46 protein-coding genes, 1 pseudogene and 1 CRISPR repeat array (1 of these 48 running past the window's edge) are annotated in these 57,671 nt (G+C 40.9%); of the genes and pseudogenes, 19 read left to right on the forward strand and 28 right to left on the reverse strand.

From position 1 onward, the window contains the following. Window positions 1-53: 53 nt before the first annotated feature. From ACM0OR_RS06310 to csx18, 16 genes and pseudogenes are all read right to left on the reverse strand, one after another. Window positions 54-568 (reverse strand): annotated as a pseudogene (locus tag ACM0OR_RS06310) (Uma2 family endonuclease); the annotation flags it as partial. A gap of 92 nt (window positions 569-660) precedes the next feature. Then, entirely contained in the window at window positions 661-966 is a 306-nt protein-coding gene (locus ACM0OR_RS06315; protein ID WP_414575479.1) for a transcriptional regulator, read from the reverse strand. Between the two features lie 192 nt (window positions 967-1,158). Continuing rightward, window positions 1,159-1,419, reverse strand: coding sequence for a helix-turn-helix transcriptional regulator (locus ACM0OR_RS06320; RefSeq protein ID WP_414575480.1), 261 nt, complete (start codon window positions 1,417-1,419; stop codon window positions 1,159-1,161). Between the two features lie 96 nt (window positions 1,420-1,515). Beyond that, window positions 1,516-1,974, reverse strand: coding sequence for a type II toxin-antitoxin system RelE/ParE family toxin (locus tag ACM0OR_RS06325; RefSeq protein ID WP_414575481.1), 459 nt, complete (start codon window positions 1,972-1,974; stop codon window positions 1,516-1,518). 89 nt (window positions 1,975-2,063) lie between these two features. Beyond that, a complete protein-coding gene (locus tag ACM0OR_RS06330) occupies window positions 2,064-2,684 on the reverse strand; it encodes a hypothetical protein (RefSeq protein ID WP_414575482.1) in 621 nt (206 codons plus the stop codon). A 2-nt stretch (window positions 2,685-2,686) separates the two neighbouring features. After that, window positions 2,687-3,736, reverse strand: a complete 1,050-nt coding sequence (locus ACM0OR_RS06335; RefSeq protein ID WP_414575483.1) for an RAMP superfamily CRISPR-associated protein — start codon at window positions 3,734-3,736, stop codon at window positions 2,687-2,689. Window position 3,737: 1 nt separating this feature from the next. Beyond that, window positions 3,738-4,250, reverse strand: coding sequence for a hypothetical protein (locus ACM0OR_RS06340; RefSeq protein ID WP_414575484.1), 513 nt, complete (start codon window positions 4,248-4,250; stop codon window positions 3,738-3,740). After that, window positions 4,247-5,197: an RAMP superfamily CRISPR-associated protein gene (locus ACM0OR_RS06345; RefSeq protein WP_414575486.1), complete on the reverse strand. Its 951-nt coding sequence runs from the start codon at window positions 5,195-5,197 to the stop codon at window positions 4,247-4,249. Before ACM0OR_RS06345 ends, ACM0OR_RS06340 begins: the two co-directional genes overlap by 4 nt. A gap of 25 nt (window positions 5,198-5,222) precedes the next feature. Further along, window positions 5,223-5,843: a hypothetical protein gene (locus ACM0OR_RS06350; RefSeq protein WP_414575487.1), complete on the reverse strand. Its 621-nt coding sequence runs from the start codon at window positions 5,841-5,843 to the stop codon at window positions 5,223-5,225. Between the two features lie 10 nt (window positions 5,844-5,853). Further along, window positions 5,854-6,771 (reverse strand): CRISPR-associated RAMP protein Csx7, encoded by a 918-nt coding sequence (gene csx7, locus ACM0OR_RS06355; protein ID WP_414575488.1) that lies wholly within the window; start codon window positions 6,769-6,771, stop codon window positions 5,854-5,856. A gap of 26 nt (window positions 6,772-6,797) precedes the next feature. Beyond that, entirely contained in the window at window positions 6,798-7,940 is a 1,143-nt protein-coding gene (locus tag ACM0OR_RS06360; RefSeq protein ID WP_414575489.1) for a putative CRISPR-associated protein, read from the reverse strand. A 32-nt stretch (window positions 7,941-7,972) separates the two neighbouring features. After that, entirely contained in the window at window positions 7,973-8,479 is a 507-nt protein-coding gene (locus tag ACM0OR_RS06365) for a hypothetical protein (RefSeq protein WP_414575490.1), read from the reverse strand. 2 nt (window positions 8,480-8,481) lie between these two features. Next, complete coding sequence (csx10, locus tag ACM0OR_RS06370; protein ID WP_414575491.1) at window positions 8,482-9,732, reverse strand: CRISPR-associated RAMP protein Csx10; 1,251 nt, start codon at window positions 9,730-9,732, stop codon at window positions 8,482-8,484. Then, window positions 9,719-10,447 carry an RAMP superfamily CRISPR-associated protein gene (locus ACM0OR_RS06375; RefSeq protein WP_414575492.1) on the reverse strand — a complete coding sequence of 243 codons (729 nt, stop codon included), beginning with the start codon at window positions 10,445-10,447 and terminating at the stop codon, window positions 9,719-9,721. Before ACM0OR_RS06375 ends, csx10 begins: the two co-directional genes overlap by 14 nt. Then, window positions 10,444-12,819 carry a type III-B CRISPR-associated protein Cas10/Cmr2 gene (cas10, locus tag ACM0OR_RS06380; protein WP_414575493.1) on the reverse strand — a complete coding sequence of 792 codons (2,376 nt, stop codon included), beginning with the start codon at window positions 12,817-12,819 and terminating at the stop codon, window positions 10,444-10,446. Before cas10 ends, ACM0OR_RS06375 begins: the two co-directional genes overlap by 4 nt. Window positions 12,820-13,120: 301 nt before the next feature. Next, the gene (gene csx18 / locus ACM0OR_RS06385; protein ID WP_414575494.1) at window positions 13,121-13,426 is read right to left on the reverse strand and encodes a CRISPR-associated protein Csx18; all 306 of its coding nucleotides are present in this window, start codon (window positions 13,424-13,426) and stop codon (window positions 13,121-13,123) included. A gap of 70 nt (window positions 13,427-13,496) precedes the next feature. Here csx18 and cas1 point away from each other — a divergent pair, with 70 nt between their 5' ends. From cas1 to ACM0OR_RS06400, 3 genes are all read left to right on the forward strand, one after another. After that, window positions 13,497-14,576: a CRISPR-associated endonuclease Cas1 gene (cas1, locus tag ACM0OR_RS06390; protein ID WP_414575495.1), complete on the forward strand. Its 1,080-nt coding sequence runs from the start codon at window positions 13,497-13,499 to the stop codon at window positions 14,574-14,576. Between the two features lie 92 nt (window positions 14,577-14,668). Then, window positions 14,669-14,953 carry a CRISPR-associated endonuclease Cas2 gene (gene cas2 / locus ACM0OR_RS06395; protein ID WP_323266122.1) on the forward strand — a complete coding sequence of 95 codons (285 nt, stop codon included), beginning with the start codon at window positions 14,669-14,671 and terminating at the stop codon, window positions 14,951-14,953. A 333-nt stretch (window positions 14,954-15,286) separates the two neighbouring features. Beyond that, a CRISPR array of direct repeats spans window positions 15,287-17,079; the repeat unit is 37 nt; unit sequence GTTAAACACGACCAATTCCCCGCAAGGGGACGGAAAC. A 104-nt stretch (window positions 17,080-17,183) separates the two neighbouring features. Continuing rightward, window positions 17,184-17,423: a hypothetical protein gene (locus tag ACM0OR_RS06400; protein WP_414575496.1), complete on the forward strand. Its 240-nt coding sequence runs from the start codon at window positions 17,184-17,186 to the stop codon at window positions 17,421-17,423. Here ACM0OR_RS06400 and ACM0OR_RS06405 read toward each other — a convergent pair. Next, on the reverse strand, window positions 17,420-18,139 hold the full coding sequence (locus tag ACM0OR_RS06405) for a GDYXXLXY domain-containing protein (RefSeq protein WP_323264661.1): 720 nt from the start codon (window positions 18,137-18,139) through the stop codon (window positions 17,420-17,422). The genes ACM0OR_RS06400 and ACM0OR_RS06405 overlap by 4 nt on opposite strands. A 686-nt stretch (window positions 18,140-18,825) precedes the next feature. Then, window positions 18,826-20,289: a DUF2157 domain-containing protein gene (locus ACM0OR_RS06410; protein WP_414575497.1), complete on the reverse strand. Its 1,464-nt coding sequence runs from the start codon at window positions 20,287-20,289 to the stop codon at window positions 18,826-18,828. Window positions 20,290-20,633: 344 nt separating this feature from the next. On the opposite strand from ACM0OR_RS06410, the gene ACM0OR_RS06415 reads away from it, so the two are divergent. Together ACM0OR_RS06415 and ACM0OR_RS06420 are read left to right on the forward strand one after the other, a co-directional pair. After that, complete coding sequence (locus ACM0OR_RS06415; protein WP_414575498.1) at window positions 20,634-21,587, forward strand: RsmB/NOP family class I SAM-dependent RNA methyltransferase; 954 nt, start codon at window positions 20,634-20,636, stop codon at window positions 21,585-21,587. 365 nt (window positions 21,588-21,952) lie between these two features. Continuing rightward, a complete protein-coding gene (locus ACM0OR_RS06420) occupies window positions 21,953-22,396 on the forward strand; it encodes a DUF2267 domain-containing protein (protein ID WP_414575499.1) in 444 nt (147 codons plus the stop codon). Window positions 22,397-22,937: 541 nt separating this feature from the next. Here ACM0OR_RS06420 and ACM0OR_RS06425 read toward each other — a convergent pair. The 10 genes from ACM0OR_RS06425 to ACM0OR_RS06470 all read right to left on the reverse strand — a co-directional run bounded on the left by ACM0OR_RS06425 (window position 22,938) and on the right by ACM0OR_RS06470 (window position 32,267). Continuing rightward, complete coding sequence (locus ACM0OR_RS06425; RefSeq protein WP_414575500.1) at window positions 22,938-23,723, reverse strand: metal-dependent hydrolase; 786 nt, start codon at window positions 23,721-23,723, stop codon at window positions 22,938-22,940. A gap of 52 nt (window positions 23,724-23,775) precedes the next feature. Then, window positions 23,776-24,291, reverse strand: coding sequence for a DUF302 domain-containing protein (locus ACM0OR_RS06430; protein ID WP_414575501.1), 516 nt, complete (start codon window positions 24,289-24,291; stop codon window positions 23,776-23,778). 43 nt (window positions 24,292-24,334) lie between these two features. After that, window positions 24,335-25,099 carry an SDR family oxidoreductase gene (locus ACM0OR_RS06435; protein ID WP_414575502.1) on the reverse strand — a complete coding sequence of 255 codons (765 nt, stop codon included), beginning with the start codon at window positions 25,097-25,099 and terminating at the stop codon, window positions 24,335-24,337. Window positions 25,100-25,130: 31 nt separating this feature from the next. Beyond that, window positions 25,131-26,354 carry an RNA polymerase sigma factor gene (locus ACM0OR_RS06440; RefSeq protein ID WP_414575504.1) on the reverse strand — a complete coding sequence of 408 codons (1,224 nt, stop codon included), beginning with the start codon at window positions 26,352-26,354 and terminating at the stop codon, window positions 25,131-25,133. Between the two features lie 3 nt (window positions 26,355-26,357). Continuing rightward, window positions 26,358-26,975 carry a glutathione S-transferase family protein gene (locus tag ACM0OR_RS06445; protein WP_190700290.1) on the reverse strand — a complete coding sequence of 206 codons (618 nt, stop codon included), beginning with the start codon at window positions 26,973-26,975 and terminating at the stop codon, window positions 26,358-26,360. Between the two features lie 16 nt (window positions 26,976-26,991). After that, on the reverse strand, window positions 26,992-27,327 hold the full coding sequence (locus ACM0OR_RS06450; protein WP_414575505.1) for a YciI family protein: 336 nt from the start codon (window positions 27,325-27,327) through the stop codon (window positions 26,992-26,994). A 306-nt stretch (window positions 27,328-27,633) separates the two neighbouring features. Further along, complete coding sequence (locus ACM0OR_RS06455) at window positions 27,634-28,779, reverse strand: SMP-30/gluconolactonase/LRE family protein (RefSeq protein ID WP_414575506.1); 1,146 nt, start codon at window positions 28,777-28,779, stop codon at window positions 27,634-27,636. A gap of 39 nt (window positions 28,780-28,818) precedes the next feature. Continuing rightward, the gene (locus ACM0OR_RS06460; RefSeq protein ID WP_323264652.1) at window positions 28,819-30,444 is read right to left on the reverse strand and encodes a GMC oxidoreductase; all 1,626 of its coding nucleotides are present in this window, start codon (window positions 30,442-30,444) and stop codon (window positions 28,819-28,821) included. A 266-nt stretch (window positions 30,445-30,710) separates the two neighbouring features. Further along, entirely contained in the window at window positions 30,711-31,511 is an 801-nt protein-coding gene (locus ACM0OR_RS06465; protein ID WP_323264651.1) for a hypothetical protein, read from the reverse strand. A gap of 144 nt (window positions 31,512-31,655) precedes the next feature. Next, the gene (locus ACM0OR_RS06470) at window positions 31,656-32,267 is read right to left on the reverse strand and encodes a cupin domain-containing protein (protein WP_414575507.1); all 612 of its coding nucleotides are present in this window, start codon (window positions 32,265-32,267) and stop codon (window positions 31,656-31,658) included. A gap of 1,780 nt (window positions 32,268-34,047) precedes the next feature. On the opposite strand from ACM0OR_RS06470, the gene ACM0OR_RS06475 reads away from it, so the two are divergent. The 14 genes from ACM0OR_RS06475 to ACM0OR_RS06540 form a co-directional block, all read left to right on the forward strand. Beyond that, complete coding sequence (locus ACM0OR_RS06475; RefSeq protein ID WP_414575509.1) at window positions 34,048-40,917, forward strand: SDR family NAD(P)-dependent oxidoreductase; 6,870 nt, start codon at window positions 34,048-34,050, stop codon at window positions 40,915-40,917. Window positions 40,918-41,044: 127 nt separating this feature from the next. Then, entirely contained in the window at window positions 41,045-42,877 is a 1,833-nt protein-coding gene (locus ACM0OR_RS06480) for a tryptophan halogenase (protein WP_414575510.1), read from the forward strand. 111 nt (window positions 42,878-42,988) lie between these two features. Beyond that, the gene (locus ACM0OR_RS06485) at window positions 42,989-44,812 is read left to right on the forward strand and encodes an NAD(P)/FAD-dependent oxidoreductase (RefSeq protein WP_414575511.1); all 1,824 of its coding nucleotides are present in this window, start codon (window positions 42,989-42,991) and stop codon (window positions 44,810-44,812) included. A gap of 300 nt (window positions 44,813-45,112) precedes the next feature. Continuing rightward, window positions 45,113-46,471 (forward strand): aldehyde dehydrogenase, encoded by a 1,359-nt coding sequence (locus ACM0OR_RS06490; RefSeq protein ID WP_414575512.1) that lies wholly within the window; start codon window positions 45,113-45,115, stop codon window positions 46,469-46,471. A gap of 79 nt (window positions 46,472-46,550) precedes the next feature. Beyond that, window positions 46,551-47,954, forward strand: coding sequence for a carotenoid oxygenase family protein (locus ACM0OR_RS06495; protein WP_414575513.1), 1,404 nt, complete (start codon window positions 46,551-46,553; stop codon window positions 47,952-47,954). A gap of 12 nt (window positions 47,955-47,966) precedes the next feature. Further along, entirely contained in the window at window positions 47,967-49,193 is a 1,227-nt protein-coding gene (locus ACM0OR_RS06500) for an NAD(P)/FAD-dependent oxidoreductase (RefSeq protein ID WP_414575515.1), read from the forward strand. A gap of 58 nt (window positions 49,194-49,251) precedes the next feature. Then, window positions 49,252-50,163 carry a DUF1702 family protein gene (locus ACM0OR_RS06505; protein WP_414575516.1) on the forward strand — a complete coding sequence of 304 codons (912 nt, stop codon included), beginning with the start codon at window positions 49,252-49,254 and terminating at the stop codon, window positions 50,161-50,163. Window positions 50,164-50,229: 66 nt separating this feature from the next. Next, a complete protein-coding gene (locus ACM0OR_RS06510; protein ID WP_414575517.1) occupies window positions 50,230-51,198 on the forward strand; it encodes a DUF1702 family protein in 969 nt (322 codons plus the stop codon). Window positions 51,199-51,279: 81 nt separating this feature from the next. Next, a complete protein-coding gene (locus ACM0OR_RS06515) occupies window positions 51,280-52,176 on the forward strand; it encodes an alpha/beta fold hydrolase (RefSeq protein ID WP_414575518.1) in 897 nt (298 codons plus the stop codon). Between the two features lie 68 nt (window positions 52,177-52,244). After that, window positions 52,245-52,748, forward strand: coding sequence for a DUF302 domain-containing protein (locus tag ACM0OR_RS06520; RefSeq protein ID WP_323264640.1), 504 nt, complete (start codon window positions 52,245-52,247; stop codon window positions 52,746-52,748). A 204-nt stretch (window positions 52,749-52,952) separates the two neighbouring features. Beyond that, complete coding sequence (locus ACM0OR_RS06525) at window positions 52,953-53,807, forward strand: hypothetical protein (RefSeq protein ID WP_414575519.1); 855 nt, start codon at window positions 52,953-52,955, stop codon at window positions 53,805-53,807. Between the two features lie 739 nt (window positions 53,808-54,546). After that, window positions 54,547-55,539 carry an ABC transporter ATP-binding protein gene (locus ACM0OR_RS06530; protein WP_414575520.1) on the forward strand — a complete coding sequence of 331 codons (993 nt, stop codon included), beginning with the start codon at window positions 54,547-54,549 and terminating at the stop codon, window positions 55,537-55,539. After that, complete coding sequence (locus ACM0OR_RS06535) at window positions 55,540-56,352, forward strand: ABC transporter permease (protein WP_414575522.1); 813 nt, start codon at window positions 55,540-55,542, stop codon at window positions 56,350-56,352. Between the two features lie 76 nt (window positions 56,353-56,428). Then, window positions 56,429-57,671, forward strand: the 5' portion of a protein-coding gene (locus ACM0OR_RS06540) for a GldG family protein (protein WP_414575524.1). 521 nt of this gene lie beyond the right edge of the window; only the first 1,243 of its 1,764 coding nucleotides appear in the window; it begins with the start codon at window positions 56,429-56,431; its stop codon lies beyond the right edge, outside the window.

A 57,671-nucleotide genomic window follows, 5' to 3' on the forward strand; every position in this document is an offset into this window, starting at 1 on the left:
ATCTTGTATTCAATTGTATAATCATTTGTGTAATTAATTTTGTTTAATTACTTACCTAAGCCAATTTCAGGCATCCAGATTTTATCACCTGACAGTAAAATATACTTACCTTCTACTAAGCGATAAACTTCTAAACGTTGACGTTTACGGCGTAGCCGTGTTGGTGCGTAAATAACATAATACAAAATGCCTAATTCGGCATAATCAATTTTTTTCTGCTCATATTCGCCGTTGTAAGTTTGCGAAACTACTTCTAAAGCTAAAATCGGGGGAATACCCTCTTCTTCCCATAGAACATAGCTAGAACGTCCATTTTCACCCACGAAACGTTCTACACCCAGACTCAAAAATCCATCCGGAACGATCGCGCCTTGATTTGGCGTATGATATATACCCAACCCATATTGATACCAAAAAACCAATCATCACGGCTTTGCCAGATTGTCGCTAAGATGGCTAACAACAAATTGGGAATTAATATTTGCAGTTCGTTATCCACTGGTGTATCGTCTGAGTCTGGTAATTCTGCCGATGAAGGTAAGCAGTCTAAGGGATTGTACTTGTACATAGTAGTTGGAATAAAGTGATTGGTAGCGATCGCAAAGTTAACACCAAATGTCAACTTAGCAACTACATTACCCCATTTTATATAATTGGCGATTAGTCAAATTCAGTTAGGGTTATCTCTTCATCAGAGAAATGAGCCACTATTTTTAACTTTCCACCCAAAGCTTTAACGCAACGAGAGAGTGTAGATAATTGAATATCTTCTTGAGTTTCTAATTCAGAAATCGCAGACTCCAACACATTGAGGTCGTTTTCTAACTCATTTTTTGTCAGTGCTAAAGATTCCTTCAGTTCCATCAGGTTAATATGCAGCAACATCATCTTAGCACGGGCTGCACTCTCTGCCCTGCGCTCAGGTGTCATTCGCTTTCGCAATTCGCCATAAGGCTTTGTTTTCATATTTTTAGTTCATAGTTGAGCTAGCTTTTGTTTGTAGTTTAAGTCCCCTTGCGGGGAAGAGAGATGAGAGATTAATTAGTCTAATCATCCAGCATCTCACGGATTAATGTTTCCGTCCCCTTGCGAGGAAGCTTACATCAGTGAAACCAGGAAAAACATTTTTTTCTACTTACATACCCTACCTATATTAACTCATTTTTTATGAGCAAGATAAAGGCGATAGTCTGCTTCTAAATTCATCCAAAACTCTGGTGATGTACCAAAAGCTTTGTGTAACATCATTGCGATTCTATATGTTATTGGTTGGATTCCTTGAATTATTCCATTCACTAACTCAGGTAAATCTTCTGAAATATTACTAAGGTCTTCTAATGTAAGACCACTAGCTTCTAATTCGTCCTGTAATATTTCTCCAGGTGAAAAAAATATTGATGGAAAAAACTGTTGATACATACCTTTACTCTTTCTATCATCAAATTATATCCTTAATAACAAGATTAATTGAAAAGCTGTAGAGAGGTAAAAATGTCTCTACAGCTTTTTGAGTAGTTAGTGATAATCTTCAATTTTGAGTATCAGTAGGTATTTTATACCTTCTGTTTCCTCAAACTTTGTTATTAGCCTCCAGTTACCAGTTAGTGATAAAGCGTACTCTTGCTTACAATTACGGTTAAGCCTGTGAAATTTCAGACTCTTAAAGTTGTATATATCTTGTTCGCAGTTCGCGGCTGAAATCATCGCCATAGCCTTGAGAAAGGCTTTTACTACTGCTTTTGGATATTTCTTACTTTCTTGACTTAAGTAGAGAGCCTGTAATTCCTTGAGCTTAATTTTGAATGGTAAACGACCTATGACTTTGCATTCAGAGTTTTCTGCAACAGAAAGTTCGTTACTACTCTCCTGAGAATTAAGACTCGATGACCTTGCAAGGTTTTGATTTTTATGAAATTGAGACACCGACGATGCAGGATGGTTAGAGTAATTTTTGAGGTTATTAACTGGTTTCATTATTTGTTTGTTCCATAGTTGTAAATACTCCTTACTTAGTTACAGGGAACACTAAAATCTATAGTATCACAATTTTTTTCAATGATAACCTACCCAACATACTTGACGCTTTTAATACTTCCATCTTCCTTGATAACTGTAATTTTCACGTGAACCTTCTGTCCTTCTGTAAGTAAACTAGCTTTCTTCGGTTCTTTCTCAGTTAACTTAATTGTCCCTAAAATTTCATAAGTGACCTTGTTACCATTAATTTTCGTAACAACTGCATCTAATATCTGGTCAACTTGGAAGTCCTGAGATTTAGCAACCTTGGCTATTTCCGCCTGACGCGCTGACTCTGGAGGTGCTGCGCTGGGGGTAGCAATTTCACCAATGGGAACGCCTGCGTCTTTGTAATAACGCATGAGGCGAGATACCCAACCTAAAATTTGCAGGATGGTGTGAGCATCACTAATACTTTTGAGATAATCGCTACAAGCTTTATCTATACTGCGATAGTAATCTGTGGTTTTCCCACTGTGTCCTATTTGTCTACCATTGCTTACCAAGGTTTTGAGATACTTGAAAAACCTGGAAGTTGCATCCGGTTGATGAACGTAACCACGCAGATAAGCAACTGCTTTGCCTAACTCGTTGACATCGGTATTATCTTTTACTAAAGTTAGAGCGATCGCATGAGCAATTTCCCATTGTGCATCTGTTATGGTCATAGTTAATACATCCCTGATGGGGGTTCGCGGTCGGTTGGGTAGCGCAGCACTTGTGTTAGTTCTTCTAGTTGTGGTTTTTGAATGAGGCGTGAGTGTGCAGCTTGAATATTTTGCTCTTTAAATTGTGCTAATTTTTCTCCTGTGAGTTCATCAGCTTCGCTAATTTCATAGGATGAATAACGCTGTTTTAAACTTTGCGGCTGTTTGATTTTATCGATAGTTACTGTCATTGTTCCCATCCCAATAGGCTTACCACCACCGACTTTTAAAGCTAAGGGATATTTAGAATCTTGTCCTAAGACAATTAATAGAGTCCCTAATTCTTCTGGGAGTAAGTTTTTGAAATGTAATTGAGTTTTGAAAGTATATTCTCTCCCCGCTTGTTGGACAGGAATACCAGAATTTTGTCCTTTATCAATGGCTTTAATGGTATGGTAATAAAACTTACGTCCTGCGGCTTTACCTTTAAGAAAGTATGCGCTACTTTGGTCTGGTCTAGGACGATATAAGGAAGGCATAAATCCAGTGCTAGAACCCATGCTTTCACATTTAGCATCATTAAAATCTAGCAACCCTTGCCAATCTAATGCACCAAATACCCGACTAGCTGGACACAGTTGTTCTTTGTTACGACAAGGTAGACGTTCTGTGGGAATTTTATCTCTATACCTAGAAGTAATAACAGCTAATGTACTATTGGTCACAGCTTCATATACAGACCGAATGCAGCCTTTAAGGGAACTACCTTGAATTGATAGCTTTTGGTCAACTCCCTGCGCCATTGTTTTAATTAGGGGTATGCGGTTGCTACCGATGTCGCTACCCATTGCAACTATCCCGGTGGAGATGTGCAGGGATGTCTGCACTTTTAGGGTAAGATAGAGTGTACCGTGTAGGCGATCGCTCAAATATTTATGATGTCCCACCGGACGCTGTAAGTTAGGACGTTCTGGCGGGAAAGAAACGAACTCATAAGGCTTTGGTGCTAGTTCTGGGTTAGATGACTCTCTAGGAGTCGGTCTTTTGGGTGGTGGGGGAGGAGTTCTTGTCATGTTAGTGTACCTCTACAGTTAAAGCTACAAATTGCACGGCGGATGTTTCAGCATCAATAAAGTAACGTTGTGCTAATTTGGGTTGTTTTTTGTTATCTTTCCCTAGTCGAATATCTAAAGTTTTGGGATAAGTGAACTCTTTTGGAAAACGAGTTTCATCACGACGATAACCATAAGCTGGATAGGCGTTGGATGGAAATTTGGAATTATCCTGTGGTTCTATTCGCCAATCTTTACTAATGGGTTGGAAAGTATCATAATTATCAATGATAGTCAGTAGTAGCACTTCATAACTATTTTTGTTTTTTTGCTTCCACCGTAATTCAAACTGATGATTAAACATTTGCCCCTCAAGCATGGGAAAATCATCATTTTTAGGTGCTTCTTCTTTAATTCCACTAACTTGGTGATGACAACGCCAAAAATAGTAACTATTTTCAGAAGCAAATTCTTTAATTAAATCTAGCAGTTTAACCACTGATAAAGCTTCTTTAACACCAACAAAAGGTTTCATTTCGCACCCACTAATAACTGACTCCAAGACCTAACACATCTTTCAAATAAATCGTTAACCGTTCCTTCTCTCCAAACAAGTTGGACACCAAAACCTAAATCCATTTCTTGGGCGGCGACTGGTGTATCTTGATGGTCTGGTTTAGCAAAACCATATAATTTTGCGTCTTCAACTTGTAAAAATTCCCCTACACCTAAAAGAAAAGTCTTACTCCATTTCTGCTCACTACCCAGAGCATAAATTTGCTGTTTATCTTCTGATAAAATACAACCAGGATACTGTACGACTGCTTGATTAAATTTCACTTCTACAGTACCCAAGCCGCGAGATTTGGCAAAACCTAAACCAAACCAACCATCATTTAAATCTCGCAATACTAAACCAATTAAACCTAATTGCGCTAAAGTAAAGTTCTTGAGATGGATTTTAGTTTTAAATTCCCCAGCAGTGCAGACTTGATAATTAAACGGCCCAACTGCAACAGAACCAAATACTCTATCAATTGCTACACCATTACGTTCTTCAATTCTGAGAGGCTGTGAACTATCTGGGTGAGCATCTTCAATTCTGACACGACTAGCAATAGAAGTATTACCAAACATTTGATCGGTAAAACAAGAAAGTTTGTAAATATCGCTGGCTGAATTAACATTATTGAGATAGTCATATTTATCATTTAATGGGTCATTCGCCCAAGGTAAACTAGAACTATTATCGCGTCTATCTCTCCCTACAGTCCTAACTATGCGTTCTGCATGAGCGCGAATTGCTCCTTTTAAACTGCTCCCTGGTAAATAAATTGAACGTCCCCCAGCGTGATAGGTTTCGACAAATTCCATATCAGGTTTTGTGGGGTCTGCTCCTTCTTTTCCTGATTTAATTAAAATCGGACCATCAGGTATGATGGTTAAATGAATTGTGCAGTGATTGACAAATCTTTTGTGCATGATTGGATTTATTTGATAATAAAGATTAAGCTGCTACTAAATTATTTAGCTGTACTTGACACTGTTGGAATATAAAATTTACAACAGAAAATAATTTATCTAGTTCGTATATAGTGTAAGGCGTGATATTTCTAGTAAATTTTTCTCCTTCTAATTTACCAAACTGCCATGTTGCACCATTAGAAACAATGCCATAAATTATTATTTGGTATTCTCCATTGAGTCGTTGAGCCGCAATCATTTCTGCTAGACATTGCGCCCAGCCAGCTTCAAAGTTATCTTGCTTGGCTTCTACTAAAATGAAATATGGTTTGTCAAATACTACTTTTCCTAATGGAGAACGTTTAGCTAAAATATATTCAGGAAACCCCGATAATTTTTCGTGATAATTTAATGACTGATGACTCCAGAGAATAAAATGATGGCGGTAGGTTTTCCAGACTTCTTTGATAACTGGATAAATCAGGTTTTCACAAATAGCAAACTCTGAGTTATCAACAACAGCATCCCGCATCATCAGTTCTAAATCTTCGCGGAAATAGTCAGAAATATTAAACGCAAGTTCACTAATAAAATTTGCTTCGGTGTAAGTGACTTGAAACGCTTTGAGAACCTCACCGATGGTTTTGAAATTACTGAAAGCCATATTGACCTCCTCAAGAATTTTGTGTTGCTTCAGTGCTGGGAGTCTTAGATATATTCTCACCTAACTTATTGATAAGTGCTTGAGTCCATTGATTCTTGAATGTTTTACCATCCTCATAGCTGGGTATATCCTCACCTGTATTCGTATTAACTAATTCTTGTAGGTAAGCTAATAGTTTTTCTGGGTCGTTGTTGACATCAAGCCAGCGCATTTTCTCAATATCTAGTTTAACCACACCTAAGCCACGCGATCGCCCTCCTCCAAGTGGTATCTGTTCTGTCTCAAACTGGTGTAACCCAACCATCAACAGTCCCAGTTCATATTCCTCGGCGTTTTCTACCACGGCTTTAAATTGAAACTGCGTCCCAGCCGGTACAACTTGGAAGTCGTAGAGTTTCCCGTCTGCGGCGGTTTCGGTGTCTCTATCGATGGCTACACCGTCTCTTTCTTGATATTGTCCAAACCAAGTGTCAGGGACTATGGTTAAGTCTCTGAGTTGAAATTTGCTAGCTATCCAAGGTGAACCAAAGAGAAGAGATGTTAGATCAGTTTCATTAATAATTTTCTCTGTGAGTAACTGATCCCTTTTTCCACTTCGTTCTGCTTGGGGATATTTTTCAAGTTCTTTTTCAAGATCTTTCTTAATACCATTTTCTCCATTCATCCGGTCATTGGTAATTGACCATTCGGCTTCTATGGCGGGATTGGCTGCTAAATCTGGATTGATACCTCTGAGAAAACTTTCGAGGCGCGATCGCATTGCACCTTTAAAGCTAGAGCCTGGTATTATTGGATTACCCAAAGCATCTTTAATTACAGGTAAATCTGAGCCTATGGGTTCACTAGAACGGCCTGCGCTAATACGTAATGCTGTTTTTGTTGTCAGTACGCCTGTAATTTCTAGGCGGTTTTTGAAGGTTTCAAACATAGCTAATTACTTGAGTATTTATAATTTTAGGGATTTTTATTTACTTCGGGTTCTTTTCCGTAGCGGCGAAGTCTTAGTATTCCACTAATCGAAATACAACTTATTCGTAAGCCTTGAGTAACTCGAAAATGTGCAACATCATCATTCCTATTTGTATATTTATCATATCTAAAACCTGTATGTTCTTTTAATACACTAGTATTACCATTTGATTGGTTGAGCAAATTTGACACTTTCGCAAGGTCTTCTTGCAGTTGTAATTTTTCTTTTTTATCTCTTATTCGGTTGTAATCACCTCTAAAGTTATCTTCATAATGAAGTTTTGGAAAAATCAATAAATCTTCTGAGAGTAAATTGATTTTGCACTCATTCCAAATTAATAGTCCCCAATTAGAAATAGTTACTTTTCCATCAATTTCAGTGAATAATGATTCTTCAATCTTTTCATCCTCAATTTGTTTAGGGGAAAAACTAGCTCCAGCATTTAATAATGCTAAGGTAACTTTATGCTTTTTAACTCGCTCAGAATCTACAGTAATCGGTAAACGTGGAATAGTAATTAACTTAGATGATTCACCTTCAAACACATATATAATTTTATCGGCATAGAACATACCAATAGTATTCATACATCCTTGAATTGCCTTAAAACCGCCAACTAAATTAAAGTAGATAGAATAGCCATCTTTCTGAGACTCTTCATGTCTTTTAGAAAGCCAATTAATTAGATCGTCTATTCCTTGTTTGAAGTTTGCTGTATCTTCTGTAGAAAGCTGATCAGGGGTATATATTTCAATAAAATTGACTTTCTTGTGTAAAAAATCCTTAATTATTTTTGCTGTACTTTGTCCTTGATATGTTTCAGTTGTAATCAACCAGTGAGTATCTAGCTTACCATTCTCAACGTTATCTTTATATAAGCTATAGATACCATTTAGTTCAGCACTAGCTTCTTTAATTTCTAAAATATTGCCGCTATTTAACTTTTCCTCAGCTCTGTTTTTTAGGTCTAGAAGAATATTAATCACTTCCGGCTCATGTCGTTTAATTCTCTCCTCTGTCCAGTTGGCAGTTTTATTAAGTAGTCCCTTCCAACTTTTTGGATCTTTGGGGCGAATTTGGTTAGAAAGTAAACTTGTGCCAACAGTTGATACAACAAAGCGGTACATCTTTAAAGACTCCTAAAAATTTGATAAATATTTTATTTTTGTAAATTCATTTCACCGACTGAGGCTGTATGTTCTCTAGCTAAATATCCTAAAAAAAGTTGCACAAGTTTAATATGAATATTTTTGCGTAGTTGAGTTTGATTATTTATGTCATTTAAATATGCTTCCAAACTATGATCTTTAGGAATATTTATCCTCAATTCTGTTAAAATAGATTGTGCATTATTCTCTAAATCATCTAGTGCATTTACTAGAGATTTAGCAAATATATCTTTATCTTTTTGTGTTGTCCAAATTGGGCTTGAACCACTCCTTCCCACCTGATAACGAATGTAATTTTTAATAATTTCAATTGAAGAACTTGAATCAACAGCAACAGCCAAGACATTTCTGAAAGGCGATTTTTTATCTTTATTTGCTATGGCAAATTTATCTGATAAATCTTTCATTTTTTCGATAACTTCATCCATTTGGTTACTGATACATTTCTCAACTCTTAAAGCCAGTTGCTCTTTTAATAAATTATCTAGTTCCGCCATGATTAAACAGCCTCCTCTCTGAATATCAAGTGAAATTCATTGCAAATTTGGACTTGTCCGAAGCCTTCGCAGGTGCGATCGCCTATTCCATAAACCTCTAAATCTTCCCAGGCTTGTAACCAGAGATTCTTATTTTCTGTGCTGAATAAATAGACACTTCCTTTATTTGTTACTAACTCTACATCTTTCATCAAACCCCAAGCAGCATTCCAGCCTGAACGATAATCATAACTACTGTAAACAGCCTGAACGTCTAGGGAATCATCCTTTACTCCAGTATATTTCTGTAACATCTCTGGAGAAATTACCGTTGTACGCTGCCATTTTTCAGTTAATATTGCATCTGCTTGTAAATCCACAGTGAAATAAGTGCGATTTTCTGGCAATATCTCTAAAGGATTGCCAAATATTTTGCCCCATTCACTCCAGCGTTGACGTAATTTTTGATTAAACTCGTCTATTTGGTGAATAACTATTGATTTAATATCATTAGGTGCTTTAGCTGTAATTTTTACCTTACCTAAGCCCCGTGAACCTGCGCCACCTAAACGTAAATCATCTTGATGATTTTGAATAAACTGTTGTAAAGATACAGCTAAATCATCATTTACTAAAACTATACCTGTATATGTGACAGGTCTTTGTTTATTTTCTTGAGATTCATTTAAAACCGCAATACTATATAATACCCTTTCTTCAGAAGTTGCACGGCGGCGATTAATACCTACTCTAGTTAATAGACGAGCATTTGCAGAAGGGGTGTAGTAATCATCATCATGTTCACTATAAAAACCGCTAAAATGATCAACTCTTTCTCCATAAGTTGAATGTTCTGTTGGGCAATTTGGATCATATATTTGAGCATATTTTTCAGCACAAAAACGGTCTATTAAAGTATCAAAAACACCATTCTTTTCAGAGTCACCTGTTTTAAATCCAGATTTACTCTTAGAACTCAGTACAGTAGCAGGTAATACTTGCACATTAGGCTTAAAGACACAATCGTCATAAATAGTGATAATTCCTGGGTAGGCATTTTGAAAAATTGCTGGCTTATCTCCTAAAAATAATTGATGAAAATCATCATCATCACTAATTGATTGATTAGTTTGCTTTAGTATTTGACTAGCGACTGCACCACGAATTACAGAACCAGGAATATATTGTTCAACTTCACTCACATTTCCACCTGGTTTTTGTCTACCAATCGCTAAAGGAGACAGTGCTTTAATTTCTAGATTAATTTTCTTCATTGTTTTCAAACCCTTTAGCCAGAAAATTCCATGCTGCTTGTTCTATAGGTAAAGTAGGTAATTCCCAATGTAGCCAGCCTAACCCTGCTGATTTACTACCACCTAAAGCATTAATATGGCGCAATCCAGCTAAAATTAGTGGTGCTGCATAACTAGGCGCATTAGATAAATAAATATTACCTGTAAACTTCAGTTGAATATTTACTGGTGATGTTTCTAAAAAATAAAGTTTGTCTTCTTCAGCAGTCCGGCGACGGCGGTTGATAGTTACACCAGGACGTATAACTTCTGGTAAATTATCTGGTTCTTCTTCACAAATTAGATCATCTAAAATGATACGAGAAGGTAAAACAGGATTGCCAAAAATTTGACAAATTAAACAATGATGATGTTTATCTTCCTCTGATTCCGATATTTTATATTCTGTTCTAGCAAAATTCTCTGTTAAACTTGCTCTTTGTGGACACATAGTTTGAGGGTTAGGAGAATAGCAAATAGGCCACTTTAAACCCCTCGCAATTTTTTCGCATTCATGGCGCAAACGTCCTTTAAGTTGAGAACCTGGAATTAGTAGATTATCTTCAGCGTTGCGAACAATCGGTTTATCTGCAAGCGAACCGGAAGAACCACCAGCACCAATACATAAAGCCGTATCGATGATTGCTGTAACAGTGTAAGTTTGCAATGAGTTTGATAATTCTTGTAGTTTAATCACGACTCAACCCCCACAGATGCAACTTCTGATGTTTCATGTTCTGGTACTTCTACAAAATCGTAGACATCTACCATATCTCGCCAAATTGTTTCATAAAATGGATCTTCAGGATGTTTAGGATCAAGTCTGCCGTTATCATACATCCAAGGTGCTAAATTACCGTTATTTTCTTTATCTTTAGGTAAACACCAAGCCTCTTCAAAATCTCTGAGTAATGCTTCCTTACCTTGTTTTAGTCTCACTCTGAAATAGCGATAGTTGAGAATAGCTGTGTGTTTACCCCGTTCTAATAAACTACGAATTTGATAAAGTTGTGACTTGGGAAATTTAGCTTTTTTTAAGGCTGAAATAGAGGTGATTAATCCTCTTAATTCATGTAGAGTGTATGGTGTGGCGTAGAGTTTTAATTTTTGTGGGCTGTTTTTAGTTAATGCTTCTTGACGAAATTCTTTAACATTCGATGAAATCATTGTAACTGATTTGAGAGTTAAAAAATCAACTGTTCCGCCATAATAAACAGCTTTTTTTAATGTTTTTGCGCGTTCTTTCGCTGATTTTAATAGTTGTTCTACTAAGTCTCTGGCGTAGTATATGGGTGTGTTTACAGCCGTAATTAATACACCAATTGATGTACTTAGTTCACAGTCAGAACGTTTTGCTGTTGAGGGTTTATAACGTTGATATTTATGCGGTTCAAATGGTTTAGTGTGATTCAGGCGATAATTACCAGTAATTTCTTTAGTTTCTCCATTGGCTAATTTATTCTCATTAATTTGAGTCTCTTGCAGTAGGATTTTTTCAAATCTCTCGCCTATCATCTGAGATATTTCTAAGGCTTTATTTGCAGGAACAATCAATAAAATATCATCACCACCAATGGTAAGTATTTCAAAAGGATGAATAAATTCACCATTCTTTAAATTTGATTCGTCATCATTTAAGTTACGTAGTTTGTGAGGATGTAAGTTTTCAGCTAATGCTTGGTACACTGCATATTCGGTTGCTAAAGCCACATCTTGGCTAAATTCTTGATAGTCTTTTGGTGTCTGAATTTTTTGGATATAACCACCCATATTATTACCATCGGCGTAAATATAAGCGATATAACCACTACTGGCGTTAGATACTTGGGTTAAAGTCTCAGCAATTTCTACTTTTTTATTTATGGTATTGTCGTAGTATTTCGATTTTAAACTCGGATTCTGTTCTAAAAAGAGTTTAAATCTATCTACCCAGCTTTCAATAACGCCTCTTTGCCAAGTTAACCCAGACTCGTTATACCAACGAGGATTATTACTTAAACTATCTTTTGCTCTATCACCTACTAAATACTTACGTACCGATGCTTCTGAAAAATTGGTTTCCCTTGGTAGTTGATCTACTCGCATGATAGCAGAACGGCGATCGCTACCATCACGCATCAAGTAAGGATGGGTTTCAAACATCGGCGGATAGCGGCGACTGGGACGATTAGCTGTATTATTCCCACTACGACGCTGATTAAATAAAATATTTAATTTTGTGGTTAATTCGTTAAAACTCTTACGTCTTTTAAATGCTTCTATTCTTTCTGATTCATTACCAGGATAGCCAAAATAAGCTTGAACTAATGGCTTTTTAAATTCCCGATGATACCAATCTAACCATAATGTATTTTCAATTGGCTCTCGTAACAAACCAAATCGTAGTTCCAGCAATTTAAATTTATCACCTACAGCGCAAGAGTTAGCTGTTAAAGTTTCCTGAGTATAGCGTTTTTCAATTGCATTGGCTAATTCATCAACATAAGCAGCAGGACAAAAAGCCAGGATATTACCACCTGTAGAATAAATAATTAGTTCTGGAATCAGCGAATCAGATAATTTGTAATTTTCTGATTCGGGCTTTGCTGGAAAGTTATCGTTTAACCAAGTTCTAATTTCATTAAATTGGATATTGTAGCAGTTTCTATCTTCTGCTGCCATCTCTTGGGGATTTTTCTGGTTAAAAAAAGCAGGCAAGTCAATGATATTTATTCTATCTAATAAACCAGATGCCCCGCGAATTTCTTGAATTTTGGCTGATTCAAACACATATTGTTTAATTTTAGTCGCACCACCATACACTAAACCAATGCGAGTATTCTGATTCCACAAATCAGGATAATTATTCTTTAACTCGGTAAGGGTTGTGGGAAAATAACTGTTATCTATACTTTGTAATTGTTCTACCTGTGTAACTAAGTATTGAACATCTTCTGGTAATGCTTTTCCCTCCATTAAAGCCTCACGCATTTGCTGTAAAACAGCTAGATCAAATCGTGGTTCACGCTGATTACCCCAGGCTAAACACCAGCTAATTGCTATGGCGATATTTTTTTGAGAGTTTGTCATAAAATTGGCAATCTTAGGAATTTAATTAATTGAAATAATCTTTACACTTTGTCAAAATTCTTACCTGCTTAAATAAAATTCACAAACAGCACCTACTGAGACATTTATCTAAGCAATCCAATCTTTTGCACAATCATGTCGGCGTGTATGCACAAATTTCACAGCCGCAAAAATACTTAATAATTGATGTCGCAGTTATTAACCTGACCTTAGATATTATTAGCAGGTAATTTCATCAATGGCATCTGATATTACAAATTTTGATGGTTCTGCTGTTTGCTTAAGCACAAACCTGATAGTTTTATTTACGTTTTTCCTCTTGTTGTGTGGATAAGTCAAGATAACTATAAAGTCCCACATCAAGGTTATCTGTCTCGCGCCTGGCTTCCATGACATCGCGCTGGAGGTTACGCAAAAGTTGGAATAAAAGCCTGTCGCAAATCTCACCCACTAGTAAACTACCTAAAAATACCGCGACAGTACAACTAATCACCGCGAACAAACCTAGAGGCGCAATAATTAAAATTACCCAAGTCGTTGCTGCATTTACTACCGCCACAATCCAGCTACGATAGCGTATCAATTTCTTCGCTACAGATGTAGACACAATCTTTACCCCGTCTCGTTAATTTAGGATGACCCCATTGTACACCCCCTTGGAAGAGGGGTCTTCCAGCATGGTGGAAAATAAGAGAGACAAGGGAAAATTGTTACCCCAATTCCCCACTCCTAACTACGAATTACACATGACCACCTTATATTTAACTGAACCAGGAACTATTGTGCGCGATCGCAATGAATCCTTAATCATTGTGAAACAGCAACAATCTACAAAGTGTCGCTTGGCGGAATTGACTCTAGTTATAGTTCTACCCGGCGTACAGTTAACGGATGTAGTGATTTCTCGGTTACTTGACCGGGGTATTGAGACGATTTTTTTGCGTCAAGATGGACAATTTCGCGGTCGTCTTCAAGGACAGTTTGCGACTAACCCGACTATTCGCCTAGCGCAATACCGGACTGTGGAAACTACTTTCGGGATGGCGTTAGCACAAAAGTTAGTCATCGGTAAAGTTCGTAACCAACGGGTGCTGCTACAACGGCGTAACCGTGCTACTAATGGACAAATTAGCGAATTAACGGAGGCGATAGATTTAATCAGTGTCTATGCTTCCCAGTTAAATAAGACTACAACTCCCCTGAATCGGAATGAACTGATGGGAGTAGAAGGAATTTGCGCTCGTACTTATTATCAAGCACTTAAGCATTGGTTTCCTAGCCAGTGGAATTTTAACGGACGCAATCGCCGTCCACCATTAGACCCGGTGAATGCGTTGCTGAGTTGGGGGTATGGGGTATTGTTGGCGCGGGTGTTTGCGGCTTGTGTTCAGGCGGGACTTGACCCATATCTGGGATTTTTTCACGCAATTGAACCTTATCGCCCGAATTTGGTGTTGGATTTGATGGAGGAATTTAGACCGGTGGTGGTAGACCAAGCGGTGATTTCTCTGATTCAGGCGGATTTATTGACACCTGATGATTTTCTACCCTCTCCTGACGGGGTAGGGATTTGGTTGGGAACTATGGCGAAAAAGTTATTACTGGGTGAGTTGGAGAGAAGATTTCGCACTACCATGCTTTACCCGCCGCAAAATCGTCAGTTAAGCTTGAGTCAAATTTTACTAGAACAATGCCGCAGTTTAGGACGCTGTTTATTACAGTCGAGTTTAGACTATGAGGCGTTTGTGATTAAATGACTTGGTTTGTAGTCAGGACTTTAGTCCTTTCTTGCAACTGCACTAAAGTCCTGACTACGAACATGAGATTAATTCTGGGGAAAACTCAATTAATGCCAAAACTTTATTTAGTGTGTTATGACATACCCGACGACAAGCGGCGGACTAAGTTGGCGAAGTTGTTAGAACAACGCTGTCAACGGGTACAGTATTCGGTGTTTGAGTGTCCTTTGGATGAGTCAACTATTAACTCTCTACTGGAGAAGCGTTGGCTACCTACTTTGAAGTTGAATGAGGATAGTTTGAGGATTTATCCCCTAGATGCAACTGCAAAACAGCAAACGCGAGTTTATGGGAGTCAGCCTCCTTACGAACCGCCAGATTATTTAATTTTGTGAAGCTTGATGTCTAGTCTTTGGTGGGGATTTGCAGGCTGAAGTTGATGATTTTGCTAGTGATTAGCGGTTTGTAACGGAATGTAAAGTTACCCGCAAGTTTGTCGCGGCGATTTATCAGGAGTATGTAAGAGTAAAGTTGTGTTAATAAAAGAAAAGTTTGGTTTTTTGCCTTGACTGCTGGCGATTTTTTGGTTAAATTATCTGTAAAGCTAAATTTTAATGAAAATAGCTTTTCAATTTTACTACTGATGCTTGAAGTTACTTTGTCTTATCCGTAGCTCGGCGCAACTGAACCTTGAAAACTAAATATATCAATAGTTTCCAAAGGGTAGGGTTAAACACGACCAATTCCCCGCAAGGGGACGGAAACTTAGACTGTTGGCGATCGCGGTCAACGGGGGGTATGCAAAAGTTAAACACGACCAATTCCCCGCAAGGGGACGGAAACATGATAACTTTACAAAACATTGTCACAATCTATCTATGGTTAAACACGACCAATTCCCCGCAAGGGGACGGAAACGTTACTAGAAGATGATCCTGAAGCAAAAGAGGTTGATTTGTTAAACACGACCAATTCCCCGCAAGGGGACGGAAACGTTTAGGTTTTATTCTAAAATAAAAAACTATCCCGTAGTTAAACACGACCAATTCCCCGCAAGGGGACGGAAACGATTCTGCATACTTTTTAATGATTTCGGACAACGCTTCCGTTAAACACGACCAATTCCCCGCAAGGGGACGGAAACAACTAATGAAGTGGGCAGAGTCCCTAAACATTGCGTTAAACACGACCAATTCCCCGCAAGGGGACGGAAACACACAGGGAAATTTACTTCCCTTCGGGCATAATAGTTAGGTTAAACACGACCAATTCCCCGCAAGGGGACGGAAACCAACGATAGCTTATTCAGGGCCATAGGGATAATTAAGGGGGGTTAAACACGACCAATTCCCCGCAAGGGGACGGAAACCTACCCTGCATTATTTCAGGAGTGGATACACATTCAGCGTTAAACACGACCAATTCCCCGCAAGGGGACGGAAACGACATCGGTCAATATGTAGGAATCCCATAGTGAACTAATCAATTAAGTTAAACACGACCAATTCCCCGCAAGGGGACGGAAACTTAATGTAAACTTTCTTGTCAGTTCTAAATACGATATCGTTAAACACGACCAATTCCCCGCAAGGGGACGGAAACTGTAGGTCTTTTGGCGGACTTGCCTCATAGCCTATGTTGAGTTAAACACGACCAATTCCCCGCAAGGGGACGGAAACATTTGATTATTAGTAGTAATTAGAAGTGCGCGAACACCCGTTAAACACGACCAATTCCCCGCAAGGGGACGGAAACCAGCTAGGCTTTTCAATCCCTCTTTTGCTTCCTCAGTGGGTTAAACACGACCAATTCCCCGCAAGGGGACGGAAACAAAAGGAGTAATACCATTAGCCCCTGTCAGCATAGCTTCCGTTAAACACGACCAATTCCCCGCAAGGGGACGGAAACGTACTTGCCTCCGTTGTAGGAAGCAAGGAATTGCCACCCAGCGTTAAACACGACCAATTCCCCGCAAGGGGACGGAAACGCCCCTGAGTATCGTACCGCGTACCGAAGTAGCCAAGTTAAACACGACCAATTCCCCGCAAGGGGACGGAAACCGGTCAGTGGTCGGGTCAATACCCTTCTCTACTAGGGTTAAACACGACCAATTCCCCGCAAGGGGACGGAAACTGTTGTTGTTTTTGAATATGCAATAATAGAAGTCACTGTTAAACACGACCAATTCCCCGCAAGGGGACGGAAACTTTTAGTTAGTGATTTAACTAACTGTTCTAATGATTTTTGTTAAACACGACCAATTCCCCGCAAGGGGACGGAAACACTTAATAATGTAACAGAAGATGAACAAATAGAATCTCCTTTTGTTAAACACGACCAATTCCCCGCAAGGGGACGGAAACTTTATATGTATAGACTTAAGAAATCCTACTAATAAAAGTTAAACACGACCAATTCCCCGCAAGGGGACGGAAACCATGATTCCAGTACCCTATTAACCCTAGTGCTAATAGAAGAGTTAACGTTAAACACGACCAATTCCCCGCAAGGGGACGGAAACAACACCAACGGGATCTGAGGACTAAAATCAGCTGACAGAATTAGCATAGATGTGTAGAGTAGTTGAGGAATGATCACCATCTTTCAACATTGACGCATCCATCTATGGATAGAAAAACTAAAAGACTGTTGTTGCTTGTAGCTTCCTGTAGTGTAGCTGGTGTAATTTTAGGGGGGACTACCAGTTGGGCTGAAAGCAATTTGTGCTTGCAAGCCGAACAGGTTACAAGCGATTGCTTAATTCAAAGTCCCATGCAAAAAACTATATCAGGCATGAGTACAGGATTGTTAGCTGGAGCAGGGGCAGCTTGTGGTGTAGCCTGGAATGTAAGCCATGAAGACTAGAAAGTGTAATTGCGATCGCGCACCCACAGACTAACCGGTACAGCGTTACCTTGGGGGTCTACTTTAACTTTGACAGTGATTGGTCGTAGCCGTCTAGTTCTATTTTGACTAACAGAACGGCGGATATCCTCACTAATTAATTGGCGTTGTTCATCAGCGATATTGAATGTTTCTACACCGTAGTTAACAAAACCATTCTCATACACACCTCTGAGGGCTACTTGATTGTTAGGGAGGGACATAGGCAAGGTACTAGTTACACGCACAGGTCGCCAAGCCCTAGGTACACCACGATTAAATGATTGTTGTTCTCGCAAAATCACATATAAATTAGTTCCTGAAAGTAATTGTCCGTTCCTCCCGCGATTACTTCTGACAACATCATTCCAGCCAGATAATCTTCTCAAATTAGAGAGCCGAGCTATGTTGTAATCAAGATTGAGAGTATAACCTTGCAATACACTTTCGGGGGATGAAGTCACAGTCTGCAAAATCACCTCCTTACCTGTGAGGTTAGTATATGCAGCTTGGGTAGGGACTGCCAAAATGATGCCAGTTTGCAGCATCAAGGGAACTAATAACCGCCAAAAAGGTAAGGGCTGGTTATATTTTTGTTCCGTCGCAGTCAGGTAATCTTTAAAAGTCAGCTTTTTCGAGAACTCCGCTTCCGGAGACAAAGTTTTACTTTTGCTAGATTCAGAGGATTTATCAGACATGGCCGTAGTCCTAAAAATAATGGGTTGTGGGGAAATTAAAACAGGACTTACGCAGATTGGAGATTGGGGATATTCCTGCACCAGCTTTTAATCCAGCCAAGAAATAAATTAGGCTAATAGCTAAACTGACTTTTCAGGTTGTGTGGAAAAGGTAACGGGAAACCTAACCCCCTAACCCCCTTCCCTAGTAGGGAAGGGGGAACAATTAAAGTAGGGGAGTTACTGTGTACACACAAGTCTGATAACCTTATTCCACATCGTTTTGATCCCCCCTAACCCCCCTTAAAAAGCTACGGTGTATACACATCTTTGTGCTGGGTACAAAATGTGGTTTGATCCCCCCTAACCCCCCTTAAAAAAGGGGGGAATAGATTCAAAGTCCCCCTTTTTAAGGGGGATTTAGGGGGATCTGAATGGATTTGATACATCACTAAGGATTTTTCAAACATCATCTTAGGGGGGTTAAGGATGGGGTTCTTCTCGCAGTCAACGGAAAAACGCTATAGAAGACTTGAGTTATTAAGTAGAATGGCTTAATTAAACATAAGTTAGACCTAACCCCCAACCCCTTCCCTTGTAGGGAAGGGGAGATTGAAAGCCCCTCGCAGGGGAGAGGTCTTACATTTAATTAAGCCTACCCACTCAGCACTCACTACCGGCTAAACGCCGCGCTACCGCTAACAGCACTAATTTTTACTCTTATTCCCTGATGAACTAGATGAACTAGATCCACCAGTAACACGACGTTCAAACCACAATCCTGTGCTAATTAATATCGAACCGCACATGACAAAAACCATCGATCTAAACAGTAAATCGGTGTTATATTCTAGCATTCGACTAATAACTAATAGGGTTAACAATAGCATCCCGCCCCAAAATGAGCGTCTATTGTTGAGTTTTAATCCCTCTTGAATGAATCCCCAAGAAAGTACCACCAACAGCACACTGAAAATGAAACTACCTAGGTCGCCAATGCGATTAACAGCTTGATGCAAAAAAGGTACTACTACTATAAAACCTAGAAAAGTAGCAATCAGACCAGTATTAAACACCACTTCCCGCCGGGGTGGGTTATTTGTTTGGCGTAAGAGAAATAGCCATTGCAATACGGCTAGACCACTGAGAATCCCCAAATCGATGATTGGGAGAGACATTAAACCGTTGTTTCTTGATGTAAAGGAATTAAAAGCAAGTCCTTGCCATGTCCATCGAAAAGAAAGAGCATAAAAGACTAAACCAAAGGCAATTAAAGACAAATTCCGGGCTAGGGGTTGAAATAACCTGTAATTGATTGAGGGAAACAGTAGGTCGTCATAACTCCAGAATAATGCAGGTGGCAGTGCTAAGGCAAAGGATGCTACCCAAGGGGCCATATTAGAGAAATTCTGTAATGGTAGGGGGTTAAGATTGAATTGTAGGGAACTGACAAAAAAGAAAGCGGCGAAGAAGAAAATCCACCGGGAACGACAGGAGTAGGCTAAGGGTACGAACAATAGCCATGAGATTAAAGGCATATGTCGGACTGCTAACCTAGCCCAATTCCAGTCAGCCGACAATGAAGAATTCCATAAATCGCCTAATCCAGACCAATAACCAATCTGCACAAGGATAATGGCTAGAATCCCTAGAGAATTGAGGGAAAGACTATAAGCCATGAAAGAGACACCAAATCCCCAGGCGAGAAATAGTTGTGTCATCGAACCAGTGATATTAAAAATCTGCGCCATCAGCATGATGTTCACACCGAGGATTAAAGCCGCTAAGATTAACAGTGCTTCTCCTAAAATGCGATTGCTGCGGCGTTGTTTTTTCCCTTCACTTTTCCCTTCACTTTTGCCTGAAGCTGGTTCTTGCCAAGTGTAAAAACCTGTGATGCTAACGAAGATAAACAAACTCATCATCATGATAAATTTGACATCTCTTGACCAGGCAAACCAGTTAGCAGCGACGAAGGTGGTTACACCCAAGACCAACAGAAGACCACCGCCAGCGATCGCAATCATCATAAAGCGATCGCGTGCAGCTGCTTCTAAATTCTTAAACTGATGGCGATCGGCAATTTGTTGATATTGGGAAGAACTAATGATTCCTTCATCACGCCATATCTGTGCTTCCCGCCGCAATCTCTTCTGAAAATTATCAAACATCGTGACCCTCTCTAGTGCGTTTGGGCAGCTTGGCAATCAATCGTCCAGGATTTACGCAAAGAGATAGTCTTTAAGTGGGGATTGGGGACTAGGAATTTTAGATTTTAGATTTTGGATTGAATAATCTAAAATCTAAAATTGCAAATCCAAAATTGAAAAGTTGGGAATTGGGGATTAGGGACTGGGTATTGGGTATTGAGGATAATACTCTCCCCTCTCCCCTGTCACCTGTCACCTGTCACCTATCACCTGTCACCCATTCCCAATTGGAATGATGGTCATTATGTTCTAAAGTATGAGGCTAAACCACTGATAAGCATTGTTCTTCTGTAACACTTTGACTAATGGAAAAACCATCAAATTTATTACTGAAACTTGCCCGACGTTTGTCCGAAAACCCTGATAATCAAGAAAAATTTCTTGAGTCATTAATTTCTCCTCAATCCTTTCATCCCTGTATCCTTTGGTGTCAAAATAAGCCAGATAGCTTACCTTTTTCAGTAGAATCTCCATTGAATTGGCAACCACAGTTTATAGATCGTTTAGAGTTAGGAGAAAAACCAGGTAAACACCCCTTACATCATCAAGGATATTTTTATTGTTTAGATTTTTCTTCTGTATTTGCAGCTTCTATTTTATTAGCAATTCCTCAATCGGTGCAGTTAATTTTTGATATGTGTGCTGCACCAGGGGGTAAAAGCATATTTGCTTGGCAAGCTTTGCAACCAAATTTAATTATTTGTAATGAAGTCATTGGTAAACGTCTAGGAATGCTGATATCTAATTTAAAGCGTTGCCATATTAGCCCTAGCATTGTAGTCAATCGAGATTCTAGTATTTTTGCAGAAAATATCCCCCTAACCTGTGATTTAGTATTAGTTGATGCTCCTTGTACTGGACAATCTCTATTAGCTAAAGGAGAAAAAGCACCAGGATGTTTTCACCCAACGGCTATTAATAAAAGTGCCAATCGTCAAAAAAGAATCATTGCTAACTCCGCGCAATTAGTTGCCCCACAAGGTTATTTAGCTTATATGACTTGCACCTATTCCCCAGAAGAGAATGAGCAGGTTGGTGAGTGGTTTTTATCACGTTTTCCGCAGTTTCAGCCAGTAAAAGTGCCTCACTTAGAAAATTATCAATCACATCTAACAAACATTCCTTGTTACCGTTTATTTCCTGAAGATAGATTAGGTGCTGGGGCGTTTACTGTGCTGTTTCAAAACACTGATGTAGGAGAACAGCAAGAGTTAGATATGGAAGTTTTAAATGATTTAGGTATTATCCAAAATCTTTGAAATCCTTGTTTAAATTAGCCATCTTCTTTGATTTGCAAAAACTCAGCCAATACTACTCTAGGGCTTACGCAACTGGCATATTTTGTACGTAGGGTGTGTGACGCTGCGAAAGTATTTGAAGGTAGTTATGAGACTTATAGCGTCACGCACCAACCATCAATTGTGACACTTGCGTAAGTTCTGTACTCGATTAAGAAATTGACATCACAGTAACTCATTCTTTAGACATACGAGGAAATCCAGCATCACACGTCATTAGCTGGAGGAGAGTTAACTGATTACTTTCTTAGGATGGCTAGAGAACTGTAAAGCTTTATTTTCACTATTGCTGTTAGTACAAATAGTCAAACATAGGGGCTAAAAGTATGACAATGACAGGATTAGATATTTTTGATACAACCTTGCAGAATACGATCCCTTGGGTGAATGATTTATGTAATAAATTGGGATGGGATAACAAACACAAGGTATTCCAGGGATTGCGGGCGACCTTGCACGCTTTGCGCGATCGCCTGACAATAGAAGAAGCTGCTCATTTAGGCGCACAGTTGCCCATTTTACTAGGGGGATTCTACTACGAAAACTGGCGACCTGGGGCAACTCCCATTAAAGATAGAACCAAGGAAGCATTTCTACAACATATCCGTGACTACTTCCGCACTTCTGACCCCGATATTGATGCTGAGATGGTAGTGCGTGCCGTCTTCAAACTCCTAGCTGAGAGAGTGACTAGAGGCGAAATTGCTGATGTTATTAATATGATGCCTCCTCAGTTACGAGAACTTTGGCCGGAAGAAGTCCGTGCTTAAGAGATTTGGTTAGTAGGGGTGGCTACTGAGATACGAATACCATTGCCGAAACGTTTCTTGACATAAAAACGGCAAATTTCCCGCTTATTATAGCGGTTTGCAGTTGAGTCTAATATAGACCTAAACCCAACCCTTTCCTTACAAGAAGAGTAAGCTTCAAAGCCTCTCTCCTTATCTGAGTTTTCACGTCATGTGGAAAAGTCCACGGAAAATCTAACTTCCAAACCAGGATTTCAAAGTCTCTCTCCTCGCAGGAGAGAGATTTAGAGAGAGGTTTTCCAGATACCGTGAAAAGTTAGCTCTCCTTATAGGATAGAGATTTGGAAAGAGGTCAAAGTGTATTGCATACAAACGAGAAGAGCTATATTGGCTAGTTCACCTACTAGGTCATCAAATTTGAATTGAGGGATAAGCAAGTTTGTAGTAAGGACTTTAGTCCTTAGAAAAATCAGGACTAAAGTCCTTACTACGAACCGTCAGGACTAACTTGATAGACTACTACTGCTGTTACTATAATTGCACCCAACTGAGAACCGCTATATTAGCCAATCACCCTTTCAATTAGAAACAAGTTATCTCTTTCTGAAGGATGAAAATTGACTTTCAAATATTTTATTGAGTGAGAGAATACTTTGAAGAAAATTTTTTCTTCGCTGAACAAGAACTGTACCATTTCCTGCCAAACCTTAAAATTCAAAAGTTTTTTATCATGATGCAACATGATAAGTAATCCTAGGTTAACAAAACCTAAAACAAAGGTATAAGCCATAATGATACCTAAGATACGAATTAGGTAACTCTGAGTTACATCTTGAAAAACATCATAGGCGACTGTTTTATGCTCAATTTCTTCAGCAGAATGCCACTCGAAAAGTTCCTTCATTATAGGTTCTGCATCTGCAAATAATTCTTCTTTCAAAGTAAGTTCAGCTATAACATTTGTAAAATGCTCTACTCCGGCGATCATAGCTAGCTTAAATTTAATACTCAATCGCTTTTCACAAACATTAAAAAGAATAAACCGTAAGCAGCGAAGATAGATGTCAAACGTATAACCTTGTTGGTAGAGGATCTGCCAAAATTTCTCATGCTGAACAGCGTGTTGTGCTTCCTGACCAACAAACGCCGCAGCTTCCTGTTTTAATTGGGTATTTTCAATCTGCTTGATTTGTCTTTTTATCGTCCGCAGCATGAATTGTTCGCCATCGGGAAACAGCAGTGTAATGCTGTTAAAAAAGTGTGTTTTGAAAGCACTGTTACCATACCAGTACCTTTGAATCTGCGAAGAAAAATTAAAATTTTTTTGCCTTACAGTTATTTGAGACATAATCATTTATGCTCCGTGAATATTTTGGAAAATAAAACTAATTAAGTCGGTTTTATACAGCGATCGCTACCAAATCTTCAAGCTTATGATCAAGCATTTGCGCCACCTGCAAAATCTCTTCGTTCTGTAATTGACCTAGTAATGATGATGGCTTGTCATAAGTCACATAAGTCTTGCCATCAAAATCTTCATACACAAATAGACGCAATGGAACATACAATCCAACCGCCGGATCTTGTTCAAACATTTGGTTAGCTATTAATGGGTTGCCAATTATATAGAGTTTGGATTTATTGCGCTTACCAGATTGAGATGTGAGTAATCCACCCAGCTCAAAATCTACCAAAATTGTCAGTCCACTTTTCCCCAGCATTGACTCAACTGCACTTTTCACCTGATCAAAAGATTTATTTGTATCTAATCTTTTCAACTGTCTGAGAAGTTGGTTATCAGCTTGAGAAGCCATTGATTCAATTGCCCTTGTCACTGCATCAAATGTCTTCTCAGAACACACAACAACGCGCGTTACCATGAAATTAACATTAGTTCTGGAATGGACAGTTGTCATCTGTTTCTCCTGCAATTTTTATGCAATCTTTGAGTTGGAAGATTTATGTCATCTGAACTTTAAAGGCTTTGGATACAAGCTGTTTAAGTATATTTTCGGCCTTAGCGGGTGAGAGCCGATGTGCAAAGTAAAGAGCTTTCGCAGGCCCAACTCGAATCTCATAATTGTTAGTGCGTAGACCTTTGATTAAAGCCTCCGCCACCTCCGCAGGCGAAACTTTATCCGCTTTGATTTGCTCGATTGCTTCTGTATCGACAAAAGGAGGCATCACTTCAAACACCTTGACAGTGGTTTGCTCTAGCTGCTGTCGCAAAGAACGGGAGAATGAGTGTAGAGCTGCCTTTGTCGCCGCATAAATGCCCATATTTGCAGATGGTACGAGGGCAACTATGGATGAAAGTGTCACAATAGCAGATTCCTTGCTATTTAAAAGTAATGGCAATGCAGATTTGGTGACACGTAAAGTCCCTAGCAAATTTGTGGCAATCTCTTGCTCACCACTGTTGAGTGCATCTTCATCGTGAATGAAGTCATAAAATTTTATGATGCCGGCATTATTCACCAGTACATTCAGTTCCCCAAATTGAGATTTAATAGCGGTGAACATCTCGCTGACCTGATCTGGTTGAGTAATATCACACAAAAAAGTGTGCAGTTGCGGGTAAGTTTGACTCGCTTGTGCCAACTTTTGTTGATTACGACCACAGATAATGACTTGATTGTTTAAGTTTAAGAAAGCTTTGGCGATCGCTAATCCAATACCTGAGCTTCCACCAGTAATCAAAACTGTGTTGCTATTAATTTTCATAAAAATTTAGCTTGATTTAACTTACCTTGGTTTACTGTTGACCCATCAAAAAATCACGTATTGCAGAGTCTTCTGTAAGACCGATAGCACGAGCATAAGCCGTTTGGGCATCAGCTTTCCGTCCTAAATGCTTGAGTAAGTGAGCCTTAATTGCCCAATATGGCTGATAGTTTCTGACTGCTTCGGCAGGGATAGCTTCTAGAAGGGTTAAGCCCTGTTCTAAGCCTTTGGCTTCTGCGATCGCGGCGGCATGACTAACTAACGCTCCTAGAGTTGGTGAAAACTGAATTAATCCTTCATATAAGAGTGCTAAAGCCTCCCAATTAATACGGTGAGTTACTAGACGTTGGGCATGGATTGATTGAATCGCCGCCTCAAGTTGAAAGCGTCCCAATTTCTTAAATGTTGCGGCCTGCGCCAGTTCACGTTCGGCTTCATCAATCATTGACTGTGACCACAGCGTGGTATCTTGTTCCGATAACGGCACATACGAACCGTTAGCTGTCCGCCGCGATGCTCGTCGGGCTTCACAATGAAGCATCAGTGCTAATAGTCCCCGCGCTTCTGGTTCTTTAGGCATCAGTTGAACACACAAACGCGCCAGCCAGATTGCTTCTTCTGCCAGTCCTTGATGTCGAGGATCGCCCCCAGTCACGTTGTCCCACCCATTGGTATAAGCAGCGTATATGGCTTCTAGCACTGCTTCCAATCGGCTCGATAACTCTCCCGCCTCTGGTAACTCAAAGGCAATACCAGCATCTCGAATTTTCGCCTTGGTACGGACAAGGCGTTGGCTCATCGTTGCAGGGGAAATCAGAAAAGCGGAGGCAATCTGAGCCGCATTTAGACCGAGTACGGTTTGCAACATTAATGGCGTATGGATGCCCGGATCAATGGCAGGGTGAGCGCAGATAAACAGCAGTTTCAACCGTTCATCTGGAAACGCAATTCCTTCTAGGGGAGGTGGAAGTTGTGTCTGCGTTCCTGTCAGTTTCAGGGCATGGATTACCTTATCTTTGACTTGGGTGCGCCGCGCGTCATCAATCAGACGATGCCGTGCAGCTACCAATAACCAGGCTTCAGGATTTTTAGGAACTCCGCTTTCTGTCCAAGTTTTTAAGGCAGCGAGGAAGGCATCGCCGAGCGCATCCTCCGCAGCCGCCACATCCCGCGATCGCACTGCTAGATAAGCAACTAAACGCCCATAGGAGTTGCGTGCTGCCAGTTCTGCTGCTCGACGTGCATCTATCAGCATATTTTAGCCTTGTGGTGCGGTTTTCTGCCAAGCAGGTAACTGCTCAATCCTAGCGTACCAAGCCTGAATATGAGGATAGTTTTCTAGGGGGAAACGGCCTGGTACTGCATAAGTCAAATCACTAGCTACTGAAAAATCAGCTAATGTAAGAGTATTGTTGACCAGAAACTCGCGATCGGCTAAATGGTTATTTAACACGGCTGCTTCCTTGTGGAAGATTTTGGTGGCGCGTTCCACAACTTCTGGATCGGGATCGCCTTGTTGTGTCAACTGTTTGACAAAATTCTCGTATTGTAAAGACTGACACCCCTGAACCCAATGGGCTAGCTGCCAGCTTTGCCAACGCACTATCTCTGCACGGCTTTTGATATCATCAGGCCAGAGAGTGTTAGGGACTTGGCTAGCTAGATATTGCATAATAGCAGTTGATTCCCAAATCACAAAGTCTCCATCCTGCAATACTGGAGTCCGTCCAGTGGGATTTAACTGGAGATATTCTGGTGTATGCTGCTCACCTTTTTGGATATCAACAAATCTGAGGTCAAAGGGAAGTTCCAGGTGGAGCGCAACAGCATGAGCTTTTCTGGTATTGGGAGAGGGGGGAAAGTAATAAAGCTTCATATCAATTTTCCTATTCCTAATTTGTGGATACTAAAGGTCTAACTTCAACACAGCATTGACTCGCAGCTGGACAACGTGCTGCCCAATCCATTGCTGCATCTAGATTTGGTACATCGATGATAAATAAACCACCGAGTTGCTCTTTAGTATCCGCGTAAGGGCCATCCTGAACTTTCCGTTGTCCATCTCTTAAACGGATGGTTGTACCAGTATGCGATGGATGTAATTCTGCACCACCTGCAATTACCCCAGCTTCAACTAAGGCTTGGGAGTAAGCATTGTAAGCTGCTTTGACTGTGGGGCGATTAGCAAAATCTTGCTCTGTTTCGTAAACTAGAATTGCGTACTTCATGTTGGTTAGTGTATTTGTAATCGACTTGAGCGAAGCACAGAAGTATTTTATGCTTTCTAAATTTATGACGTTTGCAGAAAGGACATTTCGACAGTTGCGTGATTAAAAACCAATTTTTTTTATTTCTAATCGCAATGCCTACGTGAACAAACCAGCAAGCAGGGGAGCAGGGAGCAGGGGAAGCAGGGGAAGCAGGGGGAGCAGGGGAGACAAGGGAGAATTTTTTCAGAACTCACTACTCACCACTCACCACTCACCACTTACTACTCAGCACTCAGCACTCAGAACTCACTACTCAGCACTCACTCACCACTCCCTCTGCCGAGTCCCAAAACACCAGCCTAATATCAAAAACAAAATAGTTCCTAACACACTGCTCGGTTCAGGAACTCCAACTGCAACATCATCTACAAACACATCGTAGACTGCAAATTCTGGCTGGGGGTCAAAGATGGTAGGTATGGGATTGTTAGTTACCAACAGTGAACGGGTTTTGTTGTTAAATGTAATATTAGATGGATTCCTCCACTGCAAAGGATTACTGGGGTCATTAGGTCTGATTGCAGGGCCAGAAAACCGATTGATTTCTGTGCCATTGGGGGATAGAACCGAAATCTGGTTGCCTTTCCCCAGAACTACGTAAAGATTACCTGATGCACCAAATTCCAGCCCCGCAGGAGCTTCATTAGTTGCATACTGGAAAAAAGTTGACATATCCGTAGCAGTGGGAGCATCAATCAGAGGTAAAGTGTAGATGAATCCCTGACCTAGTGGGTCTAAGGTTGCCGCTACATAGAGCTGTTTGCCTGTAGGGTCAACTCGCAGTGTGTTCGCTCCAAAACCATCAAAGCGGCTGTCCTGATACCAAATTTCTGGGTTGCCGCCACCAGGAGCAACTCGCCAGATTGTAGACTGAAATGAATCAGAAATATAGAGATTACCTTTGGCATCAAAGATAATATCATTAATTAATGGCGGCAATTCTACTGCATTGGGTGAGCAAGGAGTTCCGGCAGAAACACTGGAGCAGATGGGTATATCTGGTAATGCGGTGGCATAAATTTCTTGAACTGGGTTAGGTTGAGTGACATCAAATCGGACGATGCCAAGTTGGATATCACTCACGTAAAGCCGATTATTTTTATCGAAGACAATACCTGCGATCGCCTGCGCTAAGTTCGGATTCTGACCTATAATTTGATATTCTCGCACAAACGCACCAGAGTCTAAATTATACTCTAGGACACTTGGTTGAACAAACAGATTAGATTGGGCAGGGCCCGAAATAAACACGCGATCGCCTAATATTTCAATATCTTCAGGGAAACCCGGCTCATAGGGAAGTTCCGCAAACACGCGGGAGTCCCCCAACAACCGCGCCGCCTGCGCTGCTTCTGGAACACTAATCGTCAATAGAGACAACAAACCAATAGCCCAGTAATGTATTCTCACAACACTATCCTTTTCAATCTGAAGTTATTTCAATAGCCGTTAAACAATATCTTCTGCAATAATTTTTTCTAGACAACGCTCTGCCACAGCTGCGATCGTCAAAGAGGGGTTTGTACATCCTGTAGATCCGGGCATCAGTGCGCCATCAACAACATACAACCCTTGATAACCCATGACCCGACCATAAAGATCACAAGCTTTTCCTAAGACTGCTCCCCCTAAAGGATGGAAAGTCGGAAATGTATCAGATACTGCACCCATAATCTTGGTCTTATGGGGATAGTAGCTACCTATTGTGGTATTTGTTTGTGTCTTGCCAAATGACAGAGCATTTTTTCTGTCAATTACTCGGTAAGCAAATTGTGTGGCTTTCAATAGTTGCGGATCTCCCACAACTTTAGTGTCAGGCCAAGTTAGCCTTACTAAACCTCTCATGGCATCGTAATCAAATTTCCCCTTCACAGAAGGTAGTCCTATACCAACAAATGCAAGGATGCCATCTGGTGCATTCCAGACCGAGAGCAATTCTACAGATATTGGGCCAAAAGGATTATTAAAGTCTTGAATAACCGCAGTGGCAGGCCCCCCTAGACTAGTGTTTGTAGGTAATGGGAAACCTGAACGAACAGAAAAAGTATCTCCATTAGTCCCCCAGTCTAGACCAATGTAGTTGTTTAATCTAGGTAGTGTACCTGTGGCTTTGGCTTTGACTAAAAGCCGAGAAGTTCCCATAGAACCAGCCGCTAAAAATAGATATTTACAGACAATAGTCTTCGTGGCAATGACTGCTCCAGACTCATCAATCTGGTTACATACAACTCGATAGCCATGTCCTGGAACTTCAGATATCTCTGTGGCGATATGCAGAGGTAAAATCTCTACATGACCAGTTTGCTCTGCCTGTACTAAATAATTACGATCTAAACTCTTTTTCGCCCCACTATTCATTCCATACCAGTCTTCGCCAATAATAGCTGAAGGAATTTTAGTCCCATTAATTTCCTGACGAATAACGTCCCAATCTACAGCAATATCTAGTAACTGACTGGGTAATCCAGCATTGGCAGCTTGCTGAAGAAACAATCTAGTAGATAAATAGTATTTAGTTGCCAAAATATCTTGCGGAATTGGTGCTGGTTTGATGACAGCACGAACACGGGGATAATAAACTTTATCCATCTGATCATAGTCAATTGCTTGAGGAAAGACCCGATGGAATATCTCCCTTGGAGGTTGGTAGGTTACACCGTTATAGACTAAAGAACCACCACCAACTCCCGCACCACAATAAACAGAAATTCCTGTTTCATCTTGACGGTCTAAAATCCCTGGATAGACATCTATCGGAATTTCGTCAAATATCAATGTTTTGGGACTTAGCCAAGCCGCTCGACCATCAGGATTACGGTATGTCGCAAAAGTATTTTGTGCAGATGTGATCGGCCAACGACGACCTCGTTCTAGAATCAATGTGTTGATCCCCGCCTCCCCTAAACGCAGAGCTGCTACAGCACCACCAAAACCGCTACCAATAACTAGAGCTTCTACTGTTTCTTCTTGTGCATTCACCCAGCGATCGGTGACTAATGAACTCATTAAAGCAGTAGAAAATAGGGCAGTATTCTGGAGAAAACGACGGCGACTATAAAACTTATTGTTTAGCATATACATCTCTTCTTTGTGATATTTTGACGCGCCAAGAGTATTTTTATTGACGCTAAAAATCGGCTCTTCAGTTCTTTTTATGGAGTCGAATAATAAATAAAATCTAATCAGAGCTTATATTCTTTGCTATAACTGGATTTTAAATTTTTGAGCCTTTCTATAAAATGGCTATTTTAATGCCCTACCATAAAACCAACGCAAGAGCCTAAAAATTTAAATGGTTGCATTGCTAAAGTTAGAACTTTAGCAATGCAACCTTGGTCAAATTAACCTACTTTACGGACTGATTTGGATTTGCGTTTCCAGATGGAAATTGCACCTGTAGCACCCAATACTATCAAGCTCGATACAACAGAAGGTTCAGGCACTTGTCTAGAGCCTTCAGCTAATATTTGCAACACATAATCGGCACGATTGTCTTGTTGGAGTATAAAGTCATCAAATACTATTTCTCCAAATTGATCGTAAGCCGTACTAGAAATTAGTCCATATCTACCAGCAGCTTGAGCATATATCTGAGGGTAGTTAGGAGGAGGAGTTGGCACGTTTGACAAATCTGTTAATTCGATAAGCCCTGGTTCTTTGAAAATTTCCTCAAATCCAGGGGGATTCCAAAGAACCTTCAATTTCGCGTTTGTATCAGTGGGGTTTAAAACTCCGTGAATGCGATATCTTGGGGTATAAATCAATGTTCCAGCCGGTGCATCATAGGCGTGCAGAATATCTTTTGGCGCATTGACTCCAGGGATGAGGCTAACGTCATCATAAATATTTTCTCCGAGAAAAATTCGCAGAACCCCTTCTTCAACATATAACCATTCGTCATCGTCTTGATGTATGTGTGGAAATGCGCCTTTCCCTGGAGGAACCATAGTTTCTCTCAATGTATATTGGCCGTTAGTAGTTTCACCCCTTTTAACAAAGGTGAACGGCTCTCCATCAAAGAACAAATACGATGGTGCATCCGGATCTGGTGTGATTTTTGGAAATTCAAAAGCTTCTACTTTAGGGGTGATAGTTAAAGCCAATAGCAAAGAGCTAATTACACCAATTCCAAATAATTTCATGCTCAATTCTCCTTTGAAAGTAATGTTTGCAAGAGGTTTACTTGATCTGAACAATGCCGCATCAGCAGAAATCTGATAGAGCTTCTGGAAAAATTAAAGTTAAAGAAAGAGACTCTAACTTTCGGCGACAAAACTTTTGCTGAACTAAGCTACTTTGTCGCCCAATTTGGATTTGCGTTTGCGGATGCAAACTGCACCCGTAGCACCAAATACTAAAATTCCCCCTAACAAAGTAGGCTCAGGAACTCGTGTAACATCGTCAGCCAACAAAGCTAACAACTTATCACTATGATTGTCTGGAAAGGGAAAATTATGGTCTACTAGGATGTCTCCAAATTGCTCAAAAGAGGCACTACCAACTAGTCCATAATTGACTGATGCGGCGGCAAATCTATAAATGGTTTGAGGATCATATGGTGGCAAATTTGCTAAGTCTGGAACAGATACACTAACTTCTGCAATCAAGTCCTCAAACCCAGCAGGAGTGGCAACTAAAAGCACTTTACCTGTTGTCGTTCCTACATTTCTAATGCCGTGAATGTAGTTCTTCCTGCCATAAAATAATGTTCCAGCCGGGGCATCAAAAGCATAAAGCGTATCTCTAGGAGCATTAACTCCAGGAATCTGATTGGGATCAGGATAAAAGCTGTCTCCTATTACTAACTGCATATTCCCTTCTGCGACATATAACCACTCATCTTCTTCGTGGTGAATGTGTGGTGGTGCAGCACCTCCTGGTGGAACAATAGTTTCCATAAGTGCATACTTTCCTCCGGTAGTTTCACCTCTTTTCAGAAAAGTAATTGGTCCGTTCGGTAAGAACAGATACGAGGACGCATCTGAGTCTGGTTTCACTTTGGGGAATTCAAATGCTTCTACTCTAGAACTCATCACCACAGCGAGTAGTAATGAGCTAATTAGTCCAACCCTCAATAATTTCATTTCACAATCTCCTATTTTCGTTTTATAGCTTGTTGATTTTAAAGTGATGACCTTTGGAATTCATAACTTGCAATAGTACTTTCATCCTCATAAAATCTTTTTTTAGAGAATTCTCTAGTCCCTAATAAAAATTTACGGTCTATATGAGTTAATTAATTGAAGACTATTCAAAGATAATCACATCAATACCAAAGTCTTCAGGTAAAAACCTTAGCAAAGTGTAACTCGATATTTTAGGGAAAATTCTGGACGCATCAGGAAGTAGGCACAATCAACAGCACGCTACAAGCATAAAATGTTTTCTTCGGACTGATCTGAACAACGAAAACTTTTATCTACCTACTTATGCTTTTAACTTAGTTCAGCAGTTTGTCAGAGTTTTCATTAAAATAATTCCAGCCATAATCTATTGCATGATTTTGCTAAATACTTTGAACAAGGTTGATTTTGCAAATTGCAGATTTTCTAATTCTAAATATGTAGATTCTGCAATACAGTTACGGATTGATTTATCTGGATTCAATTCAGCTGACTCTAAAATCAAAGACGATTGAGTTTAATTATAGATTTTTGTTGGATTAAATTTTAGTTAAGTTAGCAAAAATATCAAATACTATGTCTACTTTCTTAAGTATTAATTTACTATTTGACGAAATTTCAGATTAATTTTAATTTTGTTGCTATAGTCATTCGATATTGAATACAGATACAGATTGATGTATCTAGATTTAATGCTAGATGAGTTATAAATCAAAGTTTATTGAGTTTAATGATTCATATCTATTCGATTAAATTTCAGTTAAGATTAAAGAAATCTGATCAAATGCAATGTTCCATATTTCTTAAGTATTGGCTCTTTACTTACCATCGTGAAGCAATCCCTTCAGCAATCATCATCTAAAATTATTTTAGATATATATCTTCATGAATAAATCAACCTCAGCTTAATAATTAGTTTTAAATGCTGGGATCAAGACTGAGTAATGAAAACATCTATTTTTTTCTGAATTTACATTTCTTTAAATCTAGCTACTATACATAAATCTCTTAATGGTGCTATTCTTGACTGGAGAGAACGAGCCTCGCCTGATTACCAAAGAATTAGGTAATTGTAAAAGAACATTTAGATGATTTAATTGAGCTAGCCAGTGTAGTTTTAAGGATTTTTTCCATCGGGAACTGGCGTGAGCAGAAGAGTGATATGCAATTTTAGAAGTATCATCCAAAGGGCATCAGTGTTTGAGCAATATATTATCAAAGACTACTACCCCTAGGAAATTCTGTGTCTATAAGTTTCGATGATTCGTATCCCAGTCAGATAATTTCAATAATTTTTTGACTGAATTTGAAATTCCAACTATCTTCTAGAAAATTGGAAATTAAGTTATTAGACTTCTTGCAAAACTATATTTGATGACCTCACTTAGAGCCTATAACTATGTCAATCAAGCCTGTTTCAACAGATATTGAAGCTACTAGTACAAGCAAATAAACTCAGTCCTTCTGACTACGATTTAAGTCTTTAAGAAGTTTTGCAAGAAGTTGATTTTCAGACTCTCTCGTCTTGAACTAGACCTATTTGTTTATCTTAACTATGAATATACCAATGAGACAATCTGCTGCTATTGCAATTATTGGCATGGGCTGTTGGTATCCTGGTGCGCGTAATGTACGACAACTCTGGGAAAATATCCTGGCGAGACGGCAAGAATTCCGACGGACACCAGATCAGCGATTACCTCTTTCCCAGTATTATGATCCAGACTCCACGATCCCAGACAAAACCTATGGAAGTCGGATGGCTGTAATTGATGGGTTTGAGTTTGACTGGGTGAATAAACGCATTCCCAAAACAGTTGTCGAATCTGCGGATATTGCTCACTGGCTAGCTTTAGAAGTTGCAATACAAGCTTTAGAAAATTCTGGATATACCCGTACAACAGTTCCAATTGAACGTACTGGTGTGCTACTGGGAAACACCTTGACAGGGGAGTTTTCCCGTTCTACTAACTTGCGTATGCGCTGGCCTTATGTACGGCGTGCCTTGGTAGCAGCAATGGAGGCTAGAGGTATATCGGCGCAAGTTATAGATTCTGTGGCAGAAACAGTGGAGGATTATTACAAGTCGGTGTTCTCACCCATCACAGAGGACACTCTTTCCGGTAATCTTTCTAATACAATTGCTGGCAGAATCTGTAATTTCTTCAACTTCCACGGTGGCGGTTATACACTTGATGGTGCTTGTTCTTCTTCACTAGTTGCCGTAGCTAATGCTGCTACTGCTTTGAGTAACGGTGACTTAGATTTGGCTTTTGCTGGCGGTGTAGATATCAGTTTAGATACCTTTGAGCTGATTGGCTTTGCCAAGACTGGGGCATTGACAGACAAAGATATGACAGTTTACGATCGCCAAGCCAGTGGCTTCATTCCAGGTGAGGGATGTGGTTTTGTGGTTTTGAAGCGATTGGAAGAGGCTCGTGCTGACGGCAATTATGTGTATGCAGTGTTAAACGGGTGGGGAATTTCTTCTGACGGCAAAGGCGGACTAACAGCACCTAGTAAAGAAGGGCAAGCAATGGCCTTGCGTCGTGCATACGAACGAGCAGGTTACAGTCCCCATACACTTGATTTTATTGAAGGACATGGCACAGGTACACCAGTCGGCGATCGCGTAGAACTCGAAGGTATTGCTTTAGCAATGGGTGTTGACGGAGAAGTAGGCAATCGCACTTGTGGTGTTACCTCCTTCAAATCCCTTGTCGGTCATACTAAAGCAGCCGCCGGAATTGGCGCATTCATCAAGGCCATCATCGCTGTCAACCGCCGGATTCTGCCACCACTAGCCGGTTGTAAAGAGCCAAACCCAGTATTTGCAACTTCTGCTCGCTGTCTATACCCCATCCTCCAAGGAGAAATACGAAGCCAAACAGATATCTTAAGGGCTGGAGTCTCCGCTATGGGATTCGGTGGGATTAATTGCCACGTCACACTGGAATCTGGCGATGCTCCAGCACTTCATCTTGAACCGTCGATTCCAGAGAGGGCTTTGCTAGTTTCTCATCAGGATACCGAGATATTTGTACTATCTGCCCCATCCGTTTCTGCCTTGCTGCGGCGCACATTAGCTGTGAATAATATTGCCGCAGGATTGAGTTTAAGCGAACTAGTTGATTTAGCTGCTCATTTGACCCGCGAACTAGAACCACAACTACCAATTCGGGCCACAGTTGTCGCCGGTACATCGGAAGAACTAGTTGAACGTTTAAATCTACTGGAAAAATTATTGCGGGAAACACCTCCTGCGCCTGGAGAAGTCGTTATCAGTCCCCAGAAAGAAGTCTGGATTGGGAATGCCGTGCGTCGAAATAGAGTCGGCTTCCTATTTCCCGGACAAGGTTCTCAAAAACTGAATATGGTGCGATCGCTACTAGAGCGATATAACTGGGCAAAAGACCTCGTAGAACAGGCAGATGCCTGGCTACAAGAGATTGGCTTACCAGGGGTGCAAGAACACATTTATGTTTCACTCGACCGGGTTGCTCATCAAGAACAGTTAGCAGAGTGGTCAAAAAAACTCGCACAAACCGAAGTAGCTCAACCAGCTATTTGCCTAGCTTCTTTAATTTGGATGCGCTACCTGCATCGTCTTGGCATCAAGCCGATAGCAGTAGGTGGTCATAGCCTCGGAGAACTGAGTGCAGTGTATGCAGCCGGGGGATTTGACGAAAAGACTCTCTTGTGTATGGCTGGGGTACGAGGACAGGCTATGTCCACATCTAGCCAAAGCGATCGCCTGGGTGCGATGGCTAGTTTAGCTTGTTCACGAGAGATAGCCGAAGACTTGTTGGGTCGAGTTAGTGGTTACCTTGTACTAGCCAATATCAACAGTCCGTTGCAAATAGTCGTCTCTGGCGAACAGAAAAGTGTTGAACAGGTAATTGAACTAGCTACAGACGCAGGTATCCGAGCAGTCCGGCTACCTGTTTCTAATGCCTTTCATTCTCAATTGATTGCCACCGCCGCCGCACATCTCCGGCAACACGAACTGATACCAGATCAACTCAAAAAAGTAGCTGTACCACTATTTTCCAGCGTCAACGGACAACAGCTAGTACCAGGGATATCATTGCGAGAGTATTTTGCTAACCAAGCGATCGCCCAAGTAGATTTCGTATCTCTCATAAAAACCCTAGAGCAGAAATGCGACTTACTCATAGAAGTCGGGCCAGGAAAAGTTCTCTCTCATCTAGTCAGTGATATTGCTGGTGCAAATGGACTAATGTGTCTGCCTGTGGAATCGAAACCCGGCATCGATCGGGATTTGAATATCATGTTGTCTGCCCTATTTATCCACGGCGGTGACATTAACTGGGAAACTCTGTACGAAGGGCGGCTTGTCCATCCCTTTGTCCCAGCATCACAACGCATTTTTATTGAAAACCCCTTAGAACGTCCATTCCCAATATCAAAGACGATTCCGCAAATATCTGAGCTTTCGTCTCCTTCCCTACCTGCTCAACAGAACTCAATACCGTGGGATCTGCTTGCCGATTACCTATCTCAGCGTGGAAAGTTTCTCACAGAAGTGATCCGAGCAGACGTGCAAACACAGCCAATGGTTTCTACTGGTGTTAATCATCCAGAGAAAGTTCCCCTAGCAAGTTTATCCTACGCCTCTGAGCCTCAAGTCCCGACCTTGATCCCAGAGCCAACCGTTACTGTCAAACGTGATCAAACTGTTAGTATTGAAGGTCTGTTGATCAGTCTGATTGCTCAACAAACAGGGTTTCCCCAAGAGAGCATCACACTACAAATCAGACTCCTGGATGATCTCAACCTAGATTCCATCAAAGCAGGAGAAGTAATCGCTACTGTAGCTAGAGAAATTGGTGTAGCAGGTTTGATTGATCCCACAACTCTAGCCAATGCAACTATCCAAGAGGTTGCCGAGGCATTGCGGGCGGTTGTGCCGGACAGTAAGGGTAATAACCAGTATGCAGCAACAACAGTATTAAACGGGACAAATGGAGCGAAGAATGAATTAATTAACCCTGTTACTTTAAGTATTGAAAACTTACTAGTGAATCTGATTGCTCAACAAACAGGATTCCCGAAAGAGAGCATCACACTGCAAATCAGACTATTGGATGATCTCAATCTAGATTCCATCAAAGCGGGAGAAGTAATCGCTACAGCCGCGAGAGAAATTGGTGTAGCAGGTTTAATTGACCCTACAACTCTAGCCAATGCAACTATTCAAGAGGTTGCTGAAGCACTGCGAATGGCTGCACCAGATAGTAATAACAATCATGAAGCAGCCACAACTGTATTCAATGGGGCAAATGTGGCTTTGAGCGAAGCTGTTGGTGTGGCGTTAAGAGAAGCTATTGGCGCAAAACAATTGACAGATGCACCCCAACAGCAAACTCAGGTGCGTGATTACATTGTGCGAGCAGTGGTAGAGGAATTTACACCAGTTACCTTGGGCAAACATTCTGAGGAAAAATGGCAAATTGCAAATGTCTTGATTCTCTGTGAATCTAGTGAGCAAGAGATAGCAGAGAGCTTGTATCATCAACTCTACAGTCGAGGCTCTCAGGTTCAAACCGTGTCTTTTACGGAAGCACGCACTCAAACACTTATTGAAAGCGTCGATTTCACTCACTTTATTGCTGTGCTACCTCGCACGACGAATAATAAGTCGTCAACAGACAAGCTGTTGCTCGATATGATTGAACGCTTACGCAGCATAGCCACCCCACCTGCAACTAGCCGGACTTCCCGCAAACATACAACCGTAGCATATCTCCAATTTAGTGGCGGACATTTCGGCACACAGCCACCTCTAGCTGATATTGAGCAGTGCTGTGCAATTGGTTTTGCCGCTAGTGTTCATCTTGAACGGGCTGATCTGAAAGTGCGGGTAATTGATTTCTCCCCGACAATTAGTCCAACTAAACTAGGTGAGTGCGTAATTAAAGAGCTTTCCACCGCCCACGTCTATATGTCTGTAGGCTATGATGAGCATCTAACTCGTTACGTTCCTCGTCCCCAGGTGCAAGAACCTGTTGAGTATGCAAGCCGTGAAATTATCTGGTCATCTGATGATGTTATTCTCGTTACAGGTGGCGGTAAGGGGATCACGGCAGAGTGCGCCCTAGCTCTAGCTCGAAATACAGGGGTGCGGATGGCACTCATTGGTCGCTCACCACATCCTCATGGAAATATTGAAAGACGGGGAAGCGGAAGTACAGAGATAGCCCGGACGCTCGAACGTTTCAATGCTGAGGGATTAACTTGCCAGTATTATGAATGTGATATTTCCGACTTTGACGCAGTAGCATCTCTACTAGAGCAAATCAAACAAGATTTGGGTGAGATTGCCGGGGTGATTCATGGGGCTGCCCTCAACAAGCCCCGATTAGTAGAGCAGGTATCTGCGGAACTGGCATTTGATGAAGTTAAACCTAAGCTCAAAGGTGTTTTGAATCTCTGTCAAATGCTAGCCAACTCATCACTGAAGCTGTTTGTTGGTTTATCCTCTGTCATCGGTATCACAGGGATGCAGCGCAATGCTTGGTATGGCTTTGCGAATGAGACTCTCGATCTGATTTTACGCCGCTTTCAAGCTCAACACCCAGAAGTTGCCGTGATCACAATGGCGTTTAGTGTTTGGGAAGAAGTCGGAATGGGTGCAAGGATGGGAAGTGTTCGCAATCTCGCCAAGATGGGAATTAAAGCAATCCCTAAAGATGCCGGCGTAGCTCGATTTTTGCATCTGATCAAGAATGACCCTGGCGATACCCGCATCGTGATTGCCGCCCCCATGCAGGCTCTATCTGCTTTTGAGTCAAGTGGTTTAGATACTTGGTATCCCCAAAGATTTTTACCTCGTGCTGAGTTAAAATTTCTGGAGCGAATTCTACTATGTGAACCCGGAGTAGAGATTGTCGCTCGGACGCACCTCAGCTTAGAACGGGATTCCTACCTCTTAGACCACCTTTACAAAGGTTCGTACTTGTTCCCAACTGTGTTTGGTTTGGAGGCTATGGCGCAAGCAGTTGCTTATGTAACAGGTGAGCAGAACTTCCCAGCCATTCGTATTGAAGATGTGCGCCTAGAACGTCCTATAGTTGTAGATCCCCACAAGGGAGTAGACATCGAAATTCATGCAGAAGTACCTGAGCGAGAGTTTAAAAATTCTGGGCGACGGGTATATGTGGCTATCAAGACAGAGCAGACAGGATTTGCTATTAACCATTTTTCTGCTACTTTTGTATTGGGTGTCGAAAACAACCCACCAACGGAGTATATTCATCTTCCAGAGTCTCCTCTAGATATTGAGCCACAGAAAGACCTCTACAGTTGGTTGCTATTCCAAGGAATTAGCTTTCAACGTTTGCAACAAATTTATACCTTAAACTCTGGAGAGTGTATATTCCGAACACAAAGAAACTCAGTCTCAGCAGAAAATCAGGAAGGTAGTTTAAATCGGGCGCAGGGGCCATTTTGGCTAGGAGATCCCTATTGCAGAGATTCACTACTGCAAGTAGGGCAGTTGGTAATTCCGCAGGATATTTGCTTACCAATCCAGATCGATAGCATGGAAATTTACCAACCAAACAGTGATAGTTCTTCTTATATTGGGGTGACTCACCCTCAAGGGCGGCAAGGAAAACAGTATGAAAATAGTGTTTTGATCACAACTGCGGATGGGCAACTTGTAGAAAGGCTCAATGGTTATCAATTGCGGATATTAGAGCATCGCCAAGATCATCCAACGGTGGAAGAACTAGCTGATCCGACTCAAAGAGATGAGTGGATTCTCCGCAGAAAATTGAGCAATCAAGCTCATCTTTTGAGAGTTGCTGCTCCAGAAGTTGCCTTGGCTTACCTTCCTAGAATACATACTCTATCGCCAGTCCAACGCCATGAACTAGAACTACCTTTATTTCATCAAGCGATCGCTCAACTCATCAACAGCAATTCTCATCAGATGCCAGAATTCCAAATTCAGTGGACAGATTCAGGCAAACCCATAGTTGCAGGACTAGAAGCTCAGAGTGTGGTTGTTTCTCTTTCCCATGATGAGCAAGTTTGTATCTGTGTTGCGGGACATGGAGTGCAAGGTTGTGATATCGAGCCGATGACACATCGCACCCGTCAAGACTGGACGGCTTTACTGAGTAATTCCCGTGAGCAGTTAATGCAAGAGTTACTTGCAGCCAAGAGTTCTGTAGCTCATGCTGGTACGCGAATTTGGACTGCTGTTGAAGCTTTACGTAAAGCTACTGAAGTGAAGTCCATTAACTTATTAATTGACCGTATAGAAGGAGACAGCGTTCTGTTCCGGGAAGCGAATTCCCATAGTCAACTTAAGGTTCTCACTTTCCCCGTGAGACTGACACGAGGTTTAGAAAAAATGGTCGCTTTCGTGGTGCAAGATATCAAATCTGGGATGTAACAGGCGATCGCTACGCATTGAGTGTGATGGTGTTTTCAAGGCACAAAGCTTGTTTAAAGACACAGCATCACACTCAACCTCCAAAATTTTCTCAACTCAAACTATTAGTCAGTGCAAGGAAGTATCAATGAAAAATACTCAATCCCCAGTCTATGATGTTGTCATTATGGGTGCTGGCATTGCAGGGGTTTCTCAAGCTCGCCACCTGCTTCTTAATATTCCCAACATCAAGGTAGCATTAGTTGATCCTCGTCCCGAAGACCGAACCGACAAGGACTTAAAAGTTGGAGAATCCACAGTGGAAGTTTCGACTATGTTCTTTGGCAAAGAGTTGGGTCTTTATGACTACTTGATTGAAAATCATCCTCCTAAGTACGGATTGAACTTTCATTGGGCTAAACAACCCGAACAAACAGAGACTATTGATGACTATCATCACATTTGGTGTACTCGCCAGCCGTCCCTTGCTTCCACTTTGATGAACCGGGCTAAGTTCGAGCGAGATGTACTCAAAATGAACAAGCAAATGGGAGCTAGTTTTTACAATGGTCGAGTAGTGGATGTAGAACTGAACTCTGATGATGCCCTCAACATTGTCAAAGTTAAAGTTGAGCATGGCTATGTAGAACTTCAAGCCAAACACCTTGTTGATGCTGCCGGGCGTAAATTCATTATTGGTAACAAAACAGACAACTTAATCTTTGATTCTGAAGACCTCTATGGGGTCAAAAACGGCTCGGCATGGGTACGGGTGAAAAATGTAGACCGGACAATTTTTCATAGTGGCTATGATCCGAATGGCGCAACGTGCAGCCATTACTATGCTACGAATCATATGATGGGACACGGGCATTGGGTGTGGGTAATTCCCACGGATACTCAGACAATGGAATTGTCAATAGGTATAGCCCATCATCATAATGTGATTCCGCCTCAAAGTATCAACACTAAAGAAAAATTTTATGACTTTCTAGAAGCAAATCATCAGCTGATTTATCGACTGGTCAAGAGTGGAGAAGACATCGACTTTCATTACTTACCCAGATTACCCCATAAGAGTAAGACTCTGTTTTCTCAAGATAATTGGTATGTAATTGGTGATGCAGCAGCTATTTTTGATCCCTTCTATTCCTTAGGAATGGTAATGATGACCTTTGGGATTGAGAGTATCACAGAAATTATCCGTGCAAAGTTAGCAGGAGAACCAGACGCAGAGAGAAAGCGGGCTGTTTATAATGCTTTTAATCTGGGAACTATACGCTCCAATAATCATCTTATCCATGCTCATGACAGACAACTCGGTGACGCTAGCATCATGAGCTGGCGCATATTCTTAGAAAATATGTGGTGGTTCGGCATCATAGTACCTCTTTACGTAGGTAAATGGCATTTAGATTTGAAGTTTTTGCGTAAGTTTGGTAAACAAGGGCGCAATATTATTACCTCTTTGATGACTGATGTTTATGAACAGTTTGATCAACTGATAGAACGACAAACTAACCTGGGTTTAATGTATACCCATCGAGCTGATCAATTACCTTTTCACTACTATGTAACACGAGACTACGATACATATTTACAGGACACTAAATACGAACCAAAGAAGTGTAATGTCTATGCCTATATGAAAAATACCTACTTCTTTGTGGCACTATGGTATGTTAAGTTCCTATGGAAAGGTTTTGGGATTAGTGGCTTATTATCACTGCGAAATCTTCACCACATATTCAAATTGTTCATAGCATCTGGTGAATCCGCATTGGATGAATTGATGTTCAAGTTTCAGAACCGAAACTTGCCCGTTAGCAATGACATTGCTAAAGCTAGACAAGAGTTTGAGAGTTACGAATACCGACCTGAGTTACAACCCTGGACACAGAAAATTGCCGAACAATCATTACACTCCAATGGCGAAAATTCTGCACAAGTTCCAGAGCTACTAGCTAATCTTAAAGTGTAACTACCCGCTTGTCTGATTGTGAGCGTAAAGGTGATAGCCACCTCGAACACCTTTACGCTCAAACTCAAAATTTTAGCAACTCAAACTTTTAGTGAGTGAAAGGAAATATCAATGAATAACACTCAATCCCCAGTCTATGATGTTGTCATTATGGGTGCTGGTATGGCAGGGGTTTCTCAAGCTCGTCACCTCCTCCTGAATATTCCCAACATCAAGATTGCATTAGTTGATCCTCGTCCTGAAGAACGGACTGAAAAGGATTTAAAAGTTGGAGAATCAACTGTAGAAATTTCCACTTTATTCTTTGGCAAAGAGTTGGGTCTTTATGATTACTTGATTGAGAATCATCCTCCTAAGTACGGATTAAATTATCATTGGGCTAAACAAGCAGAGCAAACAGCTAATATTGATGACTATTATCATGTTTGGTCAATTAAACAGCCTCCCCTTGCGTCTACGCTGATGAATCGTGCTAAGTTCGAGCGGGATGTCTTAAAAATGAACAAGGGGATGGGGGCTAGTTTTTATAATGGGCGGGTAGTAGATGTAGACCTGACCCCTGGTGATGCCCTCAAAATCGTTAAAGTGAAAGTTGAACATGGCTATGTAGAACTTCAAGCTAAACACGTTGTTGATGCTGCTGGTCGTAAGTTCATCATCGGCCACAAAACAGATAACGTGATCTCTGGTTCTGAAAACCTCCACGGACTGAATAACGGTTCAGCATGGGTGCGGGTAAAAAATGTCGATCGCACCATTTTTCACAATGGTTATGACCCGTTTGGAGCGACTTGTAGCCATTACTATGCTACGAATCACATGATGGGACACGGGCATTGGGTATGGATAATTCCTACAGATACTCAGACAATGGAATTGTCAATTGGCGTAGCCCATCATCATAGTGTGATTCCGCCTCAAAATATCAACACTAAAGAAAAATTCTATGCCTTTTTAGAAGAGAATCATCATCTTCTCTATCGACTGCTCAAGAGTGGAGAGGACATCGACTTCCATTACTTACCTAGAGTGCCACATAAGAGTAAAACTTTGTTTTCTCAAGATAATTGGTACGTAGTTGGTGATGCGGCTGCTATCTTCGATCCTTTCTATTCTTTAGGAATGGTGATGATGACGTTTCAAATTGAAGCCATCACAGAAATCATCCGTGGGAAGTTAGCAAAAGAGTCAGATATAGCGAAAAAGCAGGCTGTTTATAATGCCTATAATCTGGGATACATAGAGTCTTGTAACCATCTCCTCCTCGATCATGACAAACAACTCGGTCACGCTAGTGTTATGAGCTGGCGTATGTATTTAGAAAATATGTGGTGGTTTGGCATGATCTTACCTATGTATGTAGGAAAATGGCATTTAGATGTGCAGTTTTTGCGGAAGTTTGGCAAACAAAGTCGTGGAGTTGTGAGAAAACTCATGGTTCATGTATACGGCCAGTTTAACCAACTTATAGAACAAGATACTAACATTGGATTGATGTACATCCATCGCGGGGGTCAATTACCTTTTGGGTACTACATCACCAAAGAATTCGATAGTTATCTACAGGATACTAAATACGAACCTCAGAAGTGCAATGTCTATGCCTACATGAAAAATATCTACTTCTTTGTTGCTCTGTGGTATATCAAGTTTCTCTGGAAGGGTTTTGGCATTGCTGGACTGTTATCACCACGAAATCTTTACCATGTATTCAATTTAATGAAAGCATCTGGTGAATCTGCATTAGACGATTTGATGTTTAGATTTAAGACTAGAGGTTTGCCTGCGAATACTAATATTGCCAATGCCACAGAAGAATTCAAGAGTTATCAATACCAACCTCAATTGCAGCCTTGGACACAAAGGATAGCTGAACCAGCTTTACAAGAGAATGATCAAAATGGAGCAAAAGCTCCAGAACTAGTAAAACTGTAACAGTAGTACGTCAATTTTGAATTGATGGATAAACAAGTTCGTAGTAAGGACTTTAGTCCTGATTATTTTAAGCACTAAAGTCCTTACTACAAAGTATAAGTTTAGTAAGTAAGTGGGCGAGAAAATTTCCAAGTATGTAATGAAATGTAAATGTGGTACATACCTTACAAGTTTGTTATTTTACCGCTTTTACAAAACTAAACATATATCAGTTTTATCATGTCTACCTAATTATCACAACTCTGTTATCTGTATATATTTGCTAAAACTTTGCGTTGCGTTTACTGAGGATGAAGACTTATGATTATTCAAAACAAAATCAGTAGTTTTGTCGATAAACAACGGCTATTTTTTCAGACTAACCAGACAAAAAATATTGGCTTTCGCATAGATAAATTAACAGCTTTAGAGCAATCTATTGAAGAACACAAAGATGTGATTATTCAAGCTTTAAAGGCTGATTTACACAAGCCAGGATTTGAAGGATACTTTGAAATAATGGGAGTTTTAGGGGAAATTAAGCATACTCTCCAGAATTTAAAAACTTGGATGAAACCCCAAAAAATTGCTACGCCATTTCATCAGTTTTTATCTTCAGCTAGAGTTTATAGTGAACCTCTGGGTGTAGTCCTAATTATTGGCCCTTGGAATTATCCAATTAACTTAATGTTTACGCCTTTAGTAAGTGCGATCGCATCTGGGAATTGTGCGATTTTAAAACCATCAGAATTAGCCTCACATACCTCTTCTGTTATAGCTGACATCATGCAAAAAACCTTTGATTCATCTTTTATTACTGTGATTGAAGGAGGTGTAGAAACTAGTAAAGAAATTTTATCAGAAAAATTTGATCATATTTTCTTTACTGGAGGAACTGAGGTTGGGAAAATTGTGATGTCAGCCGCAGCACAACATCTGACTCCAGTGACTCTGGAACTAGGTGGCAAAAGCCCTTGTATTGTAGATAATGATATTCATCTTGAATATACTGCTAAACGTATTGTGTGGGGAAAGTTCAGCAATGCAGGTCAGACTTGTACTGCTCCTGACTATCTTTTGGTCAATCGTCAGATAAAAAAAGAATTGTTAGATCAAATTAAAAATCAAATACAAAATTTTTATGGTGATCAACCAGCTAACAGTCATAGTTATGCACGCATCATCAATAATAGACATTTCTATCGTCTTTCAGAACTTCTAAAAGCTGGAGAAATTATAGTAGGAGGAGATACTGATTTAGAGAATCTTTACATTGCTCCTACTGTGATAGATCAAGTCTCTTGGCAAGATAAGGTTATGCAAGAAGAGATATTTGGCCCGATTCTTCCTGTCTTAGAATACACACATTTATCAGAAGCAATTGATTTAGTTAATCAACAACCAAAACCATTAGCTTTATACTTTTTTTCTAAGAATAAACAAAATCAAGAATGGGTTTTGCAGTCCACTGCATCAGGTGGTGTTTGTATCAATGACACTTTGATGCACTTGACCGTACCAGCTTTACCATTTGGTGGAGTCGGAGCAAGTGGCTTTGGTCGTTATCATGGTAAATCTGGTTTTGATACCTTTTCTTATCAAAGAGCAGTATTAAACAAATCTTTTCTACTCGATTTGAAATGGAGATATCCTCCTTATCAAACAAAGAGTAAGAAGTAGGGAAATAATTATTTCCATGCTTGGCTGTGAAATCCCGAATACCAAGATTTACGCCGACTTATTTATCAGAGTGTAAGCGATGATTACAACAGCAGTTAGTCCTTATCTTCAGGGGAATTTCTCTCCTGTACAAGCGGAAATTACGGTCAATGACCTACCAGTGATAGGTGAACTACCAGCCAATCTGTGCGGAAGATTTGTTCGCAATGGCCCTAATCCCCAGTTTTCTCCCCTAGATCGTTATAACTGGATTGATGGAGACGGAATGCTACATAGTATTGAAATTCTCAATAGTCAAGCATCTTACCGCAATCGCTATGTGCAGACACGGGGATTTAAGATAGAGCAAAGGACTGGTCGAGGAATTTGGAAAGGTTTGACTGAACCGCCACAGCTTAATAACCCTCATAATAACCTTTTTGGGCCTTTCAAGAATACTGCTAATACAGCCTTAATGTGGCACGCAGACCGTCTTTTGGCACTTTGGGAAGGAGGTGAGCCATACGAAATTGAGTTGCCTACACTCAAGACAGTCGGCCCATATACTTATCATGGTCAATTAAGTTCTCCATTCACCGCTCACCCGAAAGTTGATGCCATAACTGGGGAGATGATGTTCTTTGGTTACTCCCCTTTGCAGCCTCCTTATCTGCAATATAGCGTTGTTTCAGCCACTGGGAAAATCATAAAAACAGTTCCTATTGACTTACCAATAGGGGTGATGATGCACGACTTTGCTATCACTGAAAACTATACAGTTTTTATGGATTTGCCTCTAACGTTTAGGACAGAAAGGCTGCAACACAGGGAATCAGCTTATATGTTTGAAGCTAATTGTCCTAGTCGCTTCGGTATTCTGCCTCGTCATGGGGACAGCAGGAGTGTACATTGGTTTGAGGTTTCTACCTGCTACGTTTTACATACTCTCAATGCTTATGAAATCGGTGATGAAGTGATTCTGATTGCTTGTCGAGCAATGGATGCTAAAGTGCTGAACATACCTAACAAGACAAAACTGAATCATCATCAAGAAAATAGACCTATTTTGTATCGCTGGCGGTTAAATCTGCGTACAGGTGCAGTTCAGGAAGAAGCAATTGATAATTTGGCATCAGAATTTCCGAGTATTAATCAGCAATATTTGGGAAGACAAAACCGCTACGGCTACACAGCAAAAATGATCCCCACAGGGATACCTGATTTCACATTTGATGGACTGCTGAAGTATGACTTTACAAGTGGTGAATCTCAATTACACGAGTTTGGATTAGGTCGCTACGGTGGAGAAGCTGTATTTGTCCCCTGTCCTAATGGGGTTAAAGAAGATGATGGTTGGTTGTTGACCTTTGTTTATGACACAGCTAAAAAAAACTCTGAATTGATAGTAGTCAATGCTCAAAGCTTTACAGATGAACCTGTAGCTCGCATTCTTCTGCCACAGCGAGTTCCTTACGGTTTTCATGGAACTTGGATTTCAGATTAGTTTTAAGTCAAAATGTCTATTTTCAAGGAAGATATGGTGAAAAATGTATATGATGTTATCGTTGTTGGCGCAGGTACTGCGGGATTAACTGCGGCTAATTTACTAGCACGAAAGGGATTAGATGTACTGATAGTTGATCGAGGGCATAACCAAGTTCTCCAACTACCAGAAACTTTCTATGGAATTAGTCATGACCTACTAGTAAGGTTGAATATTGATAAAAAGATCCAGTTAGCTGTGGAAGCTCCTAAGCAAATTAGGTTAGTCTCAGCCAATGATAGTTTTAATTACCAAATTGAAATTGAGCCGAAAAGTTTTAAGGGTCATGATGAAGGGATGGGGCTTAACCGAAGCATCTTTGAGCAAGTTTTAATTGAAAATGCGGTGAGTTGTGGTGCAACTTATTTGCCAAACATCATAGTAAAAGATTTTGTGTTTACTAATGGCCAGATTACTGGTTTTAAAGGTTGCACACCTGATGGATATATTGAATATGCCGGGAAAGTTGTTATTGATGCCAGAGGTAAGTTGACACCATTAGCAAATCATTTAGGTACAAAGGTACAAGAGAAAACATCAAACGAGTATATCGCCGTTTTTTCCCATTTTGTTGGGCATAGCTTAACAAAGCTAATTCCTAATCATGGAATTTTAGTTATTACTTTAGATGCTGGCTATATCTTAGTCATGACTCTGCCAAATGAACGAGTCAGTGTCATGGTGGTTTTATTTGCAGAAAAAGCTAGAAGTAGTTCTCAGAATTGGGAAAATGTATTTCAGGAAACCATCGATTGTTGGCAGCCTTTGGCTAAGGCTATACAAGCATCGGAAAAAGTCACGCCGACGCAACCAGTGATGAATTATGACTGGGAATTTGAAAAATATTCTGGCAAAGGATTTTTGGTTGTTGGAGATGCCGTAGCATTTCTTGACCCATTCTCTTGCAATGGGGTAGCGATTGGGATGAATGGTGGAGAAATAGCAGCTGATTTTGTCCTTCAAGGTTTAGCTAAGGGCGATCGCCTGCGTGGATGGGAAAATTTATCTAGTTACGATCAGCAAATTCGTGAGCTGATCCATAAGTGGGAGCGTGTTTGGGGAATTGAAAAGCTGAGTTTATGCAGTATTGGCTTACTGAAACAAACTATTGGTTTGCTAGGACATCTCTCTTTTCTCAAGCTAGGCGCAATCAATGAAAAGCCAAAACACAATAGTCCTATTTTTGCTCTCAAAGCTTAAGTCACTACTCAGCACTTAGGACTCAGACTCAGAACTTTGTCAAATCAGGAAAATCAACATGATACAGGATGCTGTGCAAGCAAGATTAAATGAGGATAAAACCCTGCCGATCAATATTTGGGCAGAACGTGGAATTTCAGCAATTATTCCTAGTGTGCAGCAGCGAATGCAACAGATCCGTGGCACTTTGATTCAGGGTTTCCAAGCTGCGATCGCTAATGACCAACCAGAGGCAATTATAGCCAACTTGGATGAAATTGCAGATGAGTTGCGCGGATTTGCCTTCGAGGGGGTAGGGATGGGTCTAACTCAACGGGATCTTGTTGCACCTACCCAGCACAATCGAGTCGAGTCCTTCATTGCTGCTACAGGAACAGCTTATGAACACTTTATCTATGTAGGGGTGGGTTTAATGCTAGGTAAAACCCCCCTACCTCTAGAGCCGTACATATCACAACTTAATCCTGATAGAGTTTGGTTAGTAATTGATGGCTATGGCTTTCAACATGGTTTATCCCATTGGCAAAAATATCTTGATCAATTAGCCATACCTGAAAATCTTTCTGGCTATGCTGTCCGTGTTTTTGACCAAGGTATGGGTCGCAGCATTTGGTTTGTAGATGGTACTGATGCTACTCATATCTCAAAGACAATTGCCGCTTTCCCTCCATCAAGACAAGCAGACCTTTGGGGTGGTATTGGTTTTGTCTGCACCTATTCTGGTGGTGCGGAACGCGCTACTTTGGAAGCCTTGAAGATAGCCGCAGGAGCTTATCAGTTTGCTTTAATTCAAGGATCAGCTTTCGCTGCTAAGTCCCGTCAAAAAATTGGCAGCTATTCTGCACATACACAACTAGCTTGTGAGGTTCTATGGGGAATGGAGGCTGCTAAAGTAGCTGAAAATCCTCACACCCAAGTAACACCAGACCCAGAAGTTTGGCAGCATTACCGTTCGCATTTAGTTATGTAAATGACAAGAGAAAATACGAGAAAAATTCTATAGCTAATACCCAATTACTCAAAAAGGAGAATCAAAATGCAAGACGTATCCTGGCAGCTAAAAATAAATACCGTCATGACGCTGTTAAATGATATTTGGACAGCGCGTGGGGTGCGAACAAATGATGAAAAAATGCAGCAGCGATTTTTTCAAGTTACCAATGCAATGTGGCAAACTCACCAAGCATCTCTAGCCAGTGACGACCGCGAAGTGCTTGTAAATAAGTTAAATTCCATTGAAACTGAATTGTTTGGATTTGCCTTAGAGGGAATAGGTATAGGTCTTTCACAACAAGATTTAGTCGCACCCAGTCATCAAAATCGAGTGGAATCCTTTGTTGGAGATGCTAGTGCAGCTTATCAGGCAATGGTTTATTTGGGGGTAGGTTTAATGCTCGGTAAAGGACGGTTGCCGATTGAGAAGTATTTAAAAGCAAATGATCCGTTGAAAGTTTGGCCAGTAATCGATGGCTATGGCTTTCAACATGGGATGTTCCATTGGCAGGAGTTTCTTGATGCGACAGCTAACCCTCCTGAGCAATTTTCTGGATATACTCGCCATATTTTTGACCAAGGTTTGGGTCGTAGTATTTGGATGGTGAACTGTGCGGATGTGACTCACATATCCCAAACTATTGCAGCTTTCCCCACAACCAGACAGGCAGACCTTTGGGGTGGTGTTGGTTACGCCTGCGCCTCTATCGGTGGTGCAGAACGCTCAACCTTAGAAGCATTAGGAAGAGCCGCCGGTTCTTATCGATTTGCATTGGCTAGAGCAGCAGCTTGCGCCGCTAAATTCCGGCAATTATTGGGCAATGCCGCAGGATACACAACAATGGCTAGTCAAGTCTTGAGTGGGATGGCAAGTGCTACACCAGACGATATTATCAATCAAGCTCCAACGCAACTGCCAACTAATATTGCAGATATAGATCCTGAAATCTGGCAGTTTTACCGAGTGTATCTAGTAGTAGATGATTTGTCTGCTGTGGCCAAAGCTTCTTAATCATCTATTAATGAATCGTTTGCTCATTCCTAAGAATACAGCAGAAGACTATTGATAGCTGCAAATGACCTGGAGGAAAGCATGAATGTGAATATGGAAGATCAGTTTAGCCCAGGAGGCGTTGCTGCGATCGCCGACCTAGAATCCCGTGTCGAACATGGCTATGCTAACAACAATGGCGTAAAAATCCACTACGCTAGCCTCGGTGAAGGGCCACTCCTAGTAATGATCCACGGTTTTCCAGACTACTGGTATACCTGGCACTACCAAATGGAGTTTCTCGCCCCATACTACCAAGTTGTGGCTATAGATATGCGAGGCTACAACCTCAGCGACAAACCCAAAGGGGTGGAGAATTACGACATTCGCTTACTTTTAGAAGACGTACAGACTGTTATCCATCATTTGAGGAGAGAGAAAGCGATTATTGTGGGTCATGACTGGGGTGGTATGGTCGCTTGGCAATTTGCGATGCACATACCCGCGATGATCGAAAAGCTGATTATTCTCAACTTGCCTCATCCCAGGGGTTTGGCGCGGGAACTTGCCCACAATCCACAGCAACAGCAAAATAGTCAGTACGCCAGAGACTTTCAGCAGGAAGAAACCTATCTGAGCCTCACCCCGGAAATGCTTTGTAGTTTGGTGACAAAGCCAACGATGCAAGAAGCCGTGAAAGAGAAATATATCCAGGCTTTGCAACGGTCTGATATGCAGGCAATGTTGCATTACTACCAACGAAATTATCCCAGAGAACCTTATGCAGAAGACACTTCACCAGTGATCAAAGTGCAAGCACCTGTACTGATGATTCATGGTTTACAAGACCAATATCTTTTAGCTGGTGCGCTGAACAATACGTGGGAGTGGGTGGAAAATGACTTAACACTTGTGACTATCCCCACGGCTGGCCACTTTGTCCACCATGACAACCCTGATTTGGTGGCGCGGACGATCAAAAGTTGGCTATTGCGCTAACCATTCCGGTTCTTTGGTCAAATCTAAAGTTGAGATTCAGCACAAAATAACCCAAGAAGGAGAACAGAATGGAAACCCTAACGCTGTTGTCAGAAATGCACATTATGGTGTCTTCAAACAAGTCCTTTGAGGAATTTACAACAGCAATTGAAGCGATCGCTCAAAAAGATCAGATTGATTTGGCGGGTGTTGAAGAAATGGTCTTGGCCAGTCAGTCGTGGGAGGAGTTCCAGGAGAAACTGGAGTCAAAAATCGGCACTAGAAGCTTAATGACTTTTGCGATTATTGATCATGGTAGTCTGATGTCCCTAGCCTTTAAAGATACCAAGGCCAAGCTCTATGTGATTGGCAATCCCCTCATTGCCAGACAAATGTTAGAAGAAAATTTAGGGGTTGGGCTTTATGTTCCTTTGCGAATGTTGGTGTATGAAGACCAAGAGGGACGGACTCAGATCACTTACAATCAGCCGTCATTTGTTCTGGGACAATTCCAAAACCCAAAAATCCTAGCGATCGCACAAATGCTTGATCGAAAGCTGGAAGAAATCATCAGCACAGCAGAGGCTTTCTGAGGCTAACTCAAGGTATGAGCAAATCCACTTGTAGTAGCTGATCAATTTCAAAATTACTTTTTTCTGATAGATATAGGATGCTTATTTGATTTTTGAAAAAATTGCCAAGTTCAAGTATTTTCAAATTGCTAAATATCAAACTAGTTCCTATATTTTACAGATTTTATTCTGATAGTAATGCCCCTACATAAGCCATAAATTGATATGTTGAAAAAACTCTCCAAGTTTCTCAAAAGACCATTTCTATTTTTGACAACTACCACCGTTATTTTAACTGTGGGATTTACAGAACGGTCTGCTCAATCGGCTGTATTGGCTCTGAGTGATGAGAATTCAATTGCTGCTTTTGATACTTCTTCTAGTGACCCTGGCAATAGTGGTCTTATCTTTTGGACAGTTGATGATATAAATCATTTATTTCAGAGCCAATTTTGGTATCGTGTTGGCTCTACTAGTGGAGAAAATCCAATTAATAACCTCAATTTAATTGGACTGAATCAAACTCAACCAACTAGTAATATGCTCACAGCCAGCTATGCTGGTGCTGGCTTTGAAATCGAACTCAACTACCGTTTAAATGGGGGTAAGCCAGGTAGTGGTCACTCTAGCTTATTTGAGAATATCGAGATTAAAAATACTAGCTCTAATCCGTTAGACTTCCATTTGTTTAAGTATACTGATTTTGATCTAACTGATAACGGTCAGGAGGATTCAACAAAAATCGGTTATGGGATGGCTACACAGTTTGATAACTTTACCTTAGCTACAGAAGTGATTAAACCTTCGGCAAGCTACTACCAAGTAGCTCCTTTCCCTGATATTTTAAATGCCTTAACAGACAATCTTCCTACTACTCTGACAAATTTTCCTGGGACATTAACTGGCGAGAATAGTTACGCTTTCCAGTGGAGTTTTGACCTTGAACCAGAAACATTTTTTTCCATCACAAACTACACATCTATTAAACCAGTTCCCGAAGCCACAATTACCCTAGGATGGTTTATCGGTTCTGCTGCTCTAGGGTTATTTTGGCGGTTTCGCCGCGATCGCGTCTCTTGACACTCCGTTAACCTAACCAGGGAAGTCACCCCCATGCAGTTTTAGTCGTGAGTAAATTACGTGAAAGGCGCTATTAGTCCCACCGGATGCTAATAATAGAGGTTCTTCTATCAGTTCGTTAGCAACTGCTTCAGTTAGTTTCCGCCGCTAAAGGGTTTGATTAATTCTTTCGTAGTTTAATTGACTCCAAAATAATTTTTTGAGGGTGTCGATTTTTTTAAGATTTCGGAGTGAATCTAAGACTGACTGTTGTAGTTGTAAGGTGAACATAAGATGGAGGTAGATTTTTGGTATAAGTCTGCACGGCAAGGTGTGGCTACTATTGGAAGTAGCAGGAGGAGGTTTGATTAAACGCAGAGGTACGCTGAGGTTTACGCGGAGGTACGCGGAGGTTTAATTAGTGTGAGAAATTTTGATAAGTTTAATTTGAGGTGTTAGGCATTTATGGGTGATTGCTTAACAGTAAATAAGGGCAATTTATAGATGATTAATCTTTGAAAATTTTATGCTTAAAGTTAACTTTATATTTTTGATACTTGCCTCAGTAATGACACTGATTTAAAGGAAATTTTACACCTTGCACCAGTTTTTCATGCCTTACACACCTATACTTCTGGGCAACTTGTGGGCAGTTTTTCACGTCAACCAGTGAGCAATAAGCCTGGCACTGATCAAGAGTGTCGGTAAAATGTCACTATTGTTGAGTACCCTAGTTTAAGTTGCGATCGCCAGATAACCGATGATTGAAGTTGAACATCTCAGTAAAATTTACGGTTCTACCCCAGCTATTACTGATGTAACTTTTAATGTTGAACCGGGGGAAATTGTAGGGTTTCTGGGGCCGAATGGTGCGGGAAAAACTACAACGATGCGAATTTTGGCGGGTTATCTACCAGCTAGTAGTGGTACAGCTAAAATTGCTGGCTTTGATGTCCATGAAAGTTCTCTGGCTGTGCGTCAACGCATTGGCTATTTACCGGAAACGCCGCCGTTATATCCTGAGATGACGGTGGAGGGATTTCTGCATTTTGTCGCCCATATTAAAGGTATATCAGCAGGCGATCGCGCCGCCAAGGTGAAAGCAGCTATCAAACGCTGCAATTTACAAGAAAAAAGTCAGGTAATTATTCGCAAATTATCTAAAGGATATCGTCAACGGGTCGGTATTGCTCAGGCGATCGTTCATGATCCCCCAGCGATTATTTTAGATGAACCAACCGTGGGACTTGACCCGCGACAAATTATTGAGGTACGCAACTTAATTAAAAGCCTCGCCGGGACACACACAGTTATCCTGTCTACCCACATTCTCCCAGAGGTGAGTATGACCTGTAACCGCGTCACCATCATTAATCGCGGTCAGGTAGTTGCAACTAATACACCAGAAAATTTGATGACGCAGTTGACAGGCGGTGCAGGCTATGAAATAGAAATTGAAGGAGAAGCCGCCCTAGCCAAGCAGGTATTGCAAAACATCGCAGGTGTAAATTTGGTAGAGTCTGTACCTGTGAATGATCCTAGAGAAAACCGTGCTTACTTGCGGGTGCTTTCACAGGCGGGAAGTGAACCAGGAAAAGATATAGCTACAACTTTAGTCAGTTCTGGATTTAGTTTGCATGAAATGCGGCGTGTCAGTGCCACCCTTGAAGATGTATTCTTGCAACTAACCAGGGAAGAAAAAAACTTAGCCACAATTGGCAAATCACCAGCTAGTGAAGGAGAAACAGCGTAAATGGGTATAGTCCTGAGTAACATTATTGCCATTTATCGGCGAGAGTTACAGACTTATTTTGTCTCGCCTTTAGCTTATGCGATCGCTGGCGTGTTTTGGTTGATCGGCGGTTTATTTTTAGTGATGATTTTGCTGGGGCCGGATGGGATTTTACCAGCTGTCGCCTTTATCGATTTACAAGGACAACAATTAAACGTCCCAGTCCCGCCTATTGATGTCCCCTACGAATTTATTAAAGCCTTTTTAGACCGTATGGGTTGGCTGTTGTTATTTATTTTGCCAATTCTCTCAATGGGACTCTATGCTGAAGAACGCAAACGGGGAACTTTAGAACTCCTAGCCACCTCCCCCATTACCAACTGGGCTGTTGCTGTCGGTAAATTACTAGGCGTGGTGACATTTTTTACTACTTTGATTTTACCGTTAATGGTATTTGAAGCGATCGCCATTAGCAGTTCTAATCCCCCCCTATCACCTGTAATTCCCTTAGTGGGACACTTGGGTTTAATCTTATTAGCGTCGGCAATTCTATCTTTAGGAATGTTTATTTCGTCTTTAACCGACAGTACAATCCTCTCTGCTGTTTTCACTTTTGCTTTAGTTATATTGCTGTTATTTGTTGATTTAATCGCTAAAAGTATTGGTGGCCCCATAGGTGAAATTATGGGTCATTTTTCTTTGCTAAAACATTACAACACCCTCATTCAAGGCATCTTTGATAGCAGTGCCTTAATTTTATTTGGCAGTTACATCTTTTTAGGTATCTTCCTCACCGCACAGTCAATTGATGCACTGAGATTTCAGAGACAATAGGGGTTTAGGTGACAGGTGACAGGTGACAGATGACAGGGTAGTAGCAATTATCCCCAATGAATAATGACTAAATAAAATGACAACTATTAAACAAAAACAACTTTGGAAATATTTATTTTTACTGGGGCCGTTTTTCACTGTAGCGGGTTTGACGGCTGGGTTAGTGGCTGACAGTTGGGGAGTTGTTCCCCTAGTGCTGCTAATTACAGGAATTATTATTTGTGGATTGTGGGTAGCTTGGCAAAGTCAACGCAGTCAATGGTGGAAACGGCGTTCTACTCAAGCTGGTACTAACGCTTTGGTTGCAACTCTGGCGGTATTGTTAATCGTCGGATTAATTAACTTTTTAGCGACTCGCTACCAAGTGCGTACAGATTTAACAGATACGCAATTGTTTACTATTTCCCCCCAATCACAGGAATTAGTCCGTAACCTTAAGCAACCGATTAAGCTTTGGGTGTTTGATGTTAACCAAAATCCTCAAGACAGGGAACTGTTGGCAAATTATCGCCGCCAAAGTTCAAAATTTCAGTTTGAGTATGTTGATCCCCAAGGTAGACCGGGATTAGCAGAAAAATTTGGTGTGAAAGATTACGGGGAAGTATATCTAGAAGCTGGCGACAAGCGGCAATTAGTGCAGTCAGTTAATGTCAATGAACGCCTGTCAGAGATTAAGTTAACGAATAAACTGCAACAATTATATAGCGATCGCATTGCCAAAGTTTACTTCCTCCAAGGTCATGGCGAACATCCCATTACCACTGGTGAAGGGGGAATGTCACAAGCTATTCAAGGTTTAAGCGATAAAAATTACACTGCTTCACCATTAAGTCTCACAGACAATCCCAAAGTTCCTGATGATGCTGATGTTGTCGTTGTGGCTGGCCCCAAACGCGAACTATTTGATGCTGAGGTCAAAGCTTTACAAGCTTATCTCAATGGTGGTGGCAACGTGTTACTCATGGTTGACCCCAATACCAACCCCAACCTCAACAGTTTGCTACAAGAGTGGGGCGTGCGTCTAGATGATCGTTTGGCGGTGGATGTCTCCGGTGCTGGTGTAGGACTTGGCCCTGCTGCACCTATCGTTAGAGATTACGGACAACACCCCATTACTCAAGATTTTCGCGACGGTATTTCTTTTTATCGTCTAGCTAGACCTCTGGAAATTACCCCAGTCGCTGGTGTGCAGTCTACTCCTCTACTACAAACTAAACCCTATCCCGATAGCTGGGCAGAAAGCGACCTCCAAAGTGAAAAATTAGAGTTTAACCCTGACAAAGACCTCAAAGGCCCTCTAACCTTAGGTGTGGCTTTAA

Origin of the sequence: Anabaena sp. CCY 9402-a, from assembly GCF_963920945.1 — a bacterium.
In the GTDB taxonomy this organism is placed as follows: Bacteria; Cyanobacteriota; Cyanobacteriia; order Cyanobacteriales; family Nostocaceae; genus Trichormus; species Trichormus minutissimus.

What these genes read in the sequence shown, in the direction of transcription:
- ACM0OR_RS06315 (WP_414575479.1), bottom strand. Translation starts at nt 966, where the DNA reads ATGAAAACAAAGCCTTATGGCGAATTGCGAAAGCGAATGACACCTGAG.
- ACM0OR_RS06320 (WP_414575480.1), bottom strand. Translation starts at nt 1,419, where the DNA reads ATGTATCAACAGTTTTTTCCATCAATATTTTTTTCACCTGGAGAAATA.
- ACM0OR_RS06325 (WP_414575481.1), bottom strand. Translation starts at nt 1,974, where the DNA reads ATGAAACCAGTTAATAACCTCAAAAATTACTCTAACCATCCTGCATCG.
- ACM0OR_RS06330 (WP_414575482.1), bottom strand. Translation starts at nt 2,684, where the DNA reads ATGACCATAACAGATGCACAATGGGAAATTGCTCATGCGATCGCTCTA.
- ACM0OR_RS06335 (WP_414575483.1), bottom strand. Translation starts at nt 3,736, where the DNA reads ATGACAAGAACTCCTCCCCCACCACCCAAAAGACCGACTCCTAGAGAG.
- ACM0OR_RS06340 (WP_414575484.1), bottom strand. Translation starts at nt 4,250, where the DNA reads ATGAAACCTTTTGTTGGTGTTAAAGAAGCTTTATCAGTGGTTAAACTG.
- ACM0OR_RS06345 (WP_414575486.1), bottom strand. Translation starts at nt 5,197, where the DNA reads ATGCACAAAAGATTTGTCAATCACTGCACAATTCATTTAACCATCATA.
- ACM0OR_RS06350 (WP_414575487.1), bottom strand. Translation starts at nt 5,843, where the DNA reads ATGGCTTTCAGTAATTTCAAAACCATCGGTGAGGTTCTCAAAGCGTTT.
- csx7 (WP_414575488.1), bottom strand. Translation starts at nt 6,771, where the DNA reads ATGTTTGAAACCTTCAAAAACCGCCTAGAAATTACAGGCGTACTGACA.
- ACM0OR_RS06360 (WP_414575489.1), bottom strand. Translation starts at nt 7,940, where the DNA reads ATGTACCGCTTTGTTGTATCAACTGTTGGCACAAGTTTACTTTCTAAC.
- ACM0OR_RS06365 (WP_414575490.1), bottom strand. Translation starts at nt 8,479, where the DNA reads ATGGCGGAACTAGATAATTTATTAAAAGAGCAACTGGCTTTAAGAGTT.
- csx10 (WP_414575491.1), bottom strand. Translation starts at nt 9,732, where the DNA reads ATGAAGAAAATTAATCTAGAAATTAAAGCACTGTCTCCTTTAGCGATT.
- cas10 (WP_414575493.1), bottom strand. Translation starts at nt 12,819, where the DNA reads ATGACAAACTCTCAAAAAAATATCGCCATAGCAATTAGCTGGTGTTTA.
- cas1 (WP_414575495.1), top strand. Translation starts at nt 13,497, where the DNA reads ATGGTGGAAAATAAGAGAGACAAGGGAAAATTGTTACCCCAATTCCCC.
- cas2 (WP_323266122.1), top strand. Translation starts at nt 14,669, where the DNA reads ATGCCAAAACTTTATTTAGTGTGTTATGACATACCCGACGACAAGCGG.
- ACM0OR_RS06400 (WP_414575496.1), top strand. Translation starts at nt 17,184, where the DNA reads ATGGATAGAAAAACTAAAAGACTGTTGTTGCTTGTAGCTTCCTGTAGT.
- ACM0OR_RS06405 (WP_323264661.1), bottom strand. Translation starts at nt 18,139, where the DNA reads ATGTCTGATAAATCCTCTGAATCTAGCAAAAGTAAAACTTTGTCTCCG.
- ACM0OR_RS06410 (WP_414575497.1), bottom strand. Translation starts at nt 20,289, where the DNA reads ATGTTTGATAATTTTCAGAAGAGATTGCGGCGGGAAGCACAGATATGG.
- ACM0OR_RS06415 (WP_414575498.1), top strand. Translation starts at nt 20,634, where the DNA reads ATGGAAAAACCATCAAATTTATTACTGAAACTTGCCCGACGTTTGTCC.
- ACM0OR_RS06420 (WP_414575499.1), top strand. Translation starts at nt 21,953, where the DNA reads ATGACAATGACAGGATTAGATATTTTTGATACAACCTTGCAGAATACG.
- ACM0OR_RS06425 (WP_414575500.1), bottom strand. Translation starts at nt 23,723, where the DNA reads ATGTCTCAAATAACTGTAAGGCAAAAAAATTTTAATTTTTCTTCGCAG.
- ACM0OR_RS06430 (WP_414575501.1), bottom strand. Translation starts at nt 24,291, where the DNA reads ATGACAACTGTCCATTCCAGAACTAATGTTAATTTCATGGTAACGCGC.
- ACM0OR_RS06435 (WP_414575502.1), bottom strand. Translation starts at nt 25,099, where the DNA reads ATGAAAATTAATAGCAACACAGTTTTGATTACTGGTGGAAGCTCAGGT.
- ACM0OR_RS06440 (WP_414575504.1), bottom strand. Translation starts at nt 26,354, where the DNA reads ATGCTGATAGATGCACGTCGAGCAGCAGAACTGGCAGCACGCAACTCC.
- ACM0OR_RS06445 (WP_190700290.1), bottom strand. Translation starts at nt 26,975, where the DNA reads ATGAAGCTTTATTACTTTCCCCCCTCTCCCAATACCAGAAAAGCTCAT.
- ACM0OR_RS06450 (WP_414575505.1), bottom strand. Translation starts at nt 27,327, where the DNA reads ATGAAGTACGCAATTCTAGTTTACGAAACAGAGCAAGATTTTGCTAAT.
- ACM0OR_RS06460 (WP_323264652.1), bottom strand. Translation starts at nt 30,444, where the DNA reads ATGCTAAACAATAAGTTTTATAGTCGCCGTCGTTTTCTCCAGAATACT.
- ACM0OR_RS06465 (WP_323264651.1), bottom strand. Translation starts at nt 31,511, where the DNA reads ATGAAATTATTTGGAATTGGTGTAATTAGCTCTTTGCTATTGGCTTTA.
- ACM0OR_RS06470 (WP_414575507.1), bottom strand. Translation starts at nt 32,267, where the DNA reads ATGGAAACTATTGTTCCACCAGGAGGTGCTGCACCACCACACATTCAC.
- ACM0OR_RS06475 (WP_414575509.1), top strand. Translation starts at nt 34,048, where the DNA reads ATGAATATACCAATGAGACAATCTGCTGCTATTGCAATTATTGGCATG.
- ACM0OR_RS06480 (WP_414575510.1), top strand. Translation starts at nt 41,045, where the DNA reads ATGAAAAATACTCAATCCCCAGTCTATGATGTTGTCATTATGGGTGCT.
- ACM0OR_RS06485 (WP_414575511.1), top strand. Translation starts at nt 42,989, where the DNA reads ATGAATAACACTCAATCCCCAGTCTATGATGTTGTCATTATGGGTGCT.
- ACM0OR_RS06490 (WP_414575512.1), top strand. Translation starts at nt 45,113, where the DNA reads ATGATTATTCAAAACAAAATCAGTAGTTTTGTCGATAAACAACGGCTA.
- ACM0OR_RS06495 (WP_414575513.1), top strand. Translation starts at nt 46,551, where the DNA reads ATGATTACAACAGCAGTTAGTCCTTATCTTCAGGGGAATTTCTCTCCT.
- ACM0OR_RS06500 (WP_414575515.1), top strand. Translation starts at nt 47,967, where the DNA reads ATGTCTATTTTCAAGGAAGATATGGTGAAAAATGTATATGATGTTATC.
- ACM0OR_RS06505 (WP_414575516.1), top strand. Translation starts at nt 49,252, where the DNA reads ATGATACAGGATGCTGTGCAAGCAAGATTAAATGAGGATAAAACCCTG.
- ACM0OR_RS06510 (WP_414575517.1), top strand. Translation starts at nt 50,230, where the DNA reads ATGCAAGACGTATCCTGGCAGCTAAAAATAAATACCGTCATGACGCTG.
- ACM0OR_RS06515 (WP_414575518.1), top strand. Translation starts at nt 51,280, where the DNA reads ATGAATGTGAATATGGAAGATCAGTTTAGCCCAGGAGGCGTTGCTGCG.
- ACM0OR_RS06520 (WP_323264640.1), top strand. Translation starts at nt 52,245, where the DNA reads ATGGAAACCCTAACGCTGTTGTCAGAAATGCACATTATGGTGTCTTCA.
- ACM0OR_RS06525 (WP_414575519.1), top strand. Translation starts at nt 52,953, where the DNA reads ATGTTGAAAAAACTCTCCAAGTTTCTCAAAAGACCATTTCTATTTTTG.
- ACM0OR_RS06530 (WP_414575520.1), top strand. Translation starts at nt 54,547, where the DNA reads ATGATTGAAGTTGAACATCTCAGTAAAATTTACGGTTCTACCCCAGCT.
- ACM0OR_RS06535 (WP_414575522.1), top strand. Translation starts at nt 55,540, where the DNA reads ATGGGTATAGTCCTGAGTAACATTATTGCCATTTATCGGCGAGAGTTA.